The organism is uncultured Butyricimonas sp. (genome assembly GCF_959596855.1).
Taxonomy (GTDB): Bacteria; Bacteroidota; Bacteroidia; order Bacteroidales; family Marinifilaceae; genus Butyricimonas; species Butyricimonas muris.
In genome coordinates this window covers 57,672-115,342 of record NZ_CAUFYA010000006.1, presented here as the reverse complement: position 1 = coordinate 115,342, position 57,671 = coordinate 57,672, and the positions used below count along the sequence as shown (strand labels likewise).

Here is a 57,671-nt window from a genome sequence, read left to right as displayed (position 1 = left end):
GTTGTGCACGCTAACGTAGAATTCGTGTGGACTGTCGAAGTCACCTATGGCATGCTTATCGGTATCGTTTCTTGGTTTTACTTGAGATACGTGAAATGGCAACAGAAAAAACTGTAAAAGGATTTATAAACTCTTTTTCTCTATTTTTGCAACAAAAAGTAGGGAAAAACCCGTATATTCGAAAAATATAAATTCATTAGCCGTGCAAAAAAATATTATAATAACATTCTTGACTATACTAGTCTTAATAAACAGCGCCATAATCGGATATTACGTCTACAAACAGGAGTTTGAGGCACCGGAAGAAGAGGAATATATACCGCATTTCTTATTGCCGTCAGACGTATTTTGTCCCGACACATTCTATCTGGCGGGGGAACGGGTCCCCTTGGAAAGAATCGACGTGATTGAAGCATTCAAGAAAGAATTGATCGTCAACACGAATCTTCATTCACACACGATACAGGTAATTAAAAATGCCCCCCGCTATTTCCATATCATAGAACCTATCTTAAAAGAAGAGGGCATACCGAACGATTTCAAATACCTCGCCGTCATTGAAAGCAGCCTCAACCCCTTAGCGGTATCTTACGCGGGAGCCGTCGGGATATGGCAATTGATGAGCGGCACGGCAAAAGAACTCGGGCTTGAAGTCACGAACGACGTGGACGAACGCTACCATATCGAAAAGGCCACCCGTGCCGCTTGTGCCTACCTAAAAAAAGCACACGAGAAATTCGGTTCGTGGACAGCGGCTGCCGCATCCTACAACGGGGGGATGAATATGCTCTCCAAACAAATAGACCGCCAGAAAGAGAAGTACTTCTACGACCTGCTGATGGGGGAAGAAACGGGTCGCTACGTCTACCGCATGATGGCGCTGAAACAGATCATGGAAAACCCTCACTTGTACAACTTCCACGTGGGGATCAAATACCCCATCGAGCCGACAACACAAGTCAAGGTTACCAAATCAATCAAGGACTTGGCGGACTTTGCCCAAGAACACGGGATCACGTACAAAACGTTGAAACGATTCAACCCATGGCTCAGACAAACATCATTAAAAAACGGAAAACATAAAACTTACTATATATTGATCCCGGAAAACAAGGAAGCATATAAATAAAGTTTGCGGCACGTTATTTGCAATCTTTGTCAATGTGAATTACATAAATGACTCGAAACATGGAAAAAAATAAAATAATTGTATTTTGTGAAAATACACAGGAAGCCTATCAGATTCCGACAGGCTCCAGCTTGAAAGAATTCAAAAAAATCGTGTTCCCCGATAATCACCAAAACATATTGGGTGCCTTGGTCAACAACGAGGTGCGTGACCTTCATTATGAAATATATAACCCGAAATACGTCAACTTTGTAGACGTAACTACATTGGACGGGTACAGCGTGTATACGCGGTCGCTGTTGTTCGTACTTTACAAGGCGGTAATCAATCTTTTCGGGAAGAAAACCCTAATCGTGGAGTATCAACTCTCCAACGGGGTATTCTGTCGTCTGGCAAACAAGGACGTCATCCTCACGGGTGAACGGATCGACACGATCAAAGCGGAAATGCAACGCATCATTGATCATGACTACGAAATCACGCGAACGGAATACCCGACGGAAGAAGCCATCAAATTATTTAAACGCCAAGGACTGAAAGACAAGGAACTCTTACTTTCATCCCGGGGTAAACTATTCACCTCTGTTTATTCAATAGACGGCACGTGCGACTATTTCTACGGGACATTGGCTCCCTCTACCGGATGCCTGAAAGTATTCGATCTGATGGACTATAAAGACGGAATGTTGCTTTTGCTTCCCGACCGGATGAACCCGACCGAGATACTTCCGTATTACCCGCAGGAAAAACTATATAACACGTTCAGCGAATTCAAGCGCTGGGGTAAAGTACTGGAAGTCTCGCAAATCGGGCACTTGAATCAAGCCATCGAACACCGCCATGCCGGCGAAATGATTAAAGTCAGCGAAGCGCTTCACGAGAAGAAAATTTCTTTGATCGCCGACATGATCCGGAAAAGAAGAAAAAAACTAAAAGTAATATTAATCGCCGGTCCCTCTTCATCCGGGAAAACGACTTTCGGCAAACGACTGGCTATCCAACTTCTGGTAAACGGTATCAAGCCGGTCAATCTCTCGTTGGATAATTATTTCGTGAACCGGGAACAAACTCCTAAAGATGAAAAAGGCGAATATGATTTTGAAACCATTGACGCGTTAGATATCAGCACGTTTAATGACAATATCGTCCGACTGTTGCGAGGCGAGGAAGTCGAAATCCCCAAGTTCTCGTTCGAAACTGGACAACGCTTCTATGATGGTGAAAAATTAAAAATATCCAAAAACAACGTGATTATCGTGGAAGGAATCCACGGGTTGAACCCTAAATTAACCGAATATCTCCCGCAAGAGAGTCTGTTCAAGATATTTATCTCGGCATTAACCGCTATCTCTATTGATGATCACAATATCATTAACCCGTCGGACAATCGCTTGATTCGCCGTATGGTCAGAGATCACAAATACCGCGGTTACTCGGCTCTGGATACACTGAAAAGATGGGAAAGCGTCCTTTCCGGGGAACAAAAACACATCGTTCCCTATCAGGAAGAAGCAGACGTCATGTTCAACTCGGCATTGGCGTACGAACTCGGTGCATTGAAACAACAAGCCGTTCCCCTGTTGGAAGAAGTTCTGGTAAAATACCCGGAACACTCGAAAGCAACCCGCTTGCTGAAATTCTTCTCGTACGTGCAAGCCGTACCGACCCGGGAAATCCCGCCGACCTCGATTCTTCGAGAATTTCTGGGTGGAAGTTCCTTCAAATATTAAATATATTCAGCCCCGGTCTTTTTCAAAAGAAACCGGGGCTGATTCATACAAGACCCACTGTAATCCCAAAGAAGTTATACCCAAGTCATACCCCTCTTTCGTTCTTCCTCCGTTTATCCTCTGGACATCCTATAATCTTTCATATAGAATCAATAGAGCGAAACTGTCCGGACTACGTTCCTTTTTACTTATTTCCCTAGGTCTTGGGTATAATTACAGTGGGTTCTCTATAGGACTAATATCCCGCCACCCGCTTTATCACACCATAGATTTCCGTGTTATCCGAGATACTGCCGAATTGTTCCGCCCCGACACCAATCGCATAAACAGGAACAGCCCCTGCCGAATGCCCGCCGCTTGACCATTGAATCATAGCTTTACGGTTCAGTATTTCCACGGCGGTCTGTGCCACGGGATTTACTAAAGCGTGTTCGCTCCGCAAAAGCCGCATTCCCTCGGGAGTAAGGGAGCTCATGCAAGCAGTTTTCAATAATTGTTCCTCATCCGGGGATAACTCGACCGCACCACCGAAACCACACTCTTTATTCAATAATTCCCGCAAATCACGGTAAGTTAGTGTATTCCCTTTGTTTTCTTGCAATTGCTTCAGTTTCCGGGTTAAACCGATAATCGAACTTTTTTGATTTGCCAAAACTTTCAGATTCAATTCATAAGGACCGTTCCCCAAAGCCAATCCTCCGGTTTCGTGGTCAGCAGTCACGACAATCAGGGTTTCATCGGGATACGCCTTGTAAAAATCAAGAGCTTTCCCTATCGCCTCCGAAAAATCGACAACTTCGTGAAAAGCTGCCGCCCCGTCATTGGCATGGCAGAGCCAATCAATAATACCTCCCTCCACCATGAGGAAAAAACCGTCGTCATTTCGCCCCGACAAAAACTGAATTGCCTTTTCGGTAATATCCGAAAGTGTAAGATCACCACTCGTCCGGTCAAGTACGGCAGGCAAACTCGACGGGTTGGCACAATCCTCCGGTTGCACGTAAACCACTTTCTTCGCCCCACCGGATAATGCTTGAAAATCCCGCGTATGGTCAATAATCACGTAACCGGAATCACGTAACAAAGAATAGAGATCGACAGCCGAAGAATCACGGGGGGAAAAGACCTGCTTCAATCCGGCACCACCGTAAAAATCAAATCCGGCTTTAGCGGCATCTGTCCCAATCTCGTAATACATCTTCCGATCCGGCTGACAAGCGTAAAAGACGGCAGGCGTGGCATGATTGATCGCCACACTCGTGGTAACCCCCACCCGCTTCCCGGCTTGTTTCGCCTTCCACGCGATACTGGATAACGGATTACGTTCCCGATCCATCCCGATATGCCCGTTTTGTGTTTTTACCCCGGTCGCCAGAGCCGTTCCGGCGGCAGCCGAACAAGTCACCGAATTTGTACCGGAATAAGTGGTCACGTAATTGCGAACCGGGAAAGTAGTAAAAGAGAGCACTTTCGTTCCGACACGTCCCTCTAACTCCGCCATATACATCTCTGTCCCAATCACTTGGTTCACGCCCATTCCGTCACCGATAAAATAAAACACGTATTTCGCTTTTGTCTGCCCCGTCTTACCCGCACAACCGAATACAACAATGAACCAAACCACCCCCAGAAGAATAAATCTTGTATGTTTCATGCTTTTTTACATTAGAAGAGGTTATTAATTTTCAGATAATATGAATGAAAAGTTTCCCGAAGCGGAGAGAGTAACTAGCTCTCCCTCTGTTTATAGAGGGAGTACCCCGAAGGGGGGAGGGAGTTCGTTGAAGTACTCGTGATATCCGGATCTTTTCTTGTGAAAAGTGAGTATTGCAACAAACTCCTCCGTCTGCTTCGCAGCCACCTCCTCTATAAACAGAGGAGGAGCTGAAATACAAACTTTATGAACTCATTTTTATTTATTCCCCAGCATCTGTTTCACGGCGAACAGCATGGCTTGATAATGCGGTTTGTCGGTTGCATTTGCAGAAGCAACACGACGTTGCAACAAAGAAGCGATTTTGGTCGCCGTTTCGTAATAATAAACGGCAGATTCGTCAATGGCAGTCGAGCGAACCCAGTTCTGCCACCCGTAACCATAACCGAAACCGGTTTGTTTCATCAACCCGACCAGATAAGCCTTCCCTTCCCGCTGTTCCACTTCTTTCAAGTCTTGGGCATACTTATCAATCATACCGCTCTCGTCCAACCCGTACAGGCATATCTCATCAATCGTGGGAGCATAAGCTACTTCTGCCGAAATATTGTTGACACTCACCAATCCGATTTTGTTTCCCCCGATAGAGGACACGGAACGGGACATCATGTCCAGCATGGTCTTTTGCATGATTTTATCCCCATGCGTGAGTTTCCGGTTACGGATAGCGGCATCCCATGCCCCGGTATAGAAATCGTCAAAGAATTCCCGCAACGTATAAGGGTTTTTCTCCGCCAAATAAGAGGATAAGGTCACGTTCATGTATATTTTAGTCAAAATTCCGGCAACAGAAGCATTGAGTTCGGAAGAGGCTTTCGTGCTGAGTTTGAACTTCGAGCAAACTTCCCGGCTATCCAACCAATCGTTATCCTGCAATTGCTTGGTCACCCATTTCATGGCTGCCTTCTGCCTTTCACGAGGTACAGAACGGAATCGCTTGTCAACGCTGCCGTCTTTGGCTTCCGTCAAGTAGATTCCCCCGATACAATAAACCGCGTTTTGCAAATAACGACCGTATTGTTTCACGATCTGGCTGTAAAGTTCCTGCCGATGTTCAGCCGATTCGTCATCCTGTATCCAGTTATTCAAATTCTTGAGGATATATTTCAAGTTCTTGATACCATAATCCCCTGCTTTAATCGGGTCATCACCCAAATCTTCTTCCAAGGCACTCGGGTCATAACGACTGGACATCTGTTGTTTCCCGTAACGATACAAAGGATCGCCGGCTTTTTCATCTATCCATGATTCCGTAATTTTAGCTTCCTCGAAAATATCTTTAGCTTCCGGAACGGGAGTGTACAACCATTTGATAGCATACAAATCATACACGCCCAAATCGGGCGGGGTAAGTCTTACCCCTTTATCATTCGGTTGCGCCACGTAATTGAAACGCGCATAATCCATGATAGAGGGCGTTGTTCCATATTTTTGAGTGAACGCAGCAGAACGCAACGAATCCACGGGATAAGCGGCGGAAGCGGACATATTGTGCATCAGTCCGAGGCAGTGCCCCATCTCGTGCGCCAACACGTAGGCCATTGACTCTTCCAACACGTCTTTCGGTAATTTTTTGCCTCGCACTCTCGGATCAATCTGTGCCGTTTGCACGAAACGCCAATAATTCAACATCTTCACGATATCGTTGTAAACCAAGATTGAAGCATTCAATATCTCCCCGGTCATCGGGTCTACCCAAGAAGGCCCCATGGCATTCTGCGTGCTGGAAGGCACGTAGCGGATACAGGAATATTTCAAATTATCGGGGTCGAAATCGGGATCATTAGTCGGAAAGTCCAACACTTGCACCACGTTCTTGAAACCGATTTTCTCGAAAGCCCTGTTCCATCTCAACACCCCCGTGCGGATAGGTTGTTTCCACTCCTCCGGGAAAAGATTATCCAGATAGAACACGATCGGTTTCACGGGTTCCACCAGCTCTCCCCGCTTGTAAGCTTCCATATCTTTAGGCTCCAAGCGCCAGCGATGTGCCAGTGAATAACGTTGCAACTGGTCGGCGTCATTAGCGATATATTGTTTGTTTGTCAAGAAGATACCGATACGAGAATCCGAAATACGGGGACGCATCCGGTCTTCCGGTAAAAGCAAGAGAGTACGGGTAACTTTGATTGACACGGGACGATTCTCGTAGAGGATAGTGTTCAAGTACTTGGCACTCACGTTGTAGGAAAGTGCTGATTTGATAGAAACATTGTCCTCGAACGCTTTTATACCATCTATAGTCGACAAAGATTTGTTAATCGAATTGCGGAATGCCAGCGGGAAAGCCTCATCCACCATAGGAGTCACGGCAGCATCACCACCGGTAAATAACGCCGTCATCTCGAAAACCACCGCCGTACTGTCGGCATTGTAAGCCAACACCTTGTATCCCTCTATAATCGGGTTGATAAAATTCTGATCAATCACCCGTTGAATACGAGGGTCTTTTTTGTCATAACTCACGTAGGAATTAACTTTTCGCATATGTACCATACTATCCGCCAGCGTGAAACAGATATGCATGGGCTCCTTGACTTTATACCCGTTCGTGGAAACCGAGTTATCACTGGTTTCCGTGGTCGTAGAAGCCAGTAACATATCTTTTCCCATCACGGCAAGCGGCATCTCGAAATATAATTTTCCGTCCACTTTATGAAGCGTCATAAAACCACCCTTTGCCATCTCGTGCGATTTTCCCTTGAACAACCTCTCGTATTTACTGAGTTTCTTCACGGGAGGCTTCGCAACCGTTTCCTCTTTTTTCGTCGTTTTTTTCTTCCTTTCCGCGGCCTCTACCGTCAGCAAACAGGCATTCACCATAAACACAGTGATTAACAATACAATCCAATTTTTCATACCATATTTTATTACATTCATACTACTTTCTTTCTATCAATATCTTTTGTGCCATTAAAAGCATTGCCCGATAATGGGGACGATCCTCCTCGGGAGCCGTCAGCACTTTTTTCTCCAGCATATCCCGGCATTCCCGCACCATTTTATAAAAATAGACATCCTCGTTATTCAGCACTTTGCTATTGACTTCTCCCTGCCAGCCGTAGCCGTGCCCGAAATTTGTCCACTCCGCTTCCGGCTGCCGTACATGGGGTATGTTTTCCAGTCCCTGTTCCCACAACCGTTCCATGATTTCCTCTGTCAAATGGCCTTGTTCCAGATTATACACCCAACTTTCTTCGGGAGTAACGGCATAAGCTGAGGCTGCCGATTGCAGGCTGAAGCGATTCCCACCGACATACGACACCGGCATTCTGGATTTGCTCAACCAAGTTCTCTGCATCAACCGGTCGGTTCTTGTCGATGCCCGACCTTCCAAGGCGCTCGCCCAAATTCCCCGGTAAACATCCTCGGCAAATTCATTCATCGTGTAAGGATCATCGGAAAGGTGAGATGACAGCGTGACGCAAGCCGCACGATTAAACAAAGCATTCAACACCGAAGTCCTCACCCGCCATGATGCCGGAATCCCTAACCCGAAACGGTCTACCAAATCCCGGTTATCCAACCACGCCCCCTCTCTCAATTGCCGAAGTAACCAGTTCACGGAAGCTTTCTGCACCTCTCTCGGCACAGGTCTGAATTTCTCTCCGGGAGTCCCTTCTTTCACTTGATTCAAGTAAATTCCCCCGATATTATACAACACGTTCATCAAGTAACGCTCGTATTGTTTGGTTAGATTCGAGTATAACTGCTTGCGGTGCTCTGCCGAAACATCTTCCTCTATCCAGTCATTTATATTTTCAATAATATATTTCAAATTGGCAATCCCGTAGTCACCCGCTTTCAAGGCATCATCCCCCAAATCTTCTTCCAATGCAGAGGGATCATAACGATTCCTATCCTGCTCTCTCCCGTAACGATACATGGGGTCTCCGGCTTTCTCGTCCACCCAAGCCTCCAGTATCTTCGCCTCTTCCTGCACGGAAGACGCATCCGGAAACGGGGTATACATCCATTTAATCACGTACTCGTCATACACGCCCAAATCGGGCGGAGTCAACTTCACACCTTTGTCACCGGGTTGAGCCACGTAATTGAAACGGGCGTAATCCATGATCGAGGGAGTCGTGCCGTATTTTCGCGTAAATGACACCGAACGCAAGGAATCCACGGGAAACGCACTGGAAGCTGCCATATTGTGCATCAATCCCAAACAATGCCCCATCTCGTGCGCAATCACGTATTCCAGCGATTCACTCATAATATCGTCGGGCATTTTCTTTGTCCTCACGGACGGATCGAGTTGCGCCGTCTGAAGAAGACGCCAGTTATTCAACGCCCACGTGACATTGTTATAAACAAATATCCCCGCATTCAGAATTTCTCCCGTCATGGGATCAACCCGAACAATCGCCTCTGCATTCTCGTGCGTGTAAGGCACATAGCGCACGCAAGAATATTTCAAGTTATCCGGATCAAAACCGGGGTCATCGGTCGGGAAATCCTCTACCCGAATCGCATTCTTGAACCCGATTTTCTCGAAAGCCTTGTTCCACCTCAATATTCCTTTCTTGATCGGCTCCTTCCAACTTTCCGGGAAATCCGTATCCACGTACATCACGATCGGCTTAACGGGTTCCGTCAATACCCCCTGCCGGTAAGCCTCCACGTCTTTCGGTTCCACCCGCCAGCGATGTATGTAAGAATAGGAACGAATGTCATTTCCTTCTTCCGGGATATAACGTTTATCCGTGAGGAAAGTACCCACGCGGGAATCCGACAACCGGGGATGCATTTTCTCTTCAGGCAAAAGCATCAATGTCCGGTTTGCTTCCAAAGTCACCGCCACCTGTCGTAACACGGGTATGATAGAATACCACACGTTCACCGTGTATAACAACGTGGAGCGAATCGAAACATTATCATCAAAAGCCTTTATCTCACCGAGCCGGGATTGCGCGGGCTTCATATGTCCCTGCACGTCATAGCGCCCGGTCATCTTGGCAAGGGGCGACAATTGTGCTATATCCGTGTGAAACAGACTGGTCACGTCGAACACCACGGCAGAGCTGTCAGGTGTATAGGCTAGTACCTTATAGCCGAACAGAATCGGATCACCGTATCCTTGTTTCATCACTTGTTTCATTCGCTCGTTCTCCAAGTTCGCGGTCATGGTCGAAGCCACCGTGCGCAATTGCACGGTACTGTCCTCCAACACGAAACGAATATGCATAGCGTTCGGAGTCGAGCCACAAACTGCCGCCATATTATTACTGGTCTTTGCGACAGTGGAAGCCAACAACATCTCCCGTCCCAAAACACGCAACGGCATCTCGAAATAGAGTTTCCCGTCTACCTTATGTAAGGTCATAAAGTCACTCGAAACCGTCGTGCACGTTTTACCTTTAAACAGTTGTTCATACTTGCCCGGTCGCTTCTCTTCCTGCTTGTTTTTCTTTGCTTTTCTCTCGCTTCCCAAGGAGCAGAATCCCGACAACAGCAAAATGAAAACCATATTCGGTATTATCCATTTTCTCATATATCTTGTTTTATTTGATTTGTGCCTGTTTACCCACCATCTGTTTCATCGCGAAAAGCATTGCCTCGTAATGCGGCAGGTCTTCGGCGTCAAAACTTTTCATCTTAGACTCCAACAAATCTATAATCCGCAACACCATCTCGAAGTAGTATGTTGCCGACTCATCGATATTTGCCACATCCAACGGTCTTTGCCAACCGTAGCCGGAACCGAAACTCGTGGTCAGAACGAGTTTATCCACCCCGTAACACTCCGCATCAAGAACCGAAGGTGCATAAAGTTCATCCAGCAACACGTCGGGATCACCGGAAGTAAGTCCGATACGATTTCCCCCGATCTTGCGCATCTGCTCATTCAATTGCTCCAGTAACAGACGTTGCAAAATCATATCCCCCGTGGTTAATTTCCGGTTCTCGATGGCACTCGACCAAATACCCCGATACAAATCATCGAAATATTCTTCTGTCGTATAAGGCTCATCCGCCAAGGATGCCGCTAATGCCACCCGCCGGGCTGCCGTCATCAATTGTTTGCCGACGGCCTCGACCACAACCGGGGAAGACATGATACCCAAAGGAAACTTTTTCAATAATACTTGATTATCCAGCCATTCGCAATCCCGCAACTGATTCATCACCCAAACCACAGAAGCTTTTTGTATTTCCCGTTCCACCGGACGGTAACGTTCGCTCACGGTTCCCTCTTTCGCGTCCGAGAGATAAATTCCCCCGATATTATACATCACATTCCGGATATAACGATAATACTGGTTAATCATTTGCACGTACAATGCCCGACGGCTCGTGACTTCCGGGTCATCCGTGATCCATTCGTCCAAATGAGACAAGATATATTTCAAGTTCTTAATCCCGTAATCCCCCGCTTTCATCGCATCGTCACCAAGGTCTTCTTCCAAAGCGGTCGGATCATAGCGTCCGGCAATCTGCTGCCGCCCGTAGCGCAACATCGGGTTTTCACCCGTTTTCTCGTCAACCCACGTCTCCAATATCTTAGCCTCTTCCCATATTGAGGATACACCGTAAACCGGAGAATATAACCAATGAATCACGAATTCGTCATATACCCCCAAATCGGGCGGAGTCAATCGCACACCCCGATCTTCCGGTTGCGCCACGTAATTGAAACGGGCATAATCCATAATCGAGGGGGTTGTCCCATATTCCCGCGTAAAACTTGCCGAACGAAGCGAATCCACGGGGTACGCGGCAGAAGCTGACATATTGTGCATCAGTCCAAGACAATGCCCGATCTCGTGGGCAATCACGTAAGCCAGCGATTCATTTATCAATGCTTCCGGTAAATCCTTGTTTCTCACCGTCGGATCAATTTGAGCCGTTTGCACGAAACGCCAATTCCTCAACATCTGAATCACGTTGTTGTAGACCAACACGCTGGCATTCAATATCTCTCCCGTGGTCGGGTCTACCCACGAGGGTCCCATCGCGTTAGCCACTCCCGTGGGGACGTAACGCACGCAGGAATATTTCAGGTTATCAGGGTCAAAAGCCGGATCGTTTTTCGGGAACTCACGTACCTGCATGACATTCTTGAACCCGATTTTCTCGAAAGCCCGATTCCATTTCAATATACCTTCCCGAATAGGCTGCTTCCACGCCTCGGGGAACAGGGTATCCACGTAGAAAACAATCGGTTTTACGGGTTCCGTCAATTCTCCCCGGCGATAAGCCTCCACGTCACTCGGCTCCAACCACCAACGATTGGCGTAAGTGTACCTTTCCGTGGGTTCTCCTTGATCCGAAACATATTGCTTCGAGGTTAAAAATACCCCTATCCGCCTGTCGGACAAGCGGGGAGGCATTTTTCGTTCCGGTAGTAAAAGCAATGACCGGGTAGCCAACACGGTCAAAGGCTGATCGGTCACCACTCTTGCCTTGTTGTAAGTAACACTATATTTGTAGACCAATTGAGATTTCACTGACATATTATCCTCAAACGCCTTTACCTCGCGGATGGAAGAAAGATCTTTATTCAATGACTTCGTCACCTCCATTAACCCACTACCCTTGGGTACCGGAGATAATGCCGCCTCTTCATCCAGGAATATCCCTGTCATATCAAAAACCACGGCAGTACTATCCGGCGAGTAAGCCAACACCTTGTACTTCGCCATGATGGGATCGCCAAAATTCTGTTCCATGATCCGATCCATCCGCACCCCCGTAGATTTTGCCGCGATCACGGCATTTACTTTCCTCATCTGTACGGTACTGTCTTCCAGCGTAAACCGGATGTGCATCGGGGTATTCTCCTTGTACCCGTTCGTGCAAACCGTATTATCCGTGGATGCCGTCGAAGCTGCCGCCAATAACAACTCTCGCCCCATGTACTTCAAAGGATACTCGAGGTACACCTTCCCATCCACCTTATGCACCGTCACAAATCCCCCCCTCACCGTTTCACTCCTTTTTCCTTTAAACAATTTGTCATACTTGCTCAATTCCACCTTCATTTCTTCCTTCCCCTTTTTCTTCTTCCTCCCGGAAGCCTCCACGGAAAGAACTGTCGGCAGTATCCAAAGCAATGTCAGACTACATACAATCCATTTATTCATACATACTATTTTAAATTATACTAAAATCCCTGTTTTCAGACCATACGATCCCTAGCCTTCAGGATGAAAAGCTTAAAAAGCCTTCATCCTGAAGTAAAGATCAAACACTAAAACACACTTTGTACAGCTATTCTAAGACCGTTTTCAAACGTTCCATCACGGTCTTCATTAACTCGTATTTCTTCATTACATACTCGTAAGAACCGTACTTTGCTTCAAACGCATCATCATCATCCGTCAATATCTCTGTCATGTAATCCAGCACATCGGCACGTTCTCCAATAGTCTTGACCTGACTTCTCGACGGGTTATAGGTTGTTTCCTTATCATAAGACAAAAAACCGTATTCTTCCAAATTAGCCACATAAGGTGGAGTCGAAGATGTAGTCAAACTCAATGCATACAAGTTGACACTCGTAACCTCAGCACGACATACATTCAAGAATGCTTCTAACAACGAGGAGGCGTTTTCCATCAAATAAGTCGTATATTCTTCTGCCACAACTCTACATGCCATCCGTTTGATTTCAGCATCCGTCATTCCGGCAATTTCTTCCACCTGACTCACACAAGAAGTCATCATCCCCCGGTAAGTACTCTCCTCATGACGATATGAAGCTGTAGTCGATGCGGCATTTAATGTCAATGTTTTCACTAACAAAAATGAACGGGGATATAATTTAGGAGAAACAAGTCTAGGGAAAATCTCATCCCGGATAAATTCAACTCCGGCAGTGATAGCCTCCGGATTATCGGACAACTCGTATTGAGCATACTCCGTGGAACTCTCGATAGAATAATTCGGGTTCAAAATCTCATAATAAATAATCGGCACTCCTGCATTATCCACTCCCCTGTCTTGCCTCCCAATCGTGTCATTGTAAAAAATCGGAATACCATACGTTTCGTACACCGTGTACCGTAAATGATCCAAAGGATCTTCCGAGTCGGTCAGTACATACCAATCTCCATCCAAATCCGAGGGAGAAAGGTGATCATCATCGCCACAGCTCATCAGAGATAAACATCCCCATAAACCAATAATATATAACAATTTTGTTTTCATATCATACTCTTTTCATTGTTATTCATTTTTATCTCTCCGGACGGACATTATCTTCCAATTCTCCATCATTTGATTCCAACGCGTAAGACGGCATGGGCATCAGCCATCCTCCATCTTCCGGATATTCACCTAAAACGTAAGTTTTCGTCAATACTGCCACACTACCATTCCACTCATAATAAGGATGTGTAATTATTGTCTTCTTCGGGTAGAGCGGATGTACCGCATAACGCCGCAAATCAAACCAGCGTTGCCCGGCGAAACAAAGTTCACGACGACGCTCATCCCGGATAAATTCCACCAAATCTTCTCCCGTTTCATTTATGGTTCCGGCATCACTCATTCGCTTATCTCTTAATTCCTGCAAAGTTGAAATCGCTTCAGACTCTCTCCCTAATAAAGCCAATGCCTCAGCTTTATTCAGGTAAACCTCTGAAAACAACAAACTAACTCCCGGTAATTTTGATGCGCTGTTCACTCGATAGCTTCCATAATACCCACTCGAGTATTGGAAAAAATACGAATTTTTCCCGGAAGCATACCTCAAATCGTTCTCCCCGTACAATCCTAATAAATCCTCAGAAGCAGCAAATGTCGAAACTGTCGTGATTTGAGTAATAGGGGAACTAGCATAACCTCCGGCAAATATAGCTTCACTACTTGAATTTGAACGAATTAGTGCATTATAGGAACTAGCCGTCGCGTAAATACTTTGCGTAGTCGTATTAAAATCGATCAATGCAAGTCCTTTAGGTGAACTGAAAATAGAATCACTCTGATTCACGACGGTATTCCAATCGCCCATGTACAAAGCTGTTTTAGCCAACAGCGCCCGGGCGGCGTTTTCCCCAGCCCGATAAGTTGTAGATGGTGTCACACCTTTCAAGTAATGTATTGCCTGTCGGGCATCAGATAAAATTTGCTGGTAACACTCTTCCACGGTATTTCGAGAAAATCCTTTCACTTCGACATAGTCTGTCAGCTTAACAGGGACTCCCAATTTCTCATTCGAGGTCGTGGCATCGTAAGGATATCCCCAAAGATTTACCAAATAAAAATACCAGAAAGCTCGAATAAAATAAGCCTCACCTTTCACTCGCTCATATCCTTCCTCACCCTCGAATCGGTCAATATCACCCAAGATCAAATTGGCAATCTCGATACATTCATAAAATCTAGCCCAAGGTTTGTTCCCTCCCAAACGATTAGGATAATCATCATCCCAAGGATAACTCGTCCAGTTAAAAAACAACCTCAAATAATTAAAATTGCCATTCACGGGCATAGTACCCGTCAACTTTTGGCGAACGTCATCATCCATTACATCTAACCAAGACATAATATAATAAGTTCCTCGCGCATTTTGTAAATATCCACTACCTACCAATAGCTCGTCTAAATCATCCACACTAGTCACATAAGATAATGTTTGAGAATCTTCTTCCAAAAAATCACCACAAGAAACACATCCAAGGACCAGTATGATCAATAAAGTATATATCTTATTCATAACCATACTCTTTAAAATGTTACATTCAAACTAAACGAATATGTCGGACGTATCGATTGCGTGATCGTCGACGAATTACCTGTTTGCGTAGTCGGATCTTGTCCCTTCAACTTTTTACTACTGAAAGTGTACAAGTTCGTTCCTGACAAAGAAATATATGCTGCCTTCATGTATAATTTCTTACAGATTTTATCCGGAACATTGTACCGCAATGCAATATTTTGAATCTTCAAATAATTTCCACTCACGACACGTTCCGTCGAGTAATCGTACATTTGCCAAATATTTTCAGCAATTACTTTACGATTTACAGTGCCATTATAAGCCGTTTTTTTCCACCATGGATTTGTACCTAATGTCGCCAAAAATTCAGAATTACTAAGAATTCCCGGGATGTTCGTGTGTGCCTCATCTCCCGATCGTTTCCAACGATTTAGATATTCAGTACGCACATTCTCCATCGGATTAGGTGCCATTGTTCCATTATCCGAACTGATATTTGAATATAATTTCATCAACCGAATTTTAGAACCAAGGCTATAAGCCATATTGACAGACAACGTGAAACGATTATAGGTAAAAGTATTGTTCAAACTACCTTGCAATGTGGGAACCCGATTTCCGGAATATTTCATTACAGACATATAACGTTCCTCGTTAGACATCAATTTAAACTGCTCTCCATAGTCCACTTCTTCGCCATTCACCATAATCTTTTGTTCTAAATTCGGAAACATCGGACGTCCGTCTGCCGGATCAAGTCCCATAAATTTATAAGAATAAAAACCATTTATGGAACGATTAACCGTCTGCACGCTTCCGTTCAGGTAATCCGAATACGTGAGATCATCATCGTCCCTTAAACTTTTATCCGTTGTGGAAGTGGCTTTATCTATCAATTTATTAATGACTTGTCCCAATTGTGGATCAAATCTCCAGCGAAATCCTTTTCCATCCGCACCGACAGTATTTACAGGGATAAAATTCAAGGATAGTTCATACCCTTGATTCACCACAGTACCTTGGTTTACCTTATAGCTAGTCACTCCATTCACCTCTGACACAGACTTATCCATGAAAGCATCCTTTGTTTTCCGGTAATAGTAACTCACGGAACCTGTAATTTTCTTCTTCAATAATGAAAAATCAAGCCCCACGTTAAAATTCGCTGTCTTTTCCCATTTCAAATCCGGATTCGGGTAGGCAGAAACCGTCGAGTAAAATTGATCAAACAAATCACTGGTCGAAGTTGACTTTTTAATAACGAGTCTTGATGGAACACTGGGGACATTCCCTTGATACCCGAACGACGCCTTCAATGCCAAATCATTAATCCAACGTACTTCCCTCAATACATTCTCCGTAAGATTCCAACGACCGGCTAAAGCCCATATCGGAAAAAATTTCTCGTTAGCCCGACTACCAAATTCATTAGAAAAATCTACACGTGCATTTACACTGAAATTATACGTATTTTTATAGCTATACCCTAAAGTCATATAGGCAGAAACATCATTTGTCAACTGTTGCGTATAGCTTCCTAGCGCGGCAGAAGACTGTGTCCAGTTAATATATTCTTTATAAGTGTAATTTTTCAAATCGTCTGTTGGTATCGCTTCTATTGCATTTCCCCGATCCCGGTAAATACCCCGAGTTGTCTTAGCATAAGTATTATATTTCGTTGACTTTGTTTCAAAACCGACACTTCCATTCAGCCCATGATTCTCATCACGATCGACAGCTTGGCTATAATCCACTTGAAAACGAACAGTATAACTATTACGGTCTACCCGACTATCCTTCTGTTCTCCACCCCACGGCAACAAGGTATTCGTTTGCCACCAAGCTTCCGTCGCAGCCCCGTAAGATTTATTCAAACTCCGACTATAATAAGTATCCTCACCATGCCATGTTTCCGAATTAGAATTTGAAAAACTATACGACAATAATACTTGTGCTTTCAACTCCGGTATTATTTGATACCCCACGCTAGACTGAAAGGTAAAAGAATTCTGTTTCGTTATAGTCGAAGAATTTGCCATATCTTCCAATATGTTCTTCGGGTAATAATAAGTTTCCCCGTCAATCTCCTTTTCGATTTGATAATACCAGTAACTGCCATCATCATTACGTGCCGGTACGGCTCGGCTCGTGTTATAAGCAAATTCTGTTACGCCTACATCTTCGGGAATATACTTCCTTTTAGAAACACTTCCCTGTAACCCGAAACGTACTGTAAACTTGTCAAAGTTACCTGTTAAATTAACATTGGTCGAATACACCCGATTGCTCTCGCCTTTTACACTTCCCGAAACATCATTCAAACCGAGAGAAGCATAATATCTCAAAGTTGAAGAACCACCGGAAAGACTCAACGTGTGTTTATGCGAAAAAGCATCCTGCATGAGAATGTCAAACCAATCGGTATTCATTGTCTCGTATTTATCTACCAATGATTTATATTCGGTATACCCGATCTGACCTTCAATATAATCCCGATATGCTGCTTCATATCCCACCCATGAAGTAATCTTGGGATAAGCCAACCGATTCTCTATCATCTCTCGTGAAAAAGCAACACGTTCTTTAGAATTCATCACGTTCACGCTCCTGTCACTATATCTCGGACGCTGGGTAAAAGATCCTGCCACGGAATATGTCACGGAAGGAGGTCCTTGTTTACCGGCTTTCGTGGTTATCACGATAACCCCATTTGCGGCTTTCTTGCCATAAATAGCCGTAGCCGCCGCATCCTTTAACACGTCGATTTGCTCAATATCCTCCGGGTTCAATCCGGAAATAGCGTTACCTAACAAGTTCACGAAATCCAAATCATTCAGGGTCTCCGGATCCACATTTACCGGGTCTTCCTGTATCACACCATCAATCACCCAAAGCGGTTCCTGTGATCCTAAAATGGTAGACGTACCGCGAATACGCAAACGAGGAGCAGCCCCAATCTGTCCAGAGTTTTGCATAAAAATCATACCCGGCACGTGTCCTTCCAACATCTGGTCGATCGTCTGTAAACCGGGTGTAATAATGTCTTCCGCCCGGATAGAAGTAATCGCACTGGCATTCTTACGGGCATCAATCCGATGGTATCCCGTGTTTACCACCACTTCCTCCAACTCCGACACGGTTTCTTTCATCACCACGTTGATCGTATCTTTTCCCGTGTATTTTACTTCCTCGGTTTCCATTCCTATAAATGAAAAGAGAAGTGATAGATTATCCGTCCGGGGGAGGTTCAACGAGTACTGACCTTTATTATCAGTACTTGTCCCCATCGCCAAGCCCTTGACAATAATCGTTACACCCGGTAATACCACCCCTTTCTCGTCTTTCACCGTACCGGTAATACGAACCGATTTGACTTCAGTATCGGGTCCCACGGCAACTCTTCCGTTTCGCTCCGAGCAAGCCAATCGGGTTCCTTTAAGACACTCCTGTACAGCTTGCAAGACCGTTACATTCTTCAAGTCAACTGTAATTCTTTTCGTTTCCCGGGTTACTTCTTCACGCTTGAAAATAACATTGTTCTGGCTCAGTTTATTGATTTCCTCTAACGCCTGCAACACGGTTGCATTCTCCAATTTTAAAGAAATTACCCGTTGGTTTCTCTCTTGTCCGAGAGCTGAACTTGTCGTGAGCGAAACTGTTGTCCATAACATGCAAAATAATGTTAAACAACACCTCCACCAAACACGAAAGTTCAGAAAAAACTTTTTGTTCAGTTCTTTTTTCATAGATTTGTAAAATTAAAATGAAACACTATCCTTGTTTTTACAAGGTCTTTGTAAAATGGAGTGGTCCGCGAAACCTCTCCATTTTTTGTTTTCAACTTTCTGTTTTTAGATTTTATCTTTCACGTATACTACATTTTTTCCCATTATAAATCGGGGTCCACCCGTGTAAGTCAATGTTTCCAGTATAGATTCTAAAGAATCGTCCTTACTCAAACAACCACTAAAAGTATGCTTTCGGGAACAACCTTCATTATAAATAAATTTCAATCCATACCATCTTTCCAGCACCCGGGTCACCACCGTGATATTCTCATTGTCAAACATAAACTGCCCTTGTTTCCAAGCCACGTATTTTTCAGCATCCACCTTCTTCATCTCCATCACGTGCTCGTCTTTCTCCCATTCGCATTGCATTCCAGGTGTCAATATTACCGATTCGTTCTCATTAACCGCGGATACTTCTACTTTCCCAGTCAACAAGGTAGTATATACACTCTCTTCATTATCATACGCTTTTATATTGAACGAAGTCCCCAATACTCGAGTTCGAACCTCTTTCGTTTCCACGATAAAAGGATGCGCCGCATCCGGCTCTACCTCGAAATACGCCTCGCCTTTCAACTTCACCACCCGCTCTTCTCCAATAAAGTCTACCGGGAAATCCAATTCGGATTCCGCGTTCAACCATACCTTCGTCCCATCACTCAAGATGAAGAAATAGTCGCCGCCGACCGTAGTGATAATCCGATTACGCTCTTCCTCGACACGCGCTCCTAAAGTATCCTGCTTCCTCTCGTATGTCAATTGAGCATCTTTTTTTATAATAGTCGCCTGCCCGATGTATATACTGTCCGTACCTTGATGAGCAAGCCCAATAGTTTTTCCATCTGAAAGTACTAACATCACTTTCTCGTTCATCATTCGCTCCGGCTTATTCTCAACCAGAGTATCCGGCTTATCCTTCCCGTTATTCAAAAAGAAGAAACCAGCCAAAACAATCCCGACCAAACAAGCCGCACCAACCATCGCGTACCATTTCCGAAGCCCGCGTCGTGTACGCATCTTATTCTCTCGAATTTGTTTTTGAACCCGTGCAGAAATCATTTTTACATTGACATCAGCCTTTACTTCCGTTTCTGTCTCCAAGTACTCGATCATACTTTTCCCCGAAACAATCTTCTCGTACAAAAGCCGATGTTCTTCTTTCTCTGCCATCCACTTCTTAACCTCACGTTTCTCTTCTTTTGAAGCCGTTCCGAAGCGAATCTTCAAGATGATCTCTGCTAATATTTTTTCCTTATTATAGTCCATCATTCCACTGATATTTCCTTAAAGACACCAAGGGTATCCGATTTGTATGAATCGAAACACGATTTTTTTTCAAATTTTATTTGGAATGAAAAAAAATAACTATAATTGCATAGATTTCCTGTGACTGTAAAATTGATCTTCAATACAAACTAACCGATGAAAGATCCTATTGAATTAGAACAATTTATACAAAAGCACTACACAACTATCTGTACGATCGCCCTGAAATTTGTCGGTTCATCCGACATCGCACAAGACATCGCACAAGATGTTATTGTCAAATTTTGGGAAAATCGGAAACAATATAAAACCTTAGATTCCGTCGAAAATTTCTTGTTCATCATGACAAGAAACGAATCCCTCAACTACATCCGAAGTGTAAAAAGAGAGAACGAACGCTACAAACAAATTTACCCCGGCGAACATGACAACTCTGGTATTCTGGAAAGAATCATCGAGGAAGAAGCCAACCAAATATTAATCCACGCTATCCGACAATTGCCACCCCAAAGCGAACGTATCATCCTTCTAACCCTCGCCGGCAACAACGTGAAGGAAATTGCTGAAATCATCGGCGTTTCCGTCAACACCGTGCGCACCCTCAAATACGGTGCCATCCGTAAATTGCGAGAATACTTCATCGCCCGAAATTACAGGGCTGAATTTTAACCCAATTTCCGTCATTTACAAACAGAAATCAAGAAACAACCAAGTTTTGCCTTTTCAATAACATTTAAGCAACACTTGTCCCGTCAGGTGTTAGACAGGTGTTGCTCAAATGTTATACTGGAGTTGTAGCCCGTCCTCTCCCTTTTCTCGACCTGTTTTCGCCTTGTTCTTCCCGGGAAGCCCTCTCGCTCCCGAACCGTTTCAAGTAATAAATCCATAGCGTTTAATTTTTGATTACGTGACAAAAGTAAAGCGCCATACCCCTCGATACAACTATTCTATCCCGTTCGCCGCGTCAACCGACCCGTTGACTCTTTCAACCGACCGAACAATCCGTTTTCGCGGCGCGTTACCGACACTTGTAAAATTCAATTCTAATCACTAACTTTGTGATTGTTGAATGACTAACAAATAAAATGACACCATGAAATACTTGGATCCCAAGGCAGACCTGCCATTCAAACGCGTGTTCGGGGAACATCCCGACCTGGTGATGAGTTTACTCAACGCCCTGCTTCCTCTCGCTCCCGGGCAAGAGGTCACGGACATCGAGTACCTCCCCGCAGAGATGGTGCCCGATAACCCGTGGAAAAAAAACAGCATCGTTGACGTGCGGTGCAAGGACAAAAGGGGAAGGCAATTCATCGTCGAGATGCAAATGATCTGGTCGCAGGAGTTCAAGTACAGGGTATTGTTCAACGCCTCCAAAGCCTACGTGAGACAAATCGGGAGCGGGGAAAATTACCACCTGCTGCAACCCGTCTACTCGCTCAACCTCGTGAACGAGATTTTCGAGCCGGAGATGAAGGGATACTACCATCACTACAAGCTCGTGCACGACAAGGATTCCAATAAAGTCATCGACGGGTTGCAACTCGTGTTCGTGGAGCTGCCCAAGTTCACCCCGCACACGTACGCGGAAAAAAAAATGCAGGTCCTCTGGTTACGATTCCTTACCGAGATTGACGAACGCACCGTGTCCGTGCCCGAGGAGTTGTTAGCCAACCCCGAGGTCAACAAGGCAGTCAAAGCGATCGAGGAGGCGGCGTTCACCCCCGCGCAACTCCTCGGCTACGAGAAATTCTGGGATAGCATCAGTACCGAGAAAACACTGTTCTACAGTGCCGAGCAGAGAGGGTTGGCCTGTGGAAGAAAAGAAGGGAGAGAAGAAGGGATAAAAGAAGGGAGAGAAGAAGAAAAAAGGACGATCGCTCGTAACATGAAATCATTTGGTATGACCCCGGAAGCCATCGCTCAAATGACCGGGCTATCTTTGGAAGAAATCGAGGCAATATAGTTTCAATAAACCCGAATCGCGAACCGATTCCGGGAGGATGTTTCCCGGGACGGGTTATACATGATTATTTACTGATTTTAAAGGATTTGGATTTATGCAATCCTTTCACTTTGCCTAAAAAACGAAAGCGGGAATGAAGGTCGTCGCGATAGGCGGAACTTACCGGGAAATCCTGCTTGCCGATGTAAATCGTGTTGCCGATCACCCGGTCTACGAGGTCCAGGCAGACGGCGTAACCACGGTGAACCCGGGCGAATCGCTCGGGAGGAAGTGCCGCCAGCACTTTCTGCAACGGGTGAATCACGATGATTTTGGTACCATCCTTGAAATGAATGTAACAATAAGCCCGATCCGCCTGCAACCAGGCGATACTCGAGAACAAGACCAAGCGGTAGAAGTCATTACTCCAAACGAAAATACGATCGTTCATCAAACGATCACTTACCACGGCGGCAGGTTCTGCCGGGAGGCTATTTTCTATCTCTATGTTATTTTTTTCCTGTGTCATAATCTTTTAATATTATGCCCCAGGAAACAAGCCTCCCGGCAGGTATCTTCCTCGGCTACTTTTCCCGAGTGTAAAAGAAGAACTCCCTATAAACTAATTCGCCGGTTTAAACACGACGCCGGTGAGATCAATGTCTTTCCAGAAGGATTGCATGAAGGAGAGGAAGTCGGCAGGGGTCAATTTGTCCACCACCTCCTCGAATTCCCTCGCATCCGCCTGGTTCAGGCCGGTCTTGTAGTACAACACCAGTTTTTCCTGCCAGTAGACGTTGGTCTCGCGTGCCTCCCCCTCTTTCTTGCGGATGGAGTTCAACGCCATCATCAACTCGTCCCGGGTGGGGGCTTGCTGACGCAGGCGTTCCAGCTCGCCGAGGACGATCCCTTTCAGCCGGGAGGCGTTCGACGGGTCGCACTGGAATTCCACGATCAGGTAATAGCGTGCCACCGGCTCGTGCACCACGCTCTCGTTGACGTTCACCGCGTAGGTGCCGCCCTCCTTCTCCCGGATGACGTTCATGCAGCGGGTCTGCAGGATGCTCTTCAACGCTTGCAGGCAAACGGCGTGGCGGATGTTGTCCTCCATCTCCTTGCTCGCGCTCAACACCACGAACGACGTGGGAAGCCCCATAAACTCGATCTCGCATTCCTGGTGCCCGCGCAAGGGTCTTACCCCACGGTCGATCCACTTCTCCCGGTCACTCGTTGACGGCAGCGCACCGAGGTATTTCTCCACCAGCGGCTTCAACTCCGCGGCGGGGAGGTTTCCCGTGATGAAGAAGGTGAAATCGCCGGCGTTCGAGAAGCGCTCCCGGTACACTTGCCCGACCTTGTCGAGGTCCACCTTCCCGAGGTAGACGGCGTTCTTCAACAACGCACGCGGGTGACAACCGTTTTGCAAGCGAGTCACGGTGTCCTGCAACACGTTCCTCCCCTGCATCCGGGATTGCATCAACCGTTGTGCCATCACCTTCCCGAGAGCCTCCCGGTCAATCCGCGGGCGGGCGAAAGTCAGGTACACCAGTTGCAACAAGCTCTCCGCGTCCTCCGGCAGGGCGGAAGCGGTCACGTACTCGTTCAACTCCCCGAGGCTCGCCTCGCACTTTACCCCCTTGCTTGCCATCCACCGCTTCAACGTCGCCGCGTCATGGTCTCCCAAGCCGCACGCCCGCACGAGCGGCACGGCCATCTCCACCGTGGGAAGCATATCGAGGTCGTACAGGGAGGTTCCACCCGGGCTATAAGCCTTCAACGACAACTTGTTACACTCCAGGTCACTCTCGCGGTACACTACCTTCACCCCGTTCGCCAGCGTCCATTCCACGGCATCGAAATCCGCCAACTCGCGTTCCGAGGTCACCGGGCTACCCGACGGTTGTTCCGCCAGCAACGGTTGCTCGTCGCCCGTCACCGCTCTCTCGTGCACGTAAGGCTCCACCTCCACGTTCTTCACCTCCGCCATGATGTCCTTCACCTCCTCTTCCATCAGGTGCCACGCCATCTCCGAGCCGGAGATCACCACCGTTTTGTTGCCCGGGGTGTCCCACTCCGACACTTTCGCGTTCACATCCTCCACGGTCAGCGCCGGGATCAAGCTTTTCTGGAAGGCGTACTTCTCGTCATCCGCCACCAGCGGGGCGCCATTCAGGTAATGATCCCTCATCACCTGGCAGTAAGCGTCATGCTTCACCTCCCCGCGGGCACGGTACCCCAGTTCCAGCTCCTTCAACAGCGACGCTTTCACCTCCTCCAGCTCGCCCGCCATGAAGCCGTGGCGCCTCACCCGCTCATTCTCCATCAGCAACGTGCGCAACGCCGCCTCGTCCTGCCCCGGCTTGGGCATTCCCCCGAGCTGGTAACTATAATACCCCCGCTTGAACGGGATAAAATTAATCCCTCCCTGTGCCAGCGGGCAGTTCGGCTGTGCCAGCAGTTTCGCAAAACGTTTCCCCATCATCGTGTTGAAGCACCGGATCAATATCTCCTCTTTCAGGTAGGCGTAAGTGTTCTTCTCCTCCCGGGAGGGCTCGGGCACCATCGTGATGACGTTCAGGGTCGTGTAGTTGATCCCCGGGTCTGTCGCCAGGCAGTAGTACATCTCCTCGTGCGCCGGGATCTCAATCTCCGGACGGGGGGTCGGTTTTTTCACCGCCGGGATCTTGGAAAGGATCTTCTTCACCCGGCGTTCCATCTGCTTCACGTCAATGTCGCCGACGATCACCACGGCGGTCAGGTCCGAGCGGTACCACTCGTGGTAGAACTCCCGGAGTTTCCGTGCATCGATCGCCCGGATCGCCTCCGGTGTCCCCAGTGCGTCCCGGTCCGCGTAAGGGGAGCCTTGCAGCAACACCCGCGCAATCTGGTCCTGCGCCCTCTTCTCGGGCGTGTTCAGCATGTTCCACTCCTCCTCTATGACTTTCTTCTCCCGGTCTATCCGGTCCTCGTCGATGGTCAGGTAATAGGACCAGTCGCGCAGGATCATCACGCAGGTATCCAGGAATCGCTCGTCGCCCGTGGGGACGTTGTTAAAAAGGTAAACGGTGTGGTTGTCCGAGGTCACGGCGTTGATGTCATGCCCGTAGAGCACCCCGTGACGCTCCAGCGTCTTGATCATCTCCCGCCCGGGGAAATGCTCCGAGCCCTGAAATGCCATGTGCTCCAGGAAGTGCGCCACGCCACGCTGCTCGTCCCCCTCTTCCAGCAGGAAGCCCGCGTTTCTCACCAGGTAAAAGTTCGCCTGGTTCCGGGGGCGGTCGTTGTGACGGATATAATACGTCATACCGTTCGACAAACGCCCCACGACCATCTCCGGGTCACGGGGTAATTTCTTCTGCAAATCCACTTGTGCCGACAAGCCAGCCATGAAAAGCAAGCTCACGACAAACAATAATATCGCTTTTTTCATGTTCGTTCTATCAATTTTTTATCAAAGACAAGGGAGAACAGGAGAGAAAGAACGGTTTATAAGGTTTGTAAATGTCCGTAAGGTCGAAGATCCATAAAGTCCTTAAGGTCCATGGACCCCACAGGTGCCTTGTTTATCGGTAACTCAGCTGCCGTGGACTTTGTCCGAAGGACTCCCGTGACCTTCGGACTTTACGGACATTATGGACTTTAGACCAGAACCGAAGGTTCTACTTTATGAACTTTACGAACTTTATAAACCTTATAAACTTAAAACCCCCGATTCGACCTCGAACTCGTCGACCGTGCCGGTTTCGGAAGAAAAACTTACCCCGATGCGGTACAGCCGACGGGGATCGTTCAGGTAGGGACGGGCGTAGCCTTTTTCCTCGATCTGGCGAAGGGCGTCGGCGGCGGTGCCGTCCAGCTTGAATTCAAAGATGTAGATGTACCGGTCCGTTTCCACGATACAATCCACCCGCCCCTCGCTCTGCTGTTTCTCGGTGTACACCGTGTAAACGCTCACCAGGCGCAAGATCAGGTAGAACGTGTAATGGAAGTAGCGTTCACGCTCCCGCTCGTTCTCTTTCCGGCGCATCGTGTAAGGGATGTCGCTCAAGAACGAGGTCAACAACACGCCGAACTCTTCCACCTCCCCTTCCTGCAAGGCATCCACGACATCCTGCACCCAACTGTTTATTTCCGTCCGGGGCTTCAAGTAATCCGAGGCGACTACACTCAAGAAGCCGTTCTTCACCTCGTTGTTCGGGAAATCCAGCAAGAACGTGTTGCGGCGCCTGTTGAAATCCTTGATCGTCAGGTAACCGCTCTGGTAGATCATCGGCAACGGCTTCTCCACGTCTGCCTTGTAATCCACGAATTCCGGGGTCCGGTAATAACGGCCCGTCATCTCGTCCAGGTTTTCCCGCGTGTGACGCAACAGGCGAACCAGGTAGGTCGGCGTTCCGCTTTGGAACCAGTAATCGGAGATTCTTTTCGAAGTGAAAGCGTTCAACAAACTGAACGGGTTATAAATATCAATCAGACCCGTCCCGAAATGATACCCGTCATATTGCGCCTTCACGAGTTGTTTCATTTCTTCTAGTGTCAACTCGTTTTTCCGTGCCAGTTCCTCGATCGAGGTGGCAAAATAGCTTTCCAACTCCTCGCCCGTGATCCCGCAAAGGGATTCGAACTGCTCGTCCAAGCTGATGTCTCTCGGCTGGTTGAAGCCGCTGAACACGCTTACCTGCGAGAATTTGGTCACCCCCGTCAGCAAGACGAATTGCAAGTGCTCGTCAGCGGCTTTGAATACCGAGTAAAAACCTTTCAGGATTCCACGGTTGCGATCTTCCAGCGACATCTCGTTCAGTCCCACCATCACCCGGAGATCGGTGTCCAGCACGTCCAGCATCGGCTTGTCGTACTCGTCGACCAGCACCACCGCACGCCGTCCAGTCTGCCGGTGCACGTGCTCCAGCAAGAGGATGAACCGCTCGCCCACGTCCCGGCTGCCGGAAGCGAAACCGTACTCTCGCTCCCACCGAGATACGTATCCCTCCAGCACATTTTCCAGCACGTCGCTCCCCTCGAAGTTCCGCCCGTTGAAATCGATGTGAAATACCGGGTAGACAAACCAGTCTTTTTCCAAGCTGTCTATCGCCAGTCCCTTGAACAATTCTTTCCTTCCCAGGAAATAATTTTTCAACGTGGAAACCAACAGACTTTTTCCAAAACGACGCGGACGGCTCAGGAAATAAATCTTCCCGGTGTCGACCATGGTATAAACCAAATCGGTTTTATCCACGTAAACGTAACCGTCTTCGATGATCTGCTCAAAATTCTGGATGCCTATAGGGTATTTCATTGTTGTACGAGTTTTAATATACCACAAAGATAAGCAATTTTTTAATTGAGATGATGGGGTTTATAAAGTTTATAAGGTCGAAGGTTCATAAGGTCCTTAAGGTCCATAGACCCCGCGGGCGCTTTGTTCACGGCAGCTCCGCTGCCGATAAATTCGGTCCGAAGGACTCCCGTGACTTTTGGACTTTACGGACCTTCGACCTTACGGACTAGAACCAAAGGTTCTACCTTCGGTTCGCTTTTTCTCTCTCGTTCCAATATGTCAAAGAACTTGTTTATACTTCGTTATAGTAACTAGTCCAGCGTGATTTTTTGACGCCGAGCCAGTATTTGCTTTTCTCGTCTTTATAAAGATTATGGAAACTAAGAAAGTTTATAAAGTTCATGGCCCCTTCGAACTTTATGGACTTTATAGCTCAGAAGCGAAAGTTCGACTTTACGAACCTTATAAACTTTACAAACTTTATGAACTTGAAATAAGAGGTGTGTTTCACACACACCTCTTATTTCAACAACTCCGCCACTTTTTTCTGCAACTGAGCGCCACGCAGGTTCTTGCCGACGATTTTGTTGTTCTCGTCGAGCAGGAGAGTATAGGGGATGCTCATGAGGTTGTACATGCTGGCGATGGGAGAGCCTTGGGCTTTCAGGTCGGAGAAATGTTTCCAGACCATACCGTCTTCCTCGATGGCCTTTTTCCAGGCACGGGGATCGTTATCCAGCGAGAAGCTAATGATTTCCAAACCCTTGGACTGGTACTTCTGGTAGAGTTTCAGCATGTTCGGGTTTTCCTGCCGGCAGGGGTTGCACCACGATGCCCAGAAATCCAGCAATTTCACTTTGCCCTTCACCTGGTGCAACGAGAGGGTGTCGCCCTCCGGGGTCATTGCAGTGAAATCGGGAGCAATACCACCAACCTCCAGCGACTCGTACAGGGCAATCTGCTGTGCGATCACTTTCCCGTAGGGACCACTTTTGACCTCGTCCGTCAGATAGTTGTAGCGTTCCCGCAAGCGTTCCAACCCCACTTGCCTCATGGAATTGGTAATCACGTAAGCTGCCACGAACGATCCGCCGTTGGCTTGCAACATCTCGGTTTCCTGCTTCTGGGCTTTCTCCACGAACTTCTGGAATTGTGACTGGAGGGCTTGCATTTTAGGCATATTCTGTTCCTGGTAAGCTTTTTGCGCCTCGCTTTGCATCCGCTGTTGCTCTTGCTTGACGCTCGCGTTGATGGCATCAAACTGGCGGAGCAATTCCTGCGCCGCACCGCCGCCGTCCACGTAGACCATCTTCTCGTTGGCGATCACGTTAAACACGGCGTTCTCTATCATCAAGGGGATTCTCGCTTTCGCGTCCGCCGTCATGATGTAAGCCACCATCGCACGGTCCACCCGCCCCGAGAACTCGAACTTGCCGCCCACCATATTGGTTGTGGCGAGCGTGTCGCCCCGTTCGCTGATCAACAACATTTTCCCGTCCGGCACCCCGGAGGTTTCCGCCGTGATTTTAAATCCTTCCTGCGCCCGGCAAAACGCAAAGGACGCCAATACCATACCTATTAATAATACTATTTTTTTCATTTCCTTTTTTACTTTTTAAAAAATCATTTATTATCTGTTTCTTCCAAGTCCACGTAAAGTTCTAATAACATTTTTCCCATTTTCCCCCACACGTCAAAAGAGAGGACTTGCTTAAACACATCAGACTCCGAAAAATCCTGGAAATACGGTGACCATTTTTTCAATGCCAGCACATCTATTTTCAAATCCGACAAAGCACGGTAAATCGCTTTCGCTTCCCGCTTGTATTTTTTATACTCACCCGCCAACTTCACTCTACCGGCAACGATCTCCCCTTTACCGTTGAAAGCGTAGTCGACAAGAAACATACGGTCGTTTCCTTTCGGATGCTCCCGCACGCTCTTCACCACTTCTTTCATTTCCGGGGTAAGGATGCCATTCCCAATTATATTCGTTACTTTTTTAAACACGCTGTCCACGAAATGCCCCTTGCAAGTGTGTTCCACGGCATCGATCTTTTTCCCCTTCGGGTAAACGAAAAGCCCCCGATTGGTTACTTTCGTCGCGCGGAGGTCGGATTTAGTAACAACGCCCCCCCCCTCCGGGTATTCCTTTTTGCCTTTCGTTTTCTGGGCGGTGGCGTCCGGCATCCCGAGCAACCCGCACAAGCAAGCGATGGCAAAACAGTAAATCGCTTTCATGATTTCATGTTTCAGTTGTTATTTTGCACGCACCCCGGGAGGGGTGCGGCAAAATAAACCTATTTACAAACACACTATACGTCAGAAAGGAATCACGTCACCAAGCACGCAATCCGTGTTATTATTGGAGTAGCGGTCTTTCACTGTCAGGCGGATATAGCGGACGGTTTGTTTTTCAGTGAAGTTCAGCAGTCGTTTTTCACCGCTGACCGCCCCCATGGTGTTCTCTTCCATGTGGCACGGGTAGGTCCACGTCTGTCCGTCCGCAGACACCTGCACGATAACCGATTCCAGGAGGAAATTCTGCAAGCTGTAGGTCACCTGTCCCTGCACGATTTTCAATCCGCAGACCGTCCGCGGCTCCTGCATGTCAATGGTCAGGTTGTACGACCGCTGCGTCTGTCCAGTATTCGGTACCCACTGCGTCACGGGATTATCGTCGAACAACATCTCCGCCCGGAACCCTTCCGGGGTCTCCCCGGCGGGAGTAATGTCCACCGTCCAGCCTTCCGTATCAAGTAACGCCAGGTCTGCAGGCCATTGCGAGCCGTTCTTTTCATTCACCGTACCCTCATACTTGTATATGCCCAAATTTTGTTTAAAATTATAAAATACCATATCACTGGCCCTATACACGTTGACGACCATGCCCTCGTTCAACTCGTTCAACACGTTCGCGCAGAAATACATCCGGGCTCTTTTATTGGCGTCGGTCAGCGAGGCGACTTTCTTCGTGCTGCCAAAATACCGGTTCTTGCCCAAGTTCAGGGTTTTGAGGTTCGGGAAGTAAAGGATGTCTTCCAACGACGCCAGGTCATAATCCAAGTCCAGCATCTCCTGCTTCAGCAGTTCGGGAGTAATCTCCCCGTAACGTTCCATCAGCTGGTTTCTGAAATCCCCCATCATCGTCACGTTGCCTTTCGCCAAGGTACGTTCAGGGAAGGTGATCAGATCCGGGCAGCCTTCCAGGTATCCCTGGCGTGTCAGGACGATTTCTTTCGAGGGATCCACGTCCCGCAGCAGGTAGTCCCCGGCATCGAACGCCTCTCTCAGGTTGAACTCCTTCGCCGTGCCCTCCGTGTCCGTGTAGTGCAGCGTGAAATTCGCCATGCGCTCCTCATCCCACTCGTTCATGAACAGCACCAGGTTGTTCCTGATGAACACGTGTTTCAGGATACCGGTCGTGAACCCCTGCACCGACTCGTGACCGAGGAAATAGGGCCGCCCCGTCGCCTGCAGGTTGTTGGTGAGGGAGGTGTCCCCCGCCACCGACAGCGCCGCTACCGACACCGTGTAGGTGGCATCCGGCAATCCCTTGATTTCGCACGCTTCGGCATCCGCCGGCACGATCGTGTCGAATGCGGACAAGTCCGAAACACAACGCACCAGAATCTTCTCCCGGTTGGGGTCGAGGGCATTCTTCCAGAACACGCGCAGGCACTCCCAGCCGCTTTCCACCTTCACGTCCGTGCAACGCGCCATGTAGCGCACGGGACCGTCGCCCGCGTAGTCGTCGTAGGTGTCTTTCAAATCTTCGCAGCCCGCAGCAAACAGCAGGGCAAGCATTCCCAATATGCAAATATATCTATGTTTCATCGCTTAATCTTTTTGTACGTAAACTTCCAATTCCTGGTAGGTAAAGATGTTCCTGAAGTTTCTGAATTGATCATTCCAGGTCGAATAATCGAAATGGGCCAAGCACTGCACCTTCACGTATTTATATTCCGTGCCGTCAGTCGGGCAAACCAAGTTCATGAACACGGGATTCGCCCGGTCCAGATTCTCTTCCGTCAAATCCCCGATGGAAGAGTGGCTAACCCAGCAATCCTCATACCCTAAATCGATCGGCTGATAAAAATCCGACAGTTCATCCCACTGCTCCATGTCATTAGAACCGAACACCTTCACATGAGATGGAGTATAATCCTCCAGATTGACCACCGGGTCAGGCAGGTAGCCGGACGACGCCCGCAACATGGCATACAGGCGCACGGTAGCAATCACACGCGGTTCATCCAGCATAAGCACCACGTAGCTGTCTTTGGCGTCCGCTTTCGTCATGTACGTGTAAAAATCATTGTTTTTTCTATTCTTCAATCTTCCGTATCCTTTCACATCCCCGTCGATCAGATACTTGATTCCCAGTTGTCCCGCTACATTGTAAAGGGTCGACGTGCCGCGCTCCTCGCTAAAGCCTCCCGGGTCGGAAACCTCCAGCTTCGTGCGCGGATATTGCTCGGTAGCCAGAATCTTCACGCTGGGGAACACGCGCGTGCGCACGTAATAGCCGTTGGCATCCACGGTCTTCACCACGATGGTGTTCTCGTCCTCGTCACTCACCACCTCGACGAACTGGTTCAGGCGTTGGGCGATCTTGCAATTGGTCAGAAACAAGGTGTCCCGCTCCTTCGTGAAAGGATTGATGCCCACCCGGAAGATGTCGATGCCCTCCCCTGCCGGCATTCCCTCGTAATTCGCCTTCAGCATGAGGCCGTTCCAGACATTCTCCACCCGGATGCTGTCGGCAACCGCATACGCCGCGGACGGCAGGGTGGAAAAGGTGCGCTCCCGGGGGTCGGACTCCACGTTGTTGCGGTCCACCACCGTAATCCGCGCCACCACCTCCTGCTGCGGGGCATTGAAACCGGACAGGACGAGCGAATCGCCGTAAACGCTCCCGTCCTTCATCTGTTCTTCGCCCTGTTCATTCACGTAGCGCACGCGCACGGCGTAGATATCCGTGTTTTTCGGCAAGGCATAGCGCATCACCGCCCCGCCGTTCACGGGAGCGAAGGTAATCCCCTCCGCCGGCACCGATGCCTCGAAAACCGCCGCGTCATCCTCGCAGGCTGCCCAGGCACCCCACAGGAATAATATCGATAACCATTTGTATTTCATATCTTTTTATCTTTTTTTTGTTTATACTCCATTTTACCATCCCGGATTCTGCACGACGCCAGACACCATCACCTCCTGCGAACTGATGGGGAAGAAGTAATCCCGCGGCGTGATGAATCCCCGCAGCGACCAGGCAGGCACCGGTCCCTTGTAATCATTGTAGAAGCCTTCCTCCGAATCGGCGACGATATTCCAGCCCATCTGCGGCTCGTTCAGCTCGTCGGCTTCCAGCCAGCGGCGGAGGTTCCAGAAACGCTGCCCCTCGAATGCCAGCTCGATGTTCGTCTCGCGGCGGATAATCTGGCGCATGCCCGCCTGGGTCGTGGCAAGTTCCGGATTAAGGGAATGCTCGCTCCACGCCTTTTTCACGTCCGGGATGCCGGCACGCACGCGAACCTTGTCGATACCAGCATAAACGCGGTCGTCCGGGGTTTCGAGGTACTCGTTCCATGCCTCCGAGGACATCAGGTAGAGCTGCGCCACCCGGATAAGCGGCATTGGCAGGTCGCCCTTGGCTTCCACGTTCTTGCGATAATTATCCACCACCAGGTCGGTGTAGATGTGCTTGATCAGCCAGTAACCGGTGAGGTTCTGGTTCGCACGGGTACTCCGGAAGGAGAGGTCCGTCCCGAAATACTCGCCCTTGCGCGCCTCGATGACCCTCGGGTTCTGGATTTCGCTGGTATTGTTCTTGATGCGTCCCCGCCAGTTCATGCGGTCGCCGAGGATGCTGGCGTAAAACCGCGGTTCGCGTTTCAGGTGCAGGTTGAGCACCCGCGTCCCTTTCGGGATGATCCGGTCGTATTTCGAGCGCAGTTCTTCACCCATCTGGTAGCGTTTCGCGAATTCCCACTCCTTGTCCATATCGATGGGCAGGCCGTTCTCGGTGTAATACATCTCCACCATCTTCATGGAAGGCGACATCGAGCCGTCCGAAGGAGCATTCTGCAGCTGGTCGTTATACCCAGAAGCATTGAGGATGACCGGCAAGGTATGGGCGAGGAAATAGTTCCAGGCAGCCATCGAAGAATACTGCGTTTTAGCCTGGAATACAATCTCCTTGCTCACGCTGCCGGGCGCCTGCACGGACTGTTCGATGTCCTTGAGCGTGTTGAGCAGCGGGGAAGCCTCACCCGTGTTGCCCTGCACCAGCCCCCAGCCGGCGTCATCGCACACCCGGATTGCTTCATCGCATGCCTCGGCGGCACGACGCCATTTTTCCTTGTCTGCCGACGTGCTGAACAGCGGTTCGCCCTTCCGGTTGCGGAAAGAAGAGTACGCCGGATTGCCGTTGAAGAGGGGCGATGCCTGGTAGACCAGCACCATCGCCTTCAGGGCGAGCGCCGACTCCTTGTGGAAGTATCCCTGGCGGGCAGCCGTTTTCTCCGCCCGCAGCAGGAGCACCTCTATCGCCTCGTCGAGCAGCCGGACGATTTCGTTGAAACAGGTGTCCACGTGGCTACGCGGGAGTTTCATCTCCGATATGCTCTTCTCCACCCCGATGGTCGTGGGCAGCAGAATGATCGGCCCGTATTTGCGCAATTGCTGGAAATAGAGGAACGCCTTGACCGCTTTCACTTCCGCCGTCCACAAGTCCTTCTCCTCCTGCTCCATGTTCAGCGTGTTGCCGATGTTCTCGAAAAAGGTGTTGCAATACTGGATGGTGGCGTAATAAGAGGTGTTCGTCCAGGAATCGCTGATGGGGCTTAACGCCGACTGCACCCCGTCGCCGATCTTGAAGCCGATGATCGGAGGGGCAAACGAACCCATTCCCTCCCGCAGGATATCGTTCCCGACCAGCTCATCCGCGCCGGTAAGGGCAAAATTGGAACAGATGTTCGCCATGCCGGACATGTTCCGGTAACAGGTCGCCACCCAGCCGTCCACCTGGGCGCGCTGCTCGAAGATGGTCTCGACCGACTTGATATCGTTCTCCGGCACGATGTCGAGGTAATCGCATCCCGTCCACAGGAAGGCGGACAGGCAGGCGATGCTGATGATTTTTTTCATATAATTCATTTTCATGTAATTCGTTTTCAAGTTAGAAGCTAAAATTCAAGCCAATAGCATAGGTTTTCTGGATCGGGTAATTGAAGCCGTTATCGCCCAACTCGACATCCCACAGCTTGAAGTTGGTAATGATGAACGGGTTGTTGGCACGCACGAAAACCTTGACGTTTTGCATCCGTATCTTGCGTTTCCAGCTGTCGGGCAGGTTGTACGCCAACTCCAGCGCCGTGCAACGCAAGAAACTGCACTCGCGCATGAAATAGGTGCTCTTGTAAGCCGTCGGTGTAGCGTAATTCACCTTGTACATTCCCTCTTCCTGGTTGTGGTAGGCGATGTTTTGGACCGACAGGCGGGGCCAGAGGGGATGGTTTTTCATGTTCTCGGGCGTCCAGTGGTCGTCGGCAATCGCCTGCAACACGTTTCTGCCGCCATAGAACGGGGAGATGCTCGTCGGGTTGATAAAGAAGCCGCGCTTGCCGGAGCCTTGGAAAGCGAAGTTGAACTCCCATCCCTTGTAGTTGATGAAGCCGCTGAACCCGTACGTGATCCGCGGGGTTTCGGGGAAGCCGATATGCACGGCATCCTTGATGTCGATGATCCCGTCGTTGTTCACGTCCCGGTAACGGATATCGCCGGGGCCGTACTTCCCGCTCTGCGTGGGGGCGGCGGCAACCTCGGCATCGTCGCGGAACAGCCCCTGGTCGATGTAACCGACCTGCTGCGAGATTTCATGCCCCGTCTTGCGCTGCCACTCGGGCGTGTCGGACGCCTCTTCGAGGCTCATGTAAGTCGCTTTGTTATAAGTGAAGGTTCCGTTCAGGATAATCCACAAGTCGGGCGAGAAGGCGTGCTGGATCTTCCCGGAAAAGTCGAGGCCCCGGGAACGCACTTTCCCGATATTGTCCAACTGTTTGCTTTCGATACCCACGTGGGCGGGAATGACCGTCCGGTAGGAGAGGATGTTGTGGCGGATCTCCTGGTAAACGTCCACGGTGAACTCGCCGATGCCCTTGAAGAGTTTTGCCTCCACGCCGACATTCACCTGCTCGGCGATTTCCCATTTGATGTTCTCGTTGGCGTAATTCGTGACTTTCCATCCCTTGGTCGAAGTTTCCCCGGGCTGCTGGGAATTCATCCCGGAATCCACGACCTCCGGCAGATGGACGAAACGGGGCGTATTGATAATCCCGTCGTTCCCGACTTTCCCGTAGGAGGCACGCAATTTCAAGAAAGGCAGCCAGTTGGCGGCACCCGCCATGAAAGGCTCGCTAGAAATCACGTACGCCACGCCGGCGGCGGGGAAGAATCCCATCTTGTTCTTTTTGGCGAAACGCTCGGAACCGTTGTACCCGAAGCTCGCTTCCACGAAATAGCGGTCCTTGAACCCGTACGTTCCACGCATGGAGAACCCTAAATTCCGGTGTTCCACCGCCTCGAGATACTTTTCCGGCGCGGAACTCGTCGATTCCATCGCGTTAAGCACGGCGGTCAAGCTCGTCTGGTGGTCGCCCCACGCTGCCGTGTGGTAGGCGCGCAACTCGTAGGTCAGACGGGTGTCCATGTAAGATTTCTTGTCATCGGCGTTCAAATCGATCGTCCGGTCGCCGCTGGAGGGGTTCAGGGCAAAGAGCTTGTGCACGCCCATGGACTCGTCGAAACTTTGCAGCCGGTAGGAATAGGGTTTGGTAGAGAAGGGCATCGAATAGTAACCCGACTGACTCAACGCCACGCGGGCGCGCAACTCCAGTCCCTTCACCAGGGAAGAGAGGTTGTGGATGTATTCCAACTGGTTGGTCGTACTGTACCGGTTCCGTTCCAAGTAGCCCGCGTGGATCTGCATGTAGGGGTTTTCCTGTCCCGTCTCAGAGTACCCGCCGAAAAGGATATGCTCCCAGTTATGCTCCAAGTCGGCGGGATAGATCGGTGCGAACCGCACGGGATCACTCTCCAGCGCCATTTTGTAAGCCTGCGCCACGCTCACCATGGGACCGTGGTATTTATCCCAGTTGGTCTGGCTGTTGTAGAGCAACTTGATGTTGCGGTGCAGGTTCACGTTCAGGTTCACGCGGAACGAAAGCGTGCTGTTCTTGATGTTCACGTCGAACTCGTTCAAGCGGTCGGTCTTGAGCATACCCATGTCCCGGACATAGTTGACCGACGCGTAGTATTGCATCACCTTCGAGCCGCCCCGGATGTTGACGCCCAGACGGTGGTTGATGTTGTAATCCTTGAAGAGGATGTTCTCCCAGTCATTGGCGGGATACGCCCACGACGGGAAACTCTTGTTCTGCCGGCGGCTGATGTCGAGTGCCGAATAACGGGGCACGGCAAGCGGGTCGCGCGCCATCAGCGCCTCGTTATACATGCGCATGTAGGTCACGGGATCCACGATGTCCAGTTTCTTCGTCGGCATGGAAGCCACCGCCTCGTAACGCACGGAGGTGTAGACGCTGCCTTCCTCCCCTTTCTTGGTGGTCACGAGGATGACGCCGTTCGCCCCGCGGGCTCCGTACATGGCCGTCGCCGCCGCATCTTTCATCACGGAGAAACTCTCGATATCCTCCGGAGCCATACGCGCCAAATCCAGCTTGGAGGACTCGACGCCATCGATCAGGATCAACGGGTCGATGTTCGCCCCGGTCTGGAACGAAGTGATACCCCGGATGTAGAACTTGGTATTCATCTCCTCCTCGGTCAACGCACCGGGAAGGCCACCCGTCTGCCACCCCACGATACCGGCGATTTTACCGGCAAAGCTGGTGGTCAGGTCACTGCTCGACGACTTCAAGTCCATCGGGCGCACCGTGGTAATCGCCGACACGACGCTCTCCTTCTTCTGCTGCCCGAAAGCCACAACCACCGTTTCGTCCAACTCCTGCACGTCCTCCTCCATCGTGACGCGCAATGTGTCTTTCGCCATCTTCTCGGTAAAGTCCAGCGTCTTCTTCTTAAACCCGATAAACGTGAACTCCAGCGTCCCGCTTGTCATGGGCAGATCCAGGGCGAACCATCCCTGCGCATTCGTCGACGTCCCGATGGTCAGCCCGGCGACTTTCACCGTCACACCCGGCATCGATTGCTTCTGTTTGTCGAAGACGTACCCTTTCACACGCACGGATTTCGGCTTCTCGTCATCGACCTTCTCCCGGATCACCACGACATTCCGGTCAAAAGTAAACGCCAGCCCCAACCCGGGCAACAACTCTTCCAACACCTTCCCGAGTTCCCGGTTTTCGGCTTTCACGCTGACCATCCCTTTCGTCTGCATCAAAGCGTAATTGTAGAAGAAATCACACTTCGACTGCTTCCCCAGTTCTTCCAACACCGTGGTTAATGCCACGTTTCGCATATCCACCGTCACTCTCGCATTTTGCGACAGCACGCTGGCGCTCAATGACATACACACGCCAAATAGTAAAACACTCAACAATTTCATAAACATTAACATTTTTCGCCATGACTTCCCATGGCATCGCCAAGCGCAATTTCGCCTTTTTTTCATAGTTTTGTATTTATAATTGTACATGATATACTTCCCTATCGCTGCAAATGAATCGGAAAGTATACTTGATTAACGGCAGGTTGAAGATTGCTCAGGTCTTCAATCTGTTTTTCTTTGCACGGTTATCGTGTTTCCTTTTATTATAAATTCGACATCTTGAGTTTCCTCCATTTTCTTCAACAGATAACTGATATCGTCATAACGCTTCAAGCGTCCCCCGAATTCCATACGTTTCAAATCTTGATTCTGATAAAAGACATTCAAATCATACCACCGGGAAAGTACCTCCATAATATTCTCCAGCGGTTCCCGCTTGAAATAATAATACCCGTCTTTCCAAGAAGTGTACACCTCGGTATCCACCACGTTCACCTCCGCCTTCCCGTTTTGCTTGTCATACACGAGTTGCATCCCGGGTCGTATCACTTGCTGCCCTGCTTTATAATTCACCTGCACACTACCTTCCACCAGCGTTGCGGCAACGGTTTCCCTCTCCGGGTAAGCGTTCACGTTGAACGCCGTCCCTAACACCCGCACGTCAATCTCACCCGCCTTCACGACAAAGGGACGGGCTGTATCTTTTGCCACCTCGAAATATCCTTCCCCGGTTAAAATGACTTCCCGCCGTTTCCCCGCGAAGCGGACGGGATAACGTAACGAAGATCCCGCGTTCAAATAGACCTTGGAACCGTCCGCCAACTGCAAATTATATTCCCCGCCCCGGGGTACCCGAATCGTGTGGTACTCCACCTGCTCGTTCTTCTCTTCCGCACCATAAATCAGCGTACTCCCGTCGCTCATCACTCGCGGGTTCAAGCTATCGGCAGCAAGCACCACTTGGGTGGTGGAATCCAAATAAACCACCTCTCCCCTCGGCAAAACCAACTCCGCCCGCACACTCCCGGGCATGATCCTTGCGGTAGCCACCCGTACTGAAGTTCCCGTTTGCCGTTCTCCCGAGAGCATAAAATAAACCGCCATCCCCACGAACAAGGCTATACCTGCCGCCACCGACAATTGCCGCATCAACCGGACCCTCCCCCGTCGTTTTCTCACGACCTGCTCCACTTGTTCAAAGACGATCTCGTTCTTCCGCCGATGATGCAATTTCGCACCAGAGGAGGCTATTTCCCGCATCTCCCGCTCAAAACGGGAATTTCGCCCGGAAACCTCTTTCCAGTTTTCCAAGATTTGCCGATCCTCCGCGGAAATACGCTCCCCCGCAACAAGGTCTGCCAAAATCCGATCTATTTCATTTTCTTTCATACTCATTATTATGGGTCGTTTACTTATATATCACCACACTTTTCATTTAGGGTGAAAAGAAAATGAATTTTTTTTGCCTTGCCGCAAAAAAATTAAAACACGTCCTCCACGAAGAAAAGCAAAATGGAAGAAAAAGATTCTTTATTCAAATGTTCCCGCAAAAAACGGAGGGCTATTTTCATTTGAGTTTTCACGGTATTCACACTGATCTGCAAGGCGTCGGCGATCTCTTGGTATTTCATATCGTCAAGAGCTGCCATCAAAAATATTTTCCGGCATTCGTCCGGCAAGCGATTTATCGTACGATACAACAACTCAATCTCTTGTCCCGCTTCCTCCTCCCGGAGAATACCGGGTAAAATATAATCATCAACGGAAGAATCGTCGTGCATTTTATCCCGGCGATGTTTATCCCGGATATAATTAATCGTTCGAAACCTCACAGCCTGAAACATAAACCGTTCCAAATCCCCCTCAAAACTTTGCAATCGCCGGGAGAACCACAGGTGCACGAAACATTCTTGCACGATGTCTTCCGCACCCTCCGCATCATGTACCATCCGGTTGCAATACAATAAAAGAGGGTCGTAATAAACATCAAAAAGCAACTGCATCGCCACCTTCTCGTTCTGTTTATACAATGACAATATTTTTTCACTACCCACCATGCCAGTTCATGTTTAGTGCAAAATTAGCATATATTTTTATATTTCATTCAATATTGCCAGTATATCTAATGGAGATTCCGCAACATGGCAAGCCCCGTTTGCCAACAACTCTTCCCGATCCCGAAAGCCCCAAGTCACACCGACGGAAGTCACCCCGCTATTCACAGCGGTCTGCATATCCACACCGGAATCTCCCACGTAAAGCACTTCCTCTTTTCGGACACCTGCTGCTTTTATAATATCATAGACAATCGTCGGATCAGGCTTAATAGCAATCCCCTCCCGTTGCCCGAATACAAAATCAAAAAGTCCTTCGCCAAAATATGCGGGGATAAGGGCTACGGTTGCTTCATGGTATTTATTGGATGCCACGGCTAATAAAATACCTTGCCGCTTCAATTCCCCCAGCAACTCGGGGATTCCGGCATAAGGAGCCGTGAAATCCGCTTTATGCACGGCATAATACGCCACAAAATCCTCCTTAATCTTCATCACATTTTCCGGAGTCCGCACGGCGTCCGGCAAAGCCCGTTCAAGCAATTTATCTATCCCGTTCCCCACGAAATAGCGGTAGGCAGGCAACTCGTGTTCCGGATACCCGTACCGGCGTAAAGCATAATTCGTACTTGCCGCCAAATCTTCCAGCGAATTCAACAACGTCCCATCCAGATCAAAAATTACCAATTTTATCATATCCTTTCCATACTACTAACCAACGCGAAAATAACATTAAAAAAAAGAAATCGCTATATTTGTAACTCTTAATGTCGCTATATTATGAAATCTACATTTATGAAAGTACTTCGCGTACTGGTGCTTTGTGTCGTTATTATCTTGTACACAATCGGCTACCTCTTTAACGAACACACGTTGGTCAATTGGTCAACGCCTGTGCTAATATCTTTGATGATAGCCGTTCTCACTATCCCCTTCTATAAAATGTGGACATGGTTGACAACAGGAGAAGATAAAATTCTCAATTTGCTTTGCCATATGATTTGCGTGGGAGCTTTAAGCTATGCCTCGCTCCTCGCGGGCAACTATTACTGGGTTGACCCGGCATCCGAGAAACAAGAGGAGGTTGTCGTGCAGAATAAATACCAAAAAACACGCCAGAAAACACGGCGGGTAGGCAGAGGCAGGTACGTGGCAGACGGGACACGTAAAGAATATTACCTGGAAGTGGTTTTCGCCGACGGGATGAAAAAAAACTTACACGTATCCCTCTCGGCTTACAACAAAACCTCGGTAGGAAAAACAAAGGTACTGACTTTACAAAAAGGCTTCTTCGGACTTCCCGTAATAACAAAGGGATTGTAAAACCACCAAGTGTTATATTAGCACGCTCCCCTATGAACCTTACAAACTTTACGAACTTTATAGACCTTATAAACCAAGGGCTGTGTCGAAACACAGCCCTTTCTGCACGGGAGGAGAGGTTCGAACTCCCGACCCTCGGTTTTGGAGACCGATGCTCTACCAACTGAGCCACTCCCGTTTTTCACGTTGCAAAATAAGGGAATTTTATCGAGCAAAACAACAGGGAGGGCAAATTAATGCTTATTTTTGTTTCCAAAAATAAGCGATATGACAAAAATTGTGGTAGGTCTTAGCGGAGGAGTAGATAGCTTCGTGACAGCCCTTCTGCTACAACAGCAAGGTTTTAAAGTAATTGGCGTCAATCTCAGGCTATGGGATTCCCCGACATTCCCGGCACAAGAAAACGAATTGGATAATCTTTGCCACGCTACCGGGATAGAATTACTCCGGGTCGACGACAGGGCTCTTTTCGCATGTCAGGTTGTAGCCCCATTCGTTAAAGGTTACCTTTCCGGAGTCACCCCCAACCCCTGCGCAGTCTGCAACAGCTTCGTGAAATGGCACTTGTTATGCGCACTTGCCGATGATCTGAAAATACACCATATCGCAACAGGACATTATATCCGGATACAAGCCTACAACCATCACTCCTACGTGCATAAAGGCATTGACCCGAACAAAGACCAATCCTACTTTCTGTGGGGTGTCCGGGAAGAGATTCTTGCCCGCGCGATCACCCCGCTGGGGAATTACACGAAAGCACAGGTAAAAGAAATCGCCGGACAATACAGCTACATCCGGTTAGCCACCAAACGGGAGAGCATGAGCATCTGTTTCCTTGAAGGCGGGGATTACCGGGATTTCATTGCCCGCCAACCCGATACGGCATCCTGTTTCCAAACGGGGAAGATCATGGACGAAACAGGCAATATTATCGGCGAACACGATGGCATCGGGAATTACACGATAGGACAGAAAAGAGGCATTCCCTTAAAAAACGGGAACCCGCAATATGTAGCGAAAATCGATGCCCGTAACAATCAAATTATCGCATGCGACAAATCCTCTCTCTACCGCACGGAACTTCTCGTGAAAAACTATCATTTCATAGATCCCCAAGAGTTCCTAGCGACAGATATAGAAGTAAAAGTGCGCGGGCTGGGACTAAACCCGCAAGGCTACGCTCAAATTTCCACGCTCCCGGACACATCGCTTCTCGTGCGCCTTGCCGCCCCGGCATGGGCTGTTGCCCCGGGACAACCCGTGGCGTTCTACCGGGGCGACAGGGTTATCGGAGGCGGAATCCTATGCGAACAGCAAAATTAACAGTTGTGCCGTCAATACCCGCAAGAACATTGTGAGCGGGTACACCGTGGCATAACTTACCGAGGGGGCATCGTTTCCCGCCATCCCGTTAGAATACGCCAAGGCAGGCGGGTCTGTCATACTTCCGGCTATCAATCCCATCAATGTAAAATAGTTGATCTTGTATATTCCCCGAGCCACGATTCCCATGATAATCAAAGGAACGATCGTGATAATAAAACCATAACCGATCCACGCATAACCGCCTTGATTGATAATCGTTTCCACGAAACCATCTCCCGCACGCAATCCCACGCTGGCAAGGAATAAAGCGATACCCACTTCACGCAACATCAGGTTCGCACTCATGGTGGTATAAGTCACCAACCCGTATTGAGGCCCGAAACGGCTAACCAGAATAGCAACAATCAAAGGACCTCCCGCCAATCCCAGTTTCACGGGTTGTGGGATTCCGGGGAATGTAAACGGAATACTTCCCAGTACAATACCTAAAAATATACCCAAGAAGATAGGTACCAAATTCGGTTCGCGCAAACGGCGTAGAGAGTTACCCAACACCTTTGCCACGTTATTGACAGCCGCCTCCGGTCCCACCACCGTCAAACGGTCACCAATCTGCAATTGCAGATTCGGTCTTGCCACCAAATCCACTCCCGCACGATTCACCCGTGTCACGTTCACCCCGAAACAATTCCTCAACTTCATCTCACCCAACATTTTCCCGTTCACCGCGGCTTTCGTGATAGCAATACGTCGGGATACAAGTTTTTTATCTAATTTCTCCCATTCGACTTCAACCCTTTCGCCCAAGAATGCCGTGATAGCATCAATGTCTTGCAAGGCCGCCACCACGAGTAATTTATCCCCGGCACTCAAACAAGTTTCGGAAGAACCAAGTTCAATACTATCATCTTCGTGATAAACCCGGGAAAATACAAACTTCCGGTTTATCAAACGAGTTACTTCCTTCAAATCTTTTCCAAACAAGGCAGGATTGGTCACCCGCACGGAAAACTGTTGCGCATTGCTTCCTTTGTCCGTATCTTCCCGTTCCAACGCCTCATTTTCCTTTTCCAGATTCACCCGGAAAAGCACCCTCATCAACATAATCGAACAGATAATTCCGACCACACCCAACGGATAGGCAACGGCATATCCCAACGCAATCGTCGGGTCTTCCATCCCGGAAGCATCCATGTAAGCCTGCTGCGCGGCTCCCAGTCCCGGGGTATTCGTCACGGCTCCGGACAGGACTCCAACCATCGTCGTGATAGGCAGTCCCGTGACAACATGAATAATATAGGTAGTGACAACACCCAGCAACACGATTCCCGTCGCTAACATGTTTAACGTCATTCCTCCTTTCCGGAAAGAAGAAAAGAATCCCGGTCCCACTTGCAGCCCGACCGAATACACGAACAGGATTAACCCGAACTCCTGTACGAAATGCAAAATATGCCCGTCTACCTGCATTCCAAAATGACTACAGATAATTCCCACGAAAAGAATCCACGTGATACCCAAAGAAATTCCCCAAACCTTCACCTTGCCCAACACGATTCCCAAGGCGATGACGATCGCGAACATCAAAACAGAATGTGCAACCCCTTGCCCGAAAAACAGGTCACCTAACCAAGACATATCGATTTATGATTTATGATTTACGATTTATGATTTATGATTTCATTTGTTTTTTATCTGCTGACCGATGAAATTCTATATCATCCCTGAACAATTTCCGGTACGTGATGTACGTTTGGGATTGCTTCGCCCCGATATAGTGCATCAAATGCATCATTTGGGGATTGAAATCACCGACCCAACTCAAGTCCAACCAATCATATCGTTTTTTATCCTCTATCATTCTTTTACAGAAAGCATAGATCATGGCAGCCTCCACCCCGCGTCCTTGATACTCCGCGGCAACCCCGAATATCAATCCCAAAGCGACACGTCCCGGTTTTAGATAGCGATAATACAAGAATTTCAAAATACCCAGACCGCTAATTTTCCCGTTCACGTGCTTCACGATATAATTCAATTCGGGAATCGTGATAAAGAATCCTATCGGTTCACCTTTGTAATGAGCGAAATAAAGCAAGTCCGGATCCAATACTGGTTTCAATGTTTTGAACAGCACGTCCACCTGCTCTTTCTCCATGCCTGCCACACCATGCACGTCCAGATTCCATGCCTTGTTATAAATGGTAAGAAAAGAAGATTTCGCTTGTTCCGGTGTCATCTCCCGGTAAGATATAATCCGATAATCTCCGTTTTTCAACAACCTTTCGGATTTCCAAATCACCACTTCGGAGAGGCTCTCCATCACCATCGGCGTACGATAAATATATTGCTTGAAGTAATCGCGAAACCCGTAATTCTCGAAAAACGGTACATAATACGGGTGCGTGTACGGCATCTGGAATACTGGCGGTTTAAAACCATCCACCAACAATCCCCACCATTCATTACGTTCCCCGAAATTCTCCGGTCCCTCCATAGCTTCCATCCCCCGTTCTTCCAACCAAGCACGACAACGATCGAACAACATAAAAGCAGCTTCCTGATCGTTAATACATTCGAAAAAACCCATACCACCCACGGTATAAGAATCTAACCGGCAAGTATCTTCGTCGATAAATGACGCCACACGTCCGACACATTTCCCGCTTTCATCCCGAAGCAACCAACGAGTACATTCGCCGTGTTTAAAGAAAGGATTCTTATCCTTGTCAAATACTTTCGTGATATCACTATCCAAAGGTCGTACCCAGTTCTTGTCATCCTTATACAAGGCTACCGGCAAAACCAGAAATTCTTTTGCCTGCTTTTCGTTTAAAACCTCTTCTATGGTATATTTCATATATTTATATACTAACGTTTTCTACTTTTACGACCGGATGTGCGTGTGCCCGCAAACCATAAATCCCCCGCCTAATCCACACCACGATTATCGCCAACACGACACGGGGAAATATCAGCCAGCCTATAGGCAACCCCATCACCACGAACAACAAAGGGTCTTCCAGTTGCGAATGGGAAATCGCCAAATGGTAATTCAACAAATCCGCTTCCTGATGTGCCAGTTTTCCTTCTTTGGCGTATTCCAGCATAATTGCCGAACCGTAAGCCAGACCAACCGTGTTGCCCACGAGCCACAGGAATGCCACATCCGGTTTTAACCCGAACACCCGCATCAACGGCGATAACATCGAGGAAAGAATCTTCAACACCCCAAATTCCTCCAAAACCCGCTGCAATATCATCAACCCGGTAATCATCAACACGATCTTCACGCACAACATCAAACTACTCTCCAACCAATGGATTAAAGTATCACCCAAGTTCATCGCGACTGCCGTTTCCGCCATCATCTGACCACCCATCTCCGGCAATATCCAATTTAACACGATAGCCGCCACGAAACTTCCCGCTACGCGAAGGAATATCATTCCCCTTGCCGAAGATCCCGTTTTCTGCAACACCAAGGTTTCCACGATAAAGTTGTGCGAGATCAAGCACATGGTCGCCATAATAAGGCTTTCCCTCACGGAAAAATCCAACGTGGCAAGCAACGCTATCACCGTGTATATATTCGTGAATATACTGGTCACAAAAACCAAAGCCGCATCTCCCGGCAATCCGATCAACGTGAACAGGGGAGCCGCGAAAGAAGATATATAAGGCAGGATATTAAAATACGAGAGCAACGTCACGAACAAAGAAACCGGCAACATGATTTTCAAAAACCACATCGACGTCTTCATTGCCACGGGCACGGCCTTTCGTACACACTTCCAAAACCTCATACAATTGAAAATTATCTCAGTTCATCTGTCAGCAAACGGATCTCCATCGTGGGACTGATACGCTCGTAGAGAATGTTATACACGGCATTGGTGATCGGCATATGCACCTTAAATTCTTCGTTTATCTCGTGAATACCTTTCACTCCGAAATATCCCTCGGCAATCATTAACATCTCCATTTGAGCCGATTTCACGGAATAGCCCTTCCCGATCATCGTTCCGAACGTCCGGTTCCGGCTAAACTGCGAATAGGATGTCACGAGTAAATCCCCCAGATAAGCCGAAAACTTAATGTCCCGCTGCATGGGATGTACCGTGTTCACGAAACGTTCCATCTCCTGAATAGCATTGGATATCAGCACGGCTTGAAAATTATCCCCGTAACGTAAACCGTGACAAATACCCGCCGCGATAGCAAACACGTTCTTCAACACGGCTCCGTACTCCGTCCCGTAAATATCATCGGATATCGTGGTCTTCACGTAAAAGCACTCGAACAATTGCGCCACCAACCGGGCTATTTTCAGATTCTGGCTCGCGAACGTGAGATACGACAAACGTTCCAAAGCTATCTCTTCCGAGTGGCAAGGTCCGGATATAATCACGATCTGCTCCAAAGGCACTTCATATTGTTGATGAAAGAACTCCCCGATAGTCAAGTTCTCATCCGGAATCAATCCTTTAATAGCGGAAACAATCACTTTATTTTTCAAGGGGATCTGCAATCTTGAAGTCACGACATTTCTCACGAAAGCGCTTGGAATGGCAAACACGATCACGTCGGAATTCATTACCAGCTTGTCCAAATCATCCGTGAATGTGATCTTGTCCAAATCGAACTCGACTTCACACAGATACCTCGGGTTGTGTTTTAATACTTTAAAGGCTTTAATCGATTCGATATTTCGCATGAACCAATTGATATGCCCGTTATTTTCTGTCAGCATTTTCGCGATTGCGGTAGCCCAACTACCTCCGCCCACAACACCAATCCGCGGTTTATCCACTATTTCCATATCATATAGTTTATAAAGTTTTTAAAGTTCATAAAGTTCATAAGGTAAAAACAAAAACTTTATAGACCTTATGAACCTTATAAACTTTATGAACTTATTTGAACCAATCCTTTACTTCGTCCTGTGACAAAGTCTTCAATCCTAATTTCATCTTCTTGTTCAAGCCGCTCAACTCTTGATGCAACTTGTTCGGATTTTCCACCGTTTTCAAAGCCTCTACGGTCTGGAATCCGGCCTTGCGCACCACTTGTACCCAGTCGGCAGGAATACCCAACTCGATAAACTTCTCGTCCGGATCGTTCACGACCACCTTTTCCGGCTTCATCTGCGGGAAAAGCAACACATCTTGGATAGACAGGCTATTGGTCAAGAACATGCACAAACGGTCGATACCGATACCCATGCCGGAAGTCGGCGGCATCCCGTATTCTAGCGCACGCACGAAATCATAATCGATGAACATCGCCTCGTCGTCCCCTCTCTCTTGAAGAGCCAACTGATCCTTGAACCGATTCAACTGGTCGATCGGGTCATTCAACTCGGAATAAGCATTAGCCACCTCTTTCCCGTTCACGAACAACTCGAAACGTTCCGTCAATCCCGGATCATTACGATGCATTTTAGTCAACGGGGACATCTCTACTGGATAGTCATAAATAAACGTCGGTTGGATATAATGCCCTTCGCACTTCTCCCCGAATATCTCGTCAATCAATTTTCCTTTCCCCATGGTTTCATCTACCTTTAAACCGATAGACAAACAAAACTCACGTATCTCGTCCTCGCTCTTGCCGGTAATATCAAACCCGGTATATTCCATGATTGCCTCGGACATCTTCACCCGCTTGAAAGGTGGTTTGAAATCCACTTCATTCTCCCCGAAAACGGCTTTTGTAGTTCCGTTCACGGCAATAGCGGCAGCTTCAATCATGCGCTCCGTGGAATCCATCATCCATAAATAATCCTTATAAGGCACGTACACCTCCATACAAGTAAATTCCGGGTTATGTGTACGGTCCATACCTTCATTCCGAAAATTCCGCGAAAACTCGAACACGCCGTTAAATCCCCCCACGATCAGACGTTTCAAGTACAACTCGTTGGCGATTCTCAAATAAAACGGGATATCCAATGCATTATGATGCGTGATAAAAGGACGTGCTGAAGCACCGCCCGGTATCGCTTGCAACACGGGAGTTTCCACCTCCAGACATCCCATTTCCGTGTAGAACTGCCGGATAGCGTTGATCATCTTCGTCCGCTTGATAAAAACATCCTTCACCTGCGGGTTCACAATTAAATCCAAATAACGTTGACGATAACGCAATTCCGGATCGGTAAAAGCATCAAAAACCTTCCCGTCTTTCTCTTTCACGATCGGAAGCGGACGCAAGGACTTGGACAACATCACCAGCTCTTTCGCGTGCACGGAAATCTCTCCCATATTCGTGCGGAACGCGAACCCTTTCACTCCAACGATATCCCCGATATCCATCAACTTTTTGAATACCGTGTTATACATCGTGCAAGCTTCATCCCGACTCACATCATCCCGACTCACGTAGACCTGAATCCTACCCTCGGCGTCTTGTAATTCAAAAAATGAAGCCTTACCCATGATGCGTCGACTCATCATTCGCCCGGCAATCACAACTTCCTGCAATTCCTCCGGTGATTTTTCAAATTTATCAAGAATCTCTTTAGAAAGGTGAGTTACTTTAAATTCCGGTGCCGGATAGGCATTAATTCCCAAATTCTTCAACTCGTTCAAAGAGTTCCGGCGAATAATTTCCTGTTCGCTTAATTCTGCAAGACTCATTCTTATATACTTTTAAGGGTTATATTTACTTTTGAACTGCAAAGATAATAATTAAAGTTTATAAAGTTCATAAGGTTCATAAAGTTTATAAGGTTTAAGACCCTGTCCGAAGGACGTCCGTTACTTTATGAACTTTATAAACCTTATAAACTTTATGAACTTTTCAAACTCTACCCGATTGAAATACAAACGCATAATCCCCCATCGTCACAACCTGTTAAAAAATATAATCGCTATTCTTTTGAAATCCCGAGGAAATTCCGCTTCTTTGTAAGTTGAATAGGAGAAAGTAAATAATGAAGAAAAGATGGGTTATCAATACCCCACCCGAGTGGGCAAAAATAGACGCATTATCCAAAGATCTTGACTGCAGTTACGTCATTGCAAACCTGTTACTTCAACGGGGTGTGAATACTGCAGAAGAGGCTCATGCTTTCTTCAACCCAACCCTTAACATGCTGCACGATCCATTCCTAATGAAGGATATGGATAAAGCGGTCACCCGATTGGAGAGAGCCATTGGCAACGAAGAAAAGATCATGATCTATGGCGATTACGACGTGGACGGGACAACAGCTGTAGCCTTACTTTACAAGTATCTCAAGAACAAATGCGAGAATCCGGAATATTACATCCCGGACCGTTACACGGAAGGATACGGGGTTTCCATTCGTGCCATTGATTACGCGGCAGAGAACGGCATATCACTGATGATCGTCACCGACTGCGGGGTTAAGGCTGTTGAAAAGGTACGTTATGCCAAATCAAAAGGCGTGGATGTTATCATCTGCGACCACCACACGCCGGGAGATGAACTTCCCGATGCCGTGGCAGTCCTCGATCCGCAACGAAAAGACTGTAATTACCCCTACCGCTGGCTAAGCGGTTGCGGTGTCAGTTTCAAACTAGCACAGGCATACAGCCTCAGACACAACCTCCCCATGTCCGACTTGTACAAGTTACTCGATCTGGTTTGTGTCAGCATAGCTAGCGATATCGTGCCGATCACGGGAGAGAATCGTATTCTTGCTTATTTCGGACTGTTGCAATTGAACCAGAATCCCAGTCTTGGGCTGAAAACCATATTAAAATTCTCCGGTATTGACAAAGACCTAACCGTGAACGACATCGTGTTCCGCATAGGACCGAAAATCAACGCAGCAGGTCGGGTAGAATCGGGGAACAAATCCGTGGAACTGCTGATTGCCGATGACGAGAAAAAAGCGGCGGAAGTTGCAGGGAGCATCAATAACTTCAACGACCAACGCAAAAAACTCGACCACGACATCACCGAAGAAGCCCTCGAATACATCAACCAATCCCACTACGATCAAACCCAAAAAGCTACCGTACTTTACAACCCGAACTGGCACAAAGGTGTCATCGGTATCGTGGCTTCCCGGTTGACGGAATACTACTATCGCCCGACAGTCATCCTCACCGAATCAAACGGTCTGGCAACAGGCTCCGCCCGTTCCGTGGAAGGATTTGACTTGTACTACGCCATCTCGCAATGCAGCGAGTATCTGGAAAATTACGGCGGACACAAATACGCGGCAGGTTTGACTCTGAAACTGGAAAACATTGAGCCTTTTAAAGCCAAATTCCAAAAAATCGTGAGCGAAACCATTACCGAAGAGATGTTGACGCCTCAAATCAACATCGACGTGCAAATTAAACTGAACGATATCACGGCGGAACTCTACACGATGATTCAAAAATTCGCCCCGTTCGGTCCCAACAACACGATTCCGGTATTCATGACCGACAATGTGACAAACTTCATCGGCTCGAAACAAGTGGGCAGAAACAATGAACACCTCAAGTTAGTGGTTGTTGACGACACCCGCTTATGCAACGACCGGAGCGGTATCGCCTTCGGCATGGGGGAAGATTTCTCCCGCATCAGCAAAGGTGAATACTTCGATATATGCTATACCCTGCAGGAAAATGAATTCATGGGCAGGAGTGACATACAAATGATGATCCGTGATATAAAATTCAAAGAAGAGGAGTAAACATGCAATCTTTATCGTCCAAATTACTGGAAAAAGCGGTAGAACAATTTGCTTCCCTCCCGGGAATAGGACGCAAAACCGCCTTGCGCTACGTGCTGCACATGCTCCGGCAAAGCCCCGAGGAAGTGAAGCAATTCACGGATAGCATCACTGCCTTGAAAGAATCCATCCGAGAATGTCGTCAATGCCACAATATCTCCGACGAAGACATGTGCGAAATTTGTTCCGACCCCAAACGGGATGCACAGACCATCTGTGTCGTGGAAAACATCAAGGACATCATGTCCCTCGAAGCCACCGGACAATATCGCGGACTCTACCACGTCCTCGGCGGCATTATCTCGCCCATGGACGGTATCGGACCCTCCGACCTCAACATCACGAGCCTGCTGGAACGGGTAGCCAACACCCCCGTGAAAGAAATTATCTTTGCCCTCCGTGCCACCATCGAAGGCGACACCACGGGTTACTACATCTTCAAGAAACTACCCCGTAAAGACGAATTACTCGTCAGCACTCTCGCCAAAGGCATCGCCGTCGGCAATGACCTCGAATACACCGACGAACTCACCTTGGGACGTTCCATCGTGAACCGGGTAAGGTTTGAGCTGAACGGGTAAACTTCTATTGAAGGGGAATCATTTGTATTTACGGAATATCCCTAAAACGACACCTCAAGAATTATTTAAGTATAGTATCAAAATTAGAGTAGTTTAATAGTTTAATCTCTCCCACATTATTTTCTAACATACCTGCATAAACAATAGCCTTTTCAACCACCGGTTCTTTTATCCAAGAATCAAACAGCCTTAATGTTTTTTCAAAGTCACGGTTATAAGTCATAGCAGATTTAATCTCGACACCGACAAATCCATCATTCCGCTTCATCAACAAATCCACCTCATTTTGATTACTATCCCTGTAAAAAAACAAATTACTCTCTTTTCCCTCATTATAACGTTTCTTGAGAGCTTCCATCACCACAAAATTCTCGAAAATAGCCCCGCGCATCTTATCCCGTGCCAACTGCTCTGCTGATTCGATACCCAATAGATAACAAGCAAGTCCCGTATCCATGAAATACAATTTAGGCGTTTTTGTCAGCCGTTTACGTGAATTTGCAAAATAAGGCGGCAATAACATCACGAGATAAGACGCTTGAAGCACAGACAGCCATGCCATGATCGTATTAACAGCAACCCCAACCTCATTAGATAGCTCGGAAGCATTAAACAATGAACCTATCCGCCCCGCACAAAGTCTTATAAAAGTATGAAATTGCATCATATCTTTTATCTGTAACAAATCCCGTACATCTTTATCCAAATAAGTTTTTACATACGAAGGATACAAAAATTTAGGAACATTACTTCCCGAATATATTGCCGGATAAAAACCATCAAATAGCAATTCATCCAATGACTTTTCTTTTGATAACTCTTTTATTTCAGAGTAAGACATCGGTAATAACTCAAACACGGCTGTACGCCCGGCTAACGACTGCGATACCTTTCTAAGCATTGCAAATTGCGAACTGCCCGAAAGAATAAACCGACGTCGAGGGTTTTCATCCACCATTCCTTGAATATACGAAAGTAAATCGGGAGCATTATGTACCTCATCCAGTATCATACCGTCAGGATGCTGGTTCAAAAATGCGATCGGATCACGCAAGGCAAAATCCCTGACATCCAAATTTTCAAGTGAAAAATAGGGTAGATTTTCAAACAAGTTACATATAAGCGTCGTCTTCCCGGACTGACGCGGTCCCGTGATTGTAATTACAGGAAAATAAGCTACCGCTTCTCGAATAACCTCTGCTAACTCTCTGTTTATAAAATTCATTCCAGTCATTTATGCAAATTTAAAGTTGTATTGCAAAATTACATAAATCATTCCGATAAACCAAATATAATCTCATCTATACTCTCCTTCTATCCTCCCCCACGAGAAAAACAAGAGAGGCAGAAATTTTCTCCTGCCTCTCCATTTATTTAATCACCTACCACAACATCTTCATTCTCACCCTTCTCCCAATCCTCTTCCGTGCCTCCCGGTCGAACTGTTCCTCCCGGCTCACCGACCTCGATATCTTCCGAGTTTCCCGTTTCCCAGTCATCGGGGAAGACTTCCAGTTCGACATCATTCTTTTTCTCTTCGATCTTGTCGTCCGGCAAAGTTTCGGTCTTTCCGGTTTCATCCGTCGTTTCCACTTTATTCAAAGTAGACTCCAGTTGCCCGTCACCGGAAGTACTCTCGTTGACTTCCATATCCATCACAACTTGCATATCCGGGTTCGTTTCCACGGCAAGACTGAAAAGATGGGATAAAATTATCTCCTCTGAATCATCTTTCGCGATAATATTACACTCGATATTATTATCTCCCGCGCTACCGCCTTCATTTATCACAGCGATATTCATCGTTGCCGAATAATTATTATCTCCCTCGGCACGACCTAGCCCTCTCGCCAAACCGCCTTTCGCCATCGTCACGAATACTGTTCCCGGATTCTTCCATTCCGTATCCCCGAAACCAAGCGTTGTCCCCACGTTAGGGACAAGCACTCCCGCCTCGGCAATTCTCCCGGAATTATCCGTCATCTGGACTTTCGTTGCCGCGAGCGTCCGTTTCACGGTAAGCTCCGCTTTCGTGTCCTCGTCACCCACGGTTAACGTATTCTTGGCAAAAAGCACGTCGCCCAGCGGGGTGAAATTGGCTGCATTGTTCTTCCTCGTCAACTGAATCTTCATATCGGCAAGAGCCGTACCCACGGCATCTCCCGCTATATTGGCATCCTCAGGTACATTACCCACGAAAGCGATCGTGTAGCTTCCCTTATCCAATTCCACGTCTTTAATATCCGCCACGGAATTATACTTGTAGCTTTTCTGCAATTTTCCCGCTTGGTCGAACACGTACAAACGCACGTGCGAGATAATCCCTTTCAGACCGGCATCATCCAAATTGCCGACACCGCTTTTCAAGGTAAATCCGACCTTCACGGTTTCCGTTCCCGGTGTTGGGTCCGGATTCGGCTCAGGGTCCGGATCTGGCTCTCCACTTCCGCCGCCGCAACTGCAAAAATTAAGCGCCAACGACAATACCATGAATATATAAATAAACTTTTTCATTCAATACATTTTAATGGTTATTACTAGAACGCTTTATCATCAATTCCGATACCCGTTCACCGTTATTGTTCTTTGCAAATCGGAATGTTTTGACTTCAAGTTCACTAAAATCTTACACGACGACACGCCTTCCAGCATCACAAGCTCTCCCTTTGTCCATGCGTTTCCATCGCCTCCGGACGGTTCCATTTCCAACGTCCCTTCACCTTCAACACATGTCGTTTCAACAAACCAAGCCGTATTTGAAAATATTTCAAACGTGAACGAATCTCCCGCTGCCACGGAATACGAATCTTTACCGTTCGTTTCAAGTTTCTCTACTGTTGCCCCTTCTTGGTTAATTCGCACGGCTCCGGTAGAGTGGCGCCCGGCACGTACAATAACTTCTCCACTCCTAAAAAAATCTGCCCCGTACAAGTTAGGTTTCACCCTCACTTTCAGTTTGGCATTACCATTTCCTTTTAAAGTTTCATAATTGTAAGAAACACTGTCATTCCCGTATATCAAGGTCATGAAACCTTCCCAATCGGCACGCAACTCACAACTCCATGCTCCATTTGATGTAATATCAATGTCATACACACCGCCATCTCCCGAAGCATTAATTTCTTGCTGAGTTATAACAAGCGTGATTCCATCCGGACTGAAATTCGGGGAATCCTCCACGTAAACATACAACGCACCGCTATTATATCTTTCCAACAGCACGGAAGGCAATTTCCCTGTCAGATTCGGATTCCTCGACAAGTCAAAATCTTCCAGATTCGTCAGACCGTTGAACGAGTCCGGAATCGCCGTGAGTCCGCAATTCGTCAATGTCAAGTACTCCAACGTACTCATTTGTCCCAACCAATCCGGCAAACCGTTTTGTGCAAAAACAGGAGAATATATAGTCAAATCTTCCAGTCTCAAATCCTTTATTGCTTGAATATTGGCAGGAGTAAGATTATCGTTCGCCAAAGCCAATTCCCGCAAAGACGTCCACCGTGTCACGGTAGTGGGAATCTCTATACCACTGAACCCGGCAAGGGCAAGTCCTGTAAGCGATTCTCCCGTCATATTCCATAAAGCATTCGGGAAAGTACAATTAGTCCCCGCTTGAATGAACAGGTATTTTAATTCAGTCAGTTGACTAAAGTCCACATTAACCGAAGAAATCGCAGATTTCGAAAGATCGATATCTTCATTTTTACCATCATCATCATAAGGTACTTCAAAAACAAGCACTTGCAGATTTACCAGATTAGTGATATGTGATGGAATCGCCGTTAAACTTTCACTACATATTTCCAACAATTTCAAACTAACAGGTAATTCGGGTAGAGTCGTGCCATACGTGTAAACAGAAAGCTCCTCCAATTTGCTCATCTCCTTAATAAATGCCGGAATTTCAGTCAGGCAGCCATAAGAACTCTCCCCGGTACTAAAACATTTTAATTCAGTCAAATTCTTGAAAGACTCCGGCAAACTCCAAGCAGACGGAGTACTATTTCTTGAAGCTTTAGCATTTGTTTTCGCCGCCTGTGTCGACTTTACCCCTCCCCCGTGATCATAATCATTATCACTATAATCATCTAATCGAGAATAACCTATTCTCACGACACGTCCCGCCGCGTTCATCTCCACGTTATACCACAAATTAATATTATCCCCGCTCCAACCACTAACATCAAGCCCCGCCGCTCTCATCGCATCCCGCAATTCCAGCATAACAGCCTTATCATCAACCGACACATCCGGCATCTTCGGCAACACGACCACCACGTTGCCCGTCGTATCGAGTACCACGTTCTTCACCGGGGCAGGCAGTGCATAAAGATTATTATCCACGGAATCCCGCAATGAAATATTTTGCAAGGTATAATTCCCGACAAGCACCCGGTCACGACACTTCACTATAAGCGTATCCTCGCTAACGTAAAGGGAATTGTACGAGTCATATTTATTGGCATACAAAGAATACACGTGCTCTCCTTTACCATCCACGATATCAGCCATCAGATGATGAACCCGGTTAAAATTCACCGTTGAACCGTTCTCCACCAAGAATTTCACGGTCAAACTATCAAGATATATTTTCTGAATTGCCGTAATATCCTCACTCTCCGAAGCTCCCCACTCTTCCAAGCTCATTTCAATCGCCACGTCGAAAACACCTCCCACGACATTCACCTTCGCGTTGATCGTGTGAATCTTGTTTGCCTCCACCTTATTTTTCAATGCAGACACGTAAGTCTTTATTTCGCCATCCTCCACGATCACGAATTTCAAGCGAGCCAGAGAATCGACACAAGTCGGGAAAGCTATCGCCTGACCTTTCATCAATTCCCCGTCCTTGCTCATCGGCACTTTCAATTGTGCTTTCGTGTCTTTGGGAGTCCCGTTAAAACTTACGGATTTTGGGGAGCCCAACAAAGTCACGCTTTGCAATTCCACGCCTCCTTTCAACCCGCTCACATTGATATCCAGACGTCCCACCATACGGCTTAAAGCTGCATCGCTCGTCTTATCCTCTCCCACCGTGATCTTATCCGTACCGGAGAAAATACTACCGGGCAAAATAATATCACCGTTAGCATCCGCTTGCAACGTGACAACAACATCATCCAGTTTAGCGCCCTCTGCCAACCCGCTAATCTGTTGTTTGTCAATATTGGAAAGATAAGCAAAAGTATAAGCCCCCAAAGGCAATTTCACGGGAGTCACGTTAGCCAACCCGTTATATTCCTTTTGTTGCGAGAAAGTACCGTCCTCGTTAAAAATCAATAAATGCAAACCAGTAATTTCCTTGCTTAATGCGTCCGCCGACAAATCAGAAGACCTGCTGCTGAACGTCAAGGCAACCTCTTTACCCGGACCTTCACCTTCGAGCTGATCTTCCCGGCATCCCGTGAACAACACGGTCGACAATACAATGAGAGTATATAATATTCTTTTCATTTCGCTATCATTTTAGATTATAAATCAGATACTTTTTCCTCACAAACCGCCTTATTTCCAGCATCCCCGGAACGAGCTATCGAGGAACCGGGCACCAACGTGATATTCAACTCCAGTTTCTTGTTGCGTTCGATACATTTCTCGGACTTGAAATCAAAATAAGACTCGTTCTTGTATTC

General features: G+C 47.9%; 40 protein-coding genes and 1 tRNA gene (2 of these 41 cut by a window edge). 10 read left to right on the top strand and 31 right to left on the bottom strand.

Annotated elements, in window-relative coordinates:
* The 3 genes from Q5866_RS04450 to Q5866_RS04440 all read left to right on the top strand — a co-directional run.
* Window positions 1–117, top strand: partial view of an MATE family efflux transporter gene (locus Q5866_RS04450; protein WP_303179094.1) — the end only. 1,215 nt of this gene lie to the left of the window's left edge; only the last 117 of its 1,332 coding nucleotides appear in the window; its start codon lies beyond the left edge, outside the window; the stop codon is at window positions 115–117.
* Between the two features lie 112 nt (window positions 118–229).
* Complete coding sequence (locus tag Q5866_RS04445; RefSeq protein WP_303179092.1) at window positions 230–1,129, top strand: lytic transglycosylase domain-containing protein; 900 nt, start codon at window positions 230–232, stop codon at window positions 1,127–1,129.
* A gap of 59 nt (window positions 1,130–1,188) precedes the next feature.
* Entirely contained in the window at window positions 1,189–2,859 is a 1,671-nt protein-coding gene (locus tag Q5866_RS04440) for a nucleoside kinase (RefSeq protein WP_227217456.1), read from the top strand.
* 235 nt (window positions 2,860–3,094) lie between these two features.
* Here Q5866_RS04440 and Q5866_RS04435 read toward each other — a convergent pair whose 3' ends face one another.
* The 8 genes from Q5866_RS04435 to Q5866_RS04400 all read right to left on the bottom strand — a co-directional run bounded on the left by Q5866_RS04435 (window position 3,095) and on the right by Q5866_RS04400 (window position 20,305).
* On the bottom strand, window positions 3,095–4,513 hold the full coding sequence (locus Q5866_RS04435) for an alkaline phosphatase (protein ID WP_303179089.1): 1,419 nt from the start codon (window positions 4,511–4,513) through the stop codon (window positions 3,095–3,097).
* Window positions 4,514–4,771: 258 nt separating this feature from the next.
* A complete protein-coding gene (locus tag Q5866_RS04430) occupies window positions 4,772–7,432 on the bottom strand; it encodes a zinc-dependent metalloprotease (protein ID WP_303179088.1) in 2,661 nt (886 codons plus the stop codon).
* A 22-nt stretch (window positions 7,433–7,454) separates the two neighbouring features.
* Window positions 7,455–10,073: a zinc-dependent metalloprotease gene (locus Q5866_RS04425; protein ID WP_303179086.1), complete on the bottom strand. Its 2,619-nt coding sequence runs from the start codon at window positions 10,071–10,073 to the stop codon at window positions 7,455–7,457.
* A gap of 10 nt (window positions 10,074–10,083) precedes the next feature.
* Complete coding sequence (locus tag Q5866_RS04420) at window positions 10,084–12,666, bottom strand: zinc-dependent metalloprotease (protein WP_303179084.1); 2,583 nt, start codon at window positions 12,664–12,666, stop codon at window positions 10,084–10,086.
* Between the two features lie 127 nt (window positions 12,667–12,793).
* Window positions 12,794–13,732, bottom strand: coding sequence for a hypothetical protein (locus tag Q5866_RS04415; protein WP_303179082.1), 939 nt, complete (start codon window positions 13,730–13,732; stop codon window positions 12,794–12,796).
* A gap of 28 nt (window positions 13,733–13,760) precedes the next feature.
* Window positions 13,761–15,242 carry a RagB/SusD family nutrient uptake outer membrane protein gene (locus Q5866_RS04410; protein WP_303179080.1) on the bottom strand — a complete coding sequence of 494 codons (1,482 nt, stop codon included), beginning with the start codon at window positions 15,240–15,242 and terminating at the stop codon, window positions 13,761–13,763.
* A gap of 11 nt (window positions 15,243–15,253) precedes the next feature.
* Window positions 15,254–18,916: a SusC/RagA family TonB-linked outer membrane protein gene (locus Q5866_RS04405; protein WP_270488258.1), complete on the bottom strand. Its 3,663-nt coding sequence runs from the start codon at window positions 18,914–18,916 to the stop codon at window positions 15,254–15,256.
* Between the two features lie 180 nt (window positions 18,917–19,096).
* Window positions 19,097–20,305, bottom strand: a complete 1,209-nt coding sequence (locus tag Q5866_RS04400) for a FecR family protein (protein ID WP_270488257.1) — start codon at window positions 20,303–20,305, stop codon at window positions 19,097–19,099.
* A 153-nt stretch (window positions 20,306–20,458) separates the two neighbouring features.
* On the opposite strand from Q5866_RS04400, the gene Q5866_RS04395 reads away from it, so the two are divergent.
* Complete coding sequence (locus Q5866_RS04395) at window positions 20,459–20,971, top strand: RNA polymerase sigma factor (protein WP_065218181.1); 513 nt, start codon at window positions 20,459–20,461, stop codon at window positions 20,969–20,971.
* A gap of 83 nt (window positions 20,972–21,054) precedes the next feature.
* Here the strand turns inward: Q5866_RS04395 and Q5866_RS04390 are convergent, their stop codons facing one another.
* Window positions 21,055–21,189 carry a hypothetical protein gene (locus Q5866_RS04390; protein WP_255366247.1) on the bottom strand — a complete coding sequence of 45 codons (135 nt, stop codon included), beginning with the start codon at window positions 21,187–21,189 and terminating at the stop codon, window positions 21,055–21,057.
* A gap of 20 nt (window positions 21,190–21,209) precedes the next feature.
* Between Q5866_RS04390 and Q5866_RS04385 the strand changes: the two genes are divergently transcribed.
* Window positions 21,210–21,356, top strand: coding sequence for a hypothetical protein (locus tag Q5866_RS04385; protein ID WP_303179073.1), 147 nt, complete (start codon window positions 21,210–21,212; stop codon window positions 21,354–21,356).
* Window positions 21,357–21,395: 39 nt separating this feature from the next.
* A complete protein-coding gene (locus tag Q5866_RS04380; protein WP_270488256.1) occupies window positions 21,396–22,268 on the top strand; it encodes an Rpn family recombination-promoting nuclease/putative transposase in 873 nt (290 codons plus the stop codon).
* Window positions 22,269–22,332: 64 nt separating this feature from the next.
* On the opposite strand, the gene Q5866_RS04375 is transcribed toward Q5866_RS04380, so the two are convergent.
* From Q5866_RS04375 to Q5866_RS04320, 12 genes are all read right to left on the bottom strand, one after another.
* Complete coding sequence (locus Q5866_RS04375; RefSeq protein ID WP_303179071.1) at window positions 22,333–22,776, bottom strand: LytTR family DNA-binding domain-containing protein; 444 nt, start codon at window positions 22,774–22,776, stop codon at window positions 22,333–22,335.
* A gap of 93 nt (window positions 22,777–22,869) precedes the next feature.
* Window positions 22,870–25,677, bottom strand: a complete 2,808-nt coding sequence (locus Q5866_RS04370; RefSeq protein WP_303179069.1) for a pitrilysin family protein — start codon at window positions 25,675–25,677, stop codon at window positions 22,870–22,872.
* A 261-nt stretch (window positions 25,678–25,938) separates the two neighbouring features.
* A complete protein-coding gene (locus Q5866_RS04365; protein ID WP_270488252.1) occupies window positions 25,939–27,543 on the bottom strand; it encodes an ATP-binding protein in 1,605 nt (534 codons plus the stop codon).
* Window positions 27,544–28,045: 502 nt separating this feature from the next.
* On the bottom strand, window positions 28,046–29,125 hold the full coding sequence (locus Q5866_RS04360; protein WP_270488251.1) for a redoxin domain-containing protein: 1,080 nt from the start codon (window positions 29,123–29,125) through the stop codon (window positions 28,046–28,048).
* A 23-nt stretch (window positions 29,126–29,148) separates the two neighbouring features.
* On the bottom strand, window positions 29,149–29,766 hold the full coding sequence (locus Q5866_RS04355; protein WP_270488250.1) for a hypothetical protein: 618 nt from the start codon (window positions 29,764–29,766) through the stop codon (window positions 29,149–29,151).
* Window positions 29,767–29,847: 81 nt separating this feature from the next.
* On the bottom strand, window positions 29,848–31,248 hold the full coding sequence (locus tag Q5866_RS04350; RefSeq protein WP_303179127.1) for a discoidin domain-containing protein: 1,401 nt from the start codon (window positions 31,246–31,248) through the stop codon (window positions 29,848–29,850).
* Between the two features lie 117 nt (window positions 31,249–31,365).
* Window positions 31,366–32,664 (bottom strand): DUF4959 domain-containing protein, encoded by a 1,299-nt coding sequence (locus tag Q5866_RS04345; protein ID WP_270488248.1) that lies wholly within the window; start codon window positions 32,662–32,664, stop codon window positions 31,366–31,368.
* Between the two features lie 33 nt (window positions 32,665–32,697).
* A complete protein-coding gene (locus tag Q5866_RS04340; RefSeq protein WP_303179066.1) occupies window positions 32,698–34,674 on the bottom strand; it encodes a RagB/SusD family nutrient uptake outer membrane protein in 1,977 nt (658 codons plus the stop codon).
* A gap of 31 nt (window positions 34,675–34,705) precedes the next feature.
* The gene (locus Q5866_RS04335) at window positions 34,706–38,110 is read right to left on the bottom strand and encodes a TonB-dependent receptor (protein ID WP_303179064.1); all 3,405 of its coding nucleotides are present in this window, start codon (window positions 38,108–38,110) and stop codon (window positions 34,706–34,708) included.
* 165 nt (window positions 38,111–38,275) lie between these two features.
* Window positions 38,276–39,448: a FecR family protein gene (locus Q5866_RS04330; protein ID WP_270488246.1), complete on the bottom strand. Its 1,173-nt coding sequence runs from the start codon at window positions 39,446–39,448 to the stop codon at window positions 38,276–38,278.
* A gap of 86 nt (window positions 39,449–39,534) precedes the next feature.
* Window positions 39,535–40,110: an RNA polymerase sigma-70 factor gene (locus Q5866_RS04325; protein WP_270488245.1), complete on the bottom strand. Its 576-nt coding sequence runs from the start codon at window positions 40,108–40,110 to the stop codon at window positions 39,535–39,537.
* A gap of 36 nt (window positions 40,111–40,146) precedes the next feature.
* Window positions 40,147–40,803 carry an HAD family hydrolase gene (locus Q5866_RS04320; RefSeq protein ID WP_270488244.1) on the bottom strand — a complete coding sequence of 219 codons (657 nt, stop codon included), beginning with the start codon at window positions 40,801–40,803 and terminating at the stop codon, window positions 40,147–40,149.
* Between the two features lie 84 nt (window positions 40,804–40,887).
* On the opposite strand from Q5866_RS04320, the gene Q5866_RS04315 reads away from it, so the two are divergent.
* Window positions 40,888–41,430, top strand: a complete 543-nt coding sequence (locus tag Q5866_RS04315; protein WP_303179059.1) for a hypothetical protein — start codon at window positions 40,888–40,890, stop codon at window positions 41,428–41,430.
* A 105-nt stretch (window positions 41,431–41,535) separates the two neighbouring features.
* Here the strand turns inward: Q5866_RS04315 and Q5866_RS04310 are convergent.
* A tRNA-Trp gene (locus Q5866_RS04310) sits at window positions 41,536–41,608 on the bottom strand.
* Window positions 41,609–41,697: 89 nt separating this feature from the next.
* Here Q5866_RS04310 and mnmA point away from each other — a divergent pair.
* The gene (gene mnmA / locus Q5866_RS04305; RefSeq protein WP_303179057.1) at window positions 41,698–42,756 is read left to right on the top strand and encodes a tRNA 2-thiouridine(34) synthase MnmA; all 1,059 of its coding nucleotides are present in this window, start codon (window positions 41,698–41,700) and stop codon (window positions 42,754–42,756) included.
* Here mnmA and Q5866_RS04300 read toward each other — a convergent pair.
* From Q5866_RS04300 to lysS, 5 genes are all read right to left on the bottom strand, one after another.
* The gene (locus Q5866_RS04300) at window positions 42,736–44,397 is read right to left on the bottom strand and encodes a putative transporter (RefSeq protein ID WP_303179055.1); all 1,662 of its coding nucleotides are present in this window, start codon (window positions 44,395–44,397) and stop codon (window positions 42,736–42,738) included. The genes mnmA and Q5866_RS04300 overlap by 21 nt on opposite strands.
* Window positions 44,398–44,431: 34 nt before the next feature.
* The gene (locus tag Q5866_RS04295; RefSeq protein ID WP_303179053.1) at window positions 44,432–45,619 is read right to left on the bottom strand and encodes a hypothetical protein; all 1,188 of its coding nucleotides are present in this window, start codon (window positions 45,617–45,619) and stop codon (window positions 44,432–44,434) included.
* Window positions 45,620–45,623: 4 nt separating this feature from the next.
* Window positions 45,624–46,565, bottom strand: coding sequence for a nucleoside recognition domain-containing protein (locus tag Q5866_RS04290; protein WP_303179051.1), 942 nt, complete (start codon window positions 46,563–46,565; stop codon window positions 45,624–45,626).
* Between the two features lie 11 nt (window positions 46,566–46,576).
* Window positions 46,577–47,581 (bottom strand): NAD(P)H-dependent glycerol-3-phosphate dehydrogenase, encoded by a 1,005-nt coding sequence (locus tag Q5866_RS04285; protein ID WP_292265762.1) that lies wholly within the window; start codon window positions 47,579–47,581, stop codon window positions 46,577–46,579.
* A gap of 94 nt (window positions 47,582–47,675) precedes the next feature.
* Complete coding sequence (gene lysS / locus Q5866_RS04280) at window positions 47,676–49,400, bottom strand: lysine--tRNA ligase (RefSeq protein ID WP_186978065.1); 1,725 nt, start codon at window positions 49,398–49,400, stop codon at window positions 47,676–47,678.
* A 296-nt stretch (window positions 49,401–49,696) separates the two neighbouring features.
* Between lysS and recJ the strand changes: the two genes are divergently transcribed.
* Window positions 49,697–51,418: a single-stranded-DNA-specific exonuclease RecJ gene (gene recJ, locus Q5866_RS04275; protein ID WP_186978067.1), complete on the top strand. Its 1,722-nt coding sequence runs from the start codon at window positions 49,697–49,699 to the stop codon at window positions 51,416–51,418.
* Between the two features lie 2 nt (window positions 51,419–51,420).
* A complete protein-coding gene (gene recR / locus Q5866_RS04270; RefSeq protein WP_186978069.1) occupies window positions 51,421–52,038 on the top strand; it encodes a recombination mediator RecR in 618 nt (205 codons plus the stop codon).
* Window positions 52,039–52,099: 61 nt separating this feature from the next.
* Here the strand turns inward: recR and Q5866_RS04265 are convergent, their stop codons facing one another.
* The 4 genes from Q5866_RS04265 to Q5866_RS04250 all read right to left on the bottom strand — a co-directional run.
* A complete protein-coding gene (locus tag Q5866_RS04265) occupies window positions 52,100–53,272 on the bottom strand; it encodes an ATP-binding protein (protein ID WP_303179047.1) in 1,173 nt (390 codons plus the stop codon).
* A 140-nt stretch (window positions 53,273–53,412) separates the two neighbouring features.
* The gene (locus Q5866_RS04260; RefSeq protein WP_303179046.1) at window positions 53,413–54,552 is read right to left on the bottom strand and encodes a FimB/Mfa2 family fimbrial subunit; all 1,140 of its coding nucleotides are present in this window, start codon (window positions 54,550–54,552) and stop codon (window positions 53,413–53,415) included.
* A gap of 39 nt (window positions 54,553–54,591) precedes the next feature.
* Window positions 54,592–57,492, bottom strand: a complete 2,901-nt coding sequence (locus Q5866_RS04255) for a FimB/Mfa2 family fimbrial subunit (protein ID WP_303179044.1) — start codon at window positions 57,490–57,492, stop codon at window positions 54,592–54,594.
* A gap of 17 nt (window positions 57,493–57,509) precedes the next feature.
* Window positions 57,510–57,671, bottom strand: the 3' portion of a protein-coding gene (locus Q5866_RS04250) for a hypothetical protein (protein WP_303179042.1). Its footprint extends 639 nt past the window's final position; 162 of the gene's 801 nt are visible here — the last part of the coding sequence; its start codon lies beyond the right edge, outside the window; it ends in the stop codon at window positions 57,510–57,512.

What these genes read in the sequence shown, in the direction of transcription:
- Q5866_RS04375 (WP_303179071.1), bottom strand. Translation starts at nt 22,776, where the DNA reads ATGACACAGGAAAAAAATAACATAGAGATAGAAAATAGCCTCCCGGCA.
- Q5866_RS04285 (WP_292265762.1), bottom strand. Translation starts at nt 47,581, where the DNA reads ATGGAAATAGTGGATAAACCGCGGATTGGTGTTGTGGGCGGAGGTAGT.
- Q5866_RS04300 (WP_303179055.1), bottom strand. Translation starts at nt 44,397, where the DNA reads ATGTCTTGGTTAGGTGACCTGTTTTTCGGGCAAGGGGTTGCACATTCT.
- Q5866_RS04400 (WP_270488257.1), bottom strand. Translation starts at nt 20,305, where the DNA reads ATGATGGACTATAATAAGGAAAAAATATTAGCAGAGATCATCTTGAAG.
- Q5866_RS04395 (WP_065218181.1), top strand. Translation starts at nt 20,459, where the DNA reads ATGAAAGATCCTATTGAATTAGAACAATTTATACAAAAGCACTACACA.
- mnmA (WP_303179057.1), top strand. Translation starts at nt 41,698, where the DNA reads ATGACAAAAATTGTGGTAGGTCTTAGCGGAGGAGTAGATAGCTTCGTG.
- Q5866_RS04430 (WP_303179088.1), bottom strand. Translation starts at nt 7,432, where the DNA reads ATGAAAAATTGGATTGTATTGTTAATCACTGTGTTTATGGTGAATGCC.
- recR (WP_186978069.1), top strand. Translation starts at nt 51,421, where the DNA reads ATGCAATCTTTATCGTCCAAATTACTGGAAAAAGCGGTAGAACAATTT.
- Q5866_RS04290 (WP_303179051.1), bottom strand. Translation starts at nt 46,565, where the DNA reads ATGAGGTTTTGGAAGTGTGTACGAAAGGCCGTGCCCGTGGCAATGAAG.
- Q5866_RS04415 (WP_303179082.1), bottom strand. Translation starts at nt 13,732, where the DNA reads ATGAAAACAAAATTGTTATATATTATTGGTTTATGGGGATGTTTATCT.
- Q5866_RS04295 (WP_303179053.1), bottom strand. Translation starts at nt 45,619, where the DNA reads ATGAAATATACCATAGAAGAGGTTTTAAACGAAAAGCAGGCAAAAGAA.
- Q5866_RS04405 (WP_270488258.1), bottom strand. Translation starts at nt 18,916, where the DNA reads ATGTTATGGACAACAGTTTCGCTCACGACAAGTTCAGCTCTCGGACAA.
- Q5866_RS04440 (WP_227217456.1), top strand. Translation starts at nt 1,189, where the DNA reads ATGGAAAAAAATAAAATAATTGTATTTTGTGAAAATACACAGGAAGCC.
- Q5866_RS04345 (WP_270488248.1), bottom strand. Translation starts at nt 32,664, where the DNA reads ATGAAATACAAATGGTTATCGATATTATTCCTGTGGGGTGCCTGGGCA.
- recJ (WP_186978067.1), top strand. Translation starts at nt 49,697, where the DNA reads ATGAAGAAAAGATGGGTTATCAATACCCCACCCGAGTGGGCAAAAATA.
- Q5866_RS04265 (WP_303179047.1), bottom strand. Translation starts at nt 53,272, where the DNA reads ATGACTGGAATGAATTTTATAAACAGAGAGTTAGCAGAGGTTATTCGA.
- Q5866_RS04340 (WP_303179066.1), bottom strand. Translation starts at nt 34,674, where the DNA reads ATGAAAAAAATCATCAGCATCGCCTGCCTGTCCGCCTTCCTGTGGACG.
- Q5866_RS04350 (WP_303179127.1), bottom strand. Translation starts at nt 31,248, where the DNA reads ATGGCGCGTTGCACGGACGTGAAGGTGGAAAGCGGCTGGGAGTGCCTG.
- Q5866_RS04260 (WP_303179046.1), bottom strand. Translation starts at nt 54,552, where the DNA reads ATGAAAAAGTTTATTTATATATTCATGGTATTGTCGTTGGCGCTTAAT.
- Q5866_RS04355 (WP_270488250.1), bottom strand. Translation starts at nt 29,766, where the DNA reads ATGAAAGCGATTTACTGTTTTGCCATCGCTTGCTTGTGCGGGTTGCTC.
- Q5866_RS04315 (WP_303179059.1), top strand. Translation starts at nt 40,888, where the DNA reads ATGAAATCTACATTTATGAAAGTACTTCGCGTACTGGTGCTTTGTGTC.
- Q5866_RS04435 (WP_303179089.1), bottom strand. Translation starts at nt 4,513, where the DNA reads ATGAAACATACAAGATTTATTCTTCTGGGGGTGGTTTGGTTCATTGTT.
- Q5866_RS04390 (WP_255366247.1), bottom strand. Translation starts at nt 21,189, where the DNA reads ATGGATTTATTACTTGAAACGGTTCGGGAGCGAGAGGGCTTCCCGGGA.
- Q5866_RS04320 (WP_270488244.1), bottom strand. Translation starts at nt 40,803, where the DNA reads ATGATAAAATTGGTAATTTTTGATCTGGATGGGACGTTGTTGAATTCG.
- Q5866_RS04425 (WP_303179086.1), bottom strand. Translation starts at nt 10,073, where the DNA reads ATGAGAAAATGGATAATACCGAATATGGTTTTCATTTTGCTGTTGTCG.
- Q5866_RS04330 (WP_270488246.1), bottom strand. Translation starts at nt 39,448, where the DNA reads ATGAGTATGAAAGAAAATGAAATAGATCGGATTTTGGCAGACCTTGTT.
- Q5866_RS04410 (WP_303179080.1), bottom strand. Translation starts at nt 15,242, where the DNA reads ATGAATAAGATATATACTTTATTGATCATACTGGTCCTTGGATGTGTT.
- Q5866_RS04370 (WP_303179069.1), bottom strand. Translation starts at nt 25,677, where the DNA reads ATGAAAAAAGCGATATTATTGTTTGTCGTGAGCTTGCTTTTCATGGCT.
- Q5866_RS04335 (WP_303179064.1), bottom strand. Translation starts at nt 38,110, where the DNA reads ATGAAATTGTTGAGTGTTTTACTATTTGGCGTGTGTATGTCATTGAGC.
- Q5866_RS04360 (WP_270488251.1), bottom strand. Translation starts at nt 29,125, where the DNA reads ATGAAAAAAATAGTATTATTAATAGGTATGGTATTGGCGTCCTTTGCG.
- Q5866_RS04365 (WP_270488252.1), bottom strand. Translation starts at nt 27,543, where the DNA reads ATGAAATACCCTATAGGCATCCAGAATTTTGAGCAGATCATCGAAGAC.
- Q5866_RS04255 (WP_303179044.1), bottom strand. Translation starts at nt 57,492, where the DNA reads ATGAAAAGAATATTATATACTCTCATTGTATTGTCGACCGTGTTGTTC.
- Q5866_RS04325 (WP_270488245.1), bottom strand. Translation starts at nt 40,110, where the DNA reads ATGGTGGGTAGTGAAAAAATATTGTCATTGTATAAACAGAACGAGAAG.
- lysS (WP_186978065.1), bottom strand. Translation starts at nt 49,400, where the DNA reads ATGAGTCTTGCAGAATTAAGCGAACAGGAAATTATTCGCCGGAACTCT.
- Q5866_RS04380 (WP_270488256.1), top strand. Translation starts at nt 21,396, where the DNA reads ATGAAATACTTGGATCCCAAGGCAGACCTGCCATTCAAACGCGTGTTC.
- Q5866_RS04420 (WP_303179084.1), bottom strand. Translation starts at nt 12,666, where the DNA reads ATGAATAAATGGATTGTATGTAGTCTGACATTGCTTTGGATACTGCCG.